Consider the following 57,671-nt stretch of genomic DNA (forward strand, 5'->3'; position numbering starts at 1 on the left):
AAATAAACGGTTTCCCTTCTCCTTGTAATTGGTAAAGGGTGTTGTTATCGCATAATGTTCGCTCAAATACATGATAATGCTCACCATGTTGATCCATCATTCGATAATCCAGATCAGCTACTACGGCAGGGATAAAGTTCATGACACTCGTCTTCTTAAACCAATACCCTCCCATTATGTTTTTCACTGAAGCATTTGAAAATGTTCGTTTAGTCATAAAATTGAGTCCATCAGAAGGAATGTTTGTTATTTTACTTACTCCACTTTTCATTATTGTTTTCATAAGCGGCATTGGGACAGAGATTTTGGGTGCCCTCATATTCATACTTTCCGACATCACACTTAATAATTCAGCAATGTTCGGATCGTTCTCTTTGTCTTCAACAAGTGTATATGTTTGAATAGCCGGCTGTTCGATCCTGAGAACCTGCACAATAAATTTTGCAAAGTGGCAGCCTATATCCCTTACCTCCAGGAATCACCGGCATGAGCCCTCTTCGTATACTCGTCACAAGCAAACCTAATCCTGCTATCTGCTCTGTACTCCCTGTTTTACTACTGCCGACTATAGTTGGCGGATTAATGACAGACAGCGGATAACCTAGTGCTGTGGCCTGTTGACGGATATAAAGGTCTGCTAAAAATTTTGTTCTCTCATATGGATTTTTGATTTTCAAATAATTGTTTCCTTCTTTAAACACATCAATGGCAATCCTGCTATTTTCATCATCAAAGGGACTCATATAACCGACAACATGAATAAAATGCTGCAAGCCCTTCAATTGATGAATACTTTTAGCTAATTCACCAATATATTTGGCGCCATTTAAAAAGACGGAAGCTGCCTCGTTACTTGTCGCTTGAATATCCATGGGGCCTCCTGCGTGAATCAGCACATCCGTTTTCAACACCATCTCCATATCTTTAGCACTTAGACCTAAATCTACTTTCGTTAAATCACCTTCAATAAAGTGCATCACTTCCTGTTTTAAAATGCCTCTTTCTTGAAAAATACGTGTTGCTTTACTTTTCGACCTCACTAAAAGAAGAATGTTCACATCCTCTTTGGCTAATTCTTCGACTAATTGCTTTCCAATAAAGCCTGTTCCACCTGTTAAAAATACTGTTTTCATATAAAGTCTCCTTTTTAGTACTACTTAGTACTAATTTGATGTAAAAAAAATGCTTCTTTATCGAAGCAAGTTAAATAAATGATCTGCTGTTTTTGTGATGACAGTGGCATCCTTCAATGTTTCTGAAATAAATAACGCTCCTTCAAGATTTGTAATAAAAAGTGATGCCACCTCATCAATATGAATCGTATTTCGGAATTCCCCGCTCTCTACACCTTGTTTCAGTAATAGAGAAACTTTCTTTTGTAATCCTGTGAAAAAAAGACCTATTTTTTCTTTTATTTGCGTGGCCTGTGCAGGACTTTGAATATAAAGAGTAATAAATGGACAGCCGCCCTTATACTCTCTCGACTGAACGCCTTGTGATAATTGCTTTAAAAACAGTTGGATACGATCTTCAACTGAAAATTGGGTCTGAGAAATTACGTCGTCTATTGCAGCTTGATACATGTCAATCCAATAATCAACGACCCCTGCTAATAATTCCTCCTTATTAGAAAAGTGATAATACACATTAGACTTTGACACTTTGCTTACACGTACCAATTCATCCATACTTGTATAAGCAAACCCTTTTTCCAAAAATAATGTTGCAGCTACTTCAAGCACACGTTTTTGATTCATTAATTTTACCTTTGTCATAATTAGAACTATACAGTACTAATTTAAATGTTGCAAGTATTTATGTTCATTTAGAAATAAGTTTGATTCCACAGAAAAATATGATGGCTTTAATGATGATGATATTGGAGGGATGGATCTGACTTCACGAACTAAATACATCTGTCGTTTCATCATGAATGTGAATAAGAGCCATTTGTTGAGGATGAACACTGTATATCTCTCCACATTCACATAAAAAAACACAACGCCATGAAGGCTTAATTAACAAGTGGTATCACTCGAAATTAAATGCCTTCAAAAAGCGTTGTGCATCAATATTCTTTATTAACCAATAGAACCTTCCATTTCAAACTTAATCAAGCGGTTCATTTCAACGGCGTATTCCATTGGCAGTTCTTTTGTGAATGGCTCGATGAAGCCCATAACGATCATTTCTGTTGCTTCTTCTTCAGAAATTCCGCGGCTCATCAAGTAGAATAGCTGCTCTTCTGATACTTTCGATACTTTTGCTTCGTGCTCTAATGAAATGTTGTCGTTTAAGATTTCATTGTAAGGGATCGTATCAGATGTTGATTTGTTATCCATGATGAGTGTGTCACACTCGATGTTTGAGCGTGCACCTTCTGCTTTGCGTCCGAAGTGAACGATTCCGCGGTACGTTACTTTACCGCCTTGTTTCGAAATTGATTTTGATACGATCGTTGAAGATGTGTTTGGTGCAAGGTGAATCATTTTCGCACCTGCATCTTGGTGCTGACCTTTACCTGCAAGGGCAATACTTAATGTCATACCACGAGCGCCTTCACCTTTTAGGATGACTGCTGGGTATTTCATTGTCAGCTTAGAACCGATGTTTCCATCAATCCATTCCATTGTTGCATTCTCTTCACAAATCGTACGTTTTGTCACAAGGTTGAAGACGTTGTTTGCCCAGTTTTGAATCGTTGTATAACGGCAGTAGCCGCCTTTTTTGACGATGATTTCAACAACCGCACTGTGAAGTGAGTTTGTTGTGTAAACTGGAGCCGTACAGCCTTCTACGTAATGCACATGTGCGCCTTCGTCAACGATGATCAGTGTACGCTCAAACTGACCCATGTTTTCAGAGTTGATACGGAAGTATGCTTGAAGTGGAGTATCTACTTTTACGCCTTTTGGTACGTAGATAAATGACCCACCAGACCATACAGCCGAGTTAAGCGCAGCAAATTTGTTGTCAGTCGGAGGAATGACTTTTGCCCAGTGCTCACGGAAGATGTCTTCGTTCTCTTTTAATGCGCTGTCTGTATCTTTAAACACAATTCCTAGATCTTCAAGATCTTGTTTCATGTTGTGATACACAACTTCAGATTCATACTGAGCAGATACACCTGCTAAATATTTTTGCTCTGCTTCTGGGATACCAAGCTTATCAAAGGTTTGTTTGATTTCTTCTGGTACTTCATCCCAAGAACGCTCAGAGCGCTCAGATGGCTTTACGTAGTACGTAATTTCATCAAAGTTTAATGCATTTAAATCTCCGCCCCATTGTGGCATCGGCATGTTGTAAAAGTGCTCAAGAGATTTCAAACGGAAGTCGAGCATCCACTGAGGCTCTTCTTTCATACGAGAAATTTCTTCAACGATCTCTTTTGTCAGTCCGCGCTCTGAACGGAAAATGGAAACGTCTTTATCAGAAAAGCCGTATTTATATTCACCAACATCTGGCATTTTTTTAGCCATCCATTTTCACTCCAATCTTATGATTTGCCGTTATCTTCGGCAGATGCGCCTTTTTCAAGCGCCTTCCAGGATAATGTTGCACATTTGATGCGGGCTGGGAATTTTGCCACTCCCTGCAGCGCTTCAATGTCACCAAGATCAATGGAATCGTCGTATTCTTTTCCTTGCATCATATCGGAGAAAATCCGAGACATTTTCAAAGCAGTTTCAATATCTTTCCCTTTAATCGCCTGCGTCATCATTGAGGCAGATGCCATCGAAATCGAGCATCCTTCTCCTTCAAATTTCGCATCAGTGACTTTTTCGTCTTCAATTTTCATCGTAAGACGAATACGGTCACCACACGTTGGGTTGTTCATATCGACGACAATGCTGTCGTTTAACACACCTTTGTTTCTCGGATTTTTATAATGATCCATAATCACTTGTCTGTACAGTGTGTCTAAGTTTACATTAAAAGACATTCGTAAAATACTCCTTTGTCTTACGGAGCGCTGCAATGAGTAGATCAATCTCTTCTTCTGTATTATACAGGTAGAAGCTTGCTCTTGCAGTCGCTGATACACCAAGCCATTTCATGAGCGGCTGTGCACAGTGGTGTCCAGCACGAATGGCGACACCTTCCGTATCCAGAACAGTTGACGCATCATGCGGATGGACGTCGTCTAAGTTAAACGTCACAAGCCCAGCTCGGTGCTGCGGTCCATAAACAGTCGCACCTTCAAGCTCCTTAAAGCGCTCAAGCGCGTAAGTGGCAAGCTGATGCTCGTAACGGCTGACTTCCTCCATACCGATGTCATTTAGGAAGTCAATTGCTTTTCCTAGTCCAACTGCTCCAGCAATAATCGGTGTTCCCGCTTCAAATTTCCACGGCAGCTCTTTCCATGTGGAATCATACAAATCCACAAAGTCGATCATTTCACCGCCAAACTCAGCAGGCTCCATATTATTCAACAGGTCCTTCTTCCCGTAAAGCACACCGATGCCAGTCGGTCCACACATTTTATGCCCAGAGAATGCGAAAAAGTCACAATCTAGATCCTGAACATCAATTTGCATGTGCGGAGTGCTTTGTGCACCGTCGACGACAATGATTGCCCCATGTTCGTGGGCAATTTTGGCGATCTCTTTAATCGGGTTGATGGTTCCTAATACGTTTGAGACATGTGTGACAGCGACGATTTTCGTTTGATGTGTGATCGTTTGCTTCACATCTTCAAGCGATAGCGTGCCGTCTTCCTGTAACGGAATGTATTTCAATGTGGCGCCAGTTGCTTTCGCTGCTTGCTGCCAAGGGATGATATTCGCATGATGCTCCATATGCGTAATGACAATCTCATCGCCTTCTTTGAGGTTGGCTCTAGCATAGCTGATCGCCACTGTGTTTAGTGCAGTTGTTGTACCTCTAGTAAAAATAATCTCCTGGACAGATGAAGCACGGATGAATGCACGAACTTTCTCTCTCGCACCCTCGTATGCGTCCGTTGCTCTTGTGCCAAGGGTATGAACACCCCGGTGGACGTTCGAGTTGTAAGACCGGTAATACTCATTCATTGCATCAATGACCACTCTTGGTTTTTGAGAAGTCGCTGCACTGTCCAAATACACCAAATCATGTCCGTTCACTTGCTGATGAAGGATTGGAAATTGCTCACGAACGTCTTTGATATTCATTATTTTACTTTCCTTTCAATTACAGAAATCAGCTGCTTTTTAACTCCTTCAATCGGCAGTTCTTTCACAACTGGATTTAAGAAGCCGTAAATCACAAGTCTTTCTGCATCTTCTTTGGAAATTCCACGGCTCATGAGGTAGTACAATTGAATTGGATCGACACGTCCAACAGAAGCAGCGTGCCCTGCTGTCACATCATCTTCATCAATTAATAGAATTGGGTTTGCGTCACCGCGTGCTTTCTCACTCAGCATGAGGACACGTGATTCCTGCTCTGCATTTGACTTTGTTGCGCCATGCTCGATTTTGCCAATTCCGTTAAAGATAGAGGATGCTTGATCCTTCATCACACCATGCTTCAAGATATACCCTTCAGAGTTTTTACCGAAGTGGATGATGCTTGTTGTGAAGTTTTCAGTTTGGTTTCCTCGGCCGACAACAACTGATTTCGTATCACCGAATGTACCGTCGCCCATCAGTTTTGTGATGTTTTCAGACACGACATCTCCATCATTCATCAGGCCAAGCGCCCATTCGATTTTACTGTCACGGCCATTTGCCATACCGCGTCTGTTCACATATACTGTGACACCTTCTGCAAGGTTATCTACAGCGCCGTATGTGACGCGGGCGTTTGCGCCTGTGAATACTTCAGAAACGATATTGAAGATTGCTTCTTCTGGTTTTGCTGTACTGATGTAGTTTTCTACATATGTCACAGCACTATGATCGTCTGCTACGACGATGACATGGTTGAACAATGTCGTTTCGTCATTTTCATGAAGATAAACAGCTTGAATTGGTGCTTCAAGCTCAACGTTTTTCGGAACATAGAGGAAAGCTCCGCCATTGACTAAAGCAGCGTGTAAAGCTGTTAGTTTATGCTCATCCACTTTCACTGCATCTGTCATGAAGTATTGTTTCACTAAATCTCCATGCTCACGAATCGCTGTATGAAGATCCGTGAAGATCACACCTTTGTCTTTCGCTTCAGCTGAAAGAGACAAATAGGCCGGCGTTTGATCACGCTGAATGTAAACTGTCTTATCTGTGTCCTCTAAATCAATAAGAGATTTCACTTCTTCTGGAAGCTCTTCTAATGATCCAAATGGTGCACTTTCGACTGTATGCTGTTTGAAATTCGTTAAATTCCATTTTGAAATATTCGTTTTGTCAGGCTTTGGCATTGGGAGGTCTTCTGCTTTTTCAAGAGCCTGTAAGCGAAGGGAGCTCATCCATGCCGGTTCCTGATGCTTCTCGGAGAAGCTTTTGACATAATCTTGATCTACTGATAATTTCGTTTCTAATGTCATCAATAATCCTCCTAACGCTTACGCTTCTTGACCAACAGTTTCGTCTTCAATTCCTAACTCTTTTTTAATCCAGTCATAGCCTTCTGCTTCTAGACGCTGTGCGAGTTCTGGTCCGCCAGATTTCACGATACGACCTTGCATCATGACATGAACGTGATCTGGTGTGATGTAATTCAGTAGACGCTGATAGTGAGTGATCATTAAGCAGCCAAAGCTTTCGCCGCGCATTTTGTTAATTCCTTTAGAAACAACTTTCAGGGCATCGATATCAAGACCAGAATCGATTTCGTCAAGGATGGCGATCTTTGGTTCAATCATCATTAATTGAAGAATTTCGTTGCGTTTTTTCTCCCCGCCTGAGAAACCTTCGTTTAGGTAGCGCTGTGCCATATCTGGATCCATTTCAAGGAACTCCATGTTTTCGTCCATTTTGCGGATGAATTTCATAAGAGAGATTTCATCGCCTTCTTCTCTGCGTGCGTTAATAGCAGAACGAAGGAAGTCAGCATTTGTGACACCGCTGATTTCAGATGGGTATTGCATCGCAAGGAAAAGACCAGCTTGAGCGCGCTCATCTACTTCCATTTCAAGAACATCTTCGCCATCAAGCAAGATGCTGCCTTTTGTTACTTCATATTTAGGGTGACCCATAATTGCAGCAGATAAAGTAGATTTACCTGTTCCGTTTGGTCCCATTACTGCGTGGAATTCTCCACCTTTTATCTCGAGGTTTACACCCTTTAAGATTTCTTTCCCTTCAATCTCAACGTGCAAGTCCTTAATTGTTAATGTCGAAGCAGTCATATATCGATACCTCCAAAATAATCATTATTCTCAATTTATTCTCATTCTAATTTTATAACAAATTAAAACTGAATACAACACATTCACGATAAGCGTGAGAGGATGCTCTCAAAATTCTAACAAAAAAAGCAGGTAGATAAAAGGATTTATGTCGAAAAGACTGTTTTCATAAAGAAAGGGCGGGAAACTGTTCTCCCCGCCCCTCAGCTATTATTAGCCTCTTATATTCATTTTTGCGAGCTGTCTTTTCTCATCTCGATAGGACTGCTCTCGTTTATATTCCACTTTCATCCTTAAGTCATGGTCTCTTTCGTACTCTGCATAGCTCATGCCATGAGCTTGATGCATGGCCTTTTCCATCTCGGCGGTATAATCCAATCCCAGTGTACTATGGTCCGAACAAATAATAAACCATTCCCTTCCTTGAGTGTAGCTTTATTGTAGCAAACGTATGCGGCTTCACTCAAAAGGGATATGACGCTCTATGACGTCATATTTTCTCACACATTCGGTTGAGAAGTACTCAACTCCTTGATATGGAAAAATACCTTGTTTTCCTTCTTTTAATGCGTCTGTCCTCCAAATTCATCAATACATTGCTGAACGACAGTGATTCCTTGGCTTAGTGCTGCCCCGCCGCCAAAAGCTGCCGCCACGCTCACAACCTCTAGCAGATTCTCTTCTGTCGCCCCTTGATCGAGCGCTCCCTTTGTATGATAAATCATGCAGTATTCATCCTGTGCATGAATACTGATGCCGAGGGCAATCATTTGTTTTTCCTTTTGCGTTAATGAATCGCTTTGAAAGCACTGCTCCGTAAATTCATTAAATTTCTTTCCAAACACCGGCATTTTCTTCTGGAATTCACCCATTGCGGTTTTATAATCAGTCAGTGATTGCTGCATGGATCCGCTCATATGCTGTTCATTCATTTTGATTCCATCCCTTCAGGTCATTTGTACGTTTTTATTATGAGCGAGATTTGAAAAAATACACAAAAAACCTCGCTTTGAAAGAAGCGAGGTCGAAATGTTGTTATTCAGATACAGGCAATACTGCACCGTCATATTTTTTGTCGATGAATTCTTTGATTTTATCAGAATGAAGAACTTCCATTAATGCCTTGATCTTATCTGATTTTTCGTCACCTTTGCGAACCGCAACGATGTTTGCATATGGGTTGTTCTTTGTTTGCTCAAGTTCGATTGAATCTTTTTTCGGATTCAATTTATTTTGGATCGCATAGTTGACGTTGATAAATACAGCATCGCCTTCACTGTTTTCATAAGCTTTCGCAGTTAATTCAGGCGCGATTTTTTTGAATTTTAGGTTCTTTGGGTTTTCTTTAATGTTCTTTACTGTTGCGTTGATTGTATCAACCTTTGGATCAAGCTTGATGACACCAGCATTTTGCAGAAGGGCAAGCATACGACCTTGTTCAGCTACGTTGTTTGTCATGATGATTGTTCCGCCGTTTGGAATATCTTTTACTGATTTGTATTTCTTAGAGTAGATACCGAAAGGCTCAAGGTGAACCGCACCAGCACTCACTAGGTTATAATCTTTGTTTGATTTATTTTCTTCGTTTAAGTAAGGGATATGTTGGAAAAAGTTCGCATCCACTTCTTTTTCAGCTAACGCTTTGTTGTACATTTTATAATCGCTAAGTACTTTCACTTTTAAATCGTAGCCTTTTTCTTTTAGAAGTGGTTTTGCTTCTTCAAGAATTTCGGCATGCGGCGTTTTTGAAGCGGCAACCGTAATGGTTTTGCTTTCACTTGCGTTATTAGATGAACCGCACGCAGCTAAAATACCTGCAAATGCTAGAAATAGTGCACTTAGAATCAATTTCTTCATGAATAAATCCTCCCTTAACGTTTATCAATTTTATTTGTAATCAAATCACCGATTATTTGAATAATAAAGACGATGATCAGAATAAACACAGTGGCTACAAGTGTGACATCTGTATTACCAGATTGGTACCCTTCCACATAGGCGAGGTCACCAAGTCCGCCTGCTCCAATTGCACCTGCAATCGCAGTAGAGCCAATTAGAGCAATCGCTGTTACGGTAATACCTGAAATAAGGGCTGGCAATGATTCTGGCAGTAATACTTTGAAAATGATTGTCGACGTTTTTGCTCCCATTGATCGTGCTGCTTCAATGACTCCTTTGTCTACCTCACGCAGTGCAATTTCGACAAGACGTGCATAGAATGGAGCTGACCCTATGACAAGGGCAGGGAGTGCTGCATTAGGACCAAGAATCGTATGCATTAAGAATTTCGTGAACCCTAGTAAAAGAATAATTAAAATGATAAAAGGAATCGATCTGAAAATGTTGACGACAGCGCCGATGACAGCATTAATCGGTTTATTTTCCCAAAGACCGCCTTTACTCGTTAGAAAGAGTAATAGTCCAAGGATAATACCAATGGCAAAGGCAAATGCCAATGAAATCAGTGTCATATACACCGTTTCACCTGTTGCACTCCAGATGACGTCTAAATCAACGTTCGGAAACCATTTCTCAAACATGTGTCATCACCTCGATTTCAACCTGTTTGCTTTGGATATAGGCGATGGCTTTTTCTACCTCAGTCTCTTCTCCATTAATGTGGATAAAGAGTGTTCCAAACGCGCCTTCCTGCGTTTGAGAAATCTTCCCTTGAAGGATGTTCACATCAACATGAAACGATCGAATGATTTCTGTGATCAGTGGCTGCTCGGCAGAATCACCGATAAAGGACAACCGTACGACCTGACCTTCTTTTACTCGCTCTAGGACGTGCTCGATTGTTTCTTTCGCTTCCTCTGGTTCCGCAAGCTGTTTCACAAATCGCTTCGTCATTTCTTCCTTTGGCTGTCTGAAGACGCGTAATACTTCGCCTTCTTCAACAATACGTCCATTTTCCATGACTGCGACGCGATGACAAATTTTGCGAATGACGTGCATTTCGTGTGTAATGAGCACAATCGTGAGCCCTAGTCGTTTATTAATATCGGCCAAAAGCTCAAGGATTGAATCGGTCGTTTGCGGATCTAGCGCAGATGTCGCTTCGTCACATAGAAGAACCTTTGGATCATTCGCTAATGCTCTCGCAATGCCGACACGCTGTTTTTGCCCGCCGCTAAGCTGAGACGGATACGCATTTTCTTTTCCTTCTAAACCGACCAATTTAATCAGTTCATTCGCACGCTCTCTCCGTTTCGATGTCGGTACACCTGCGATCTCAAGCGGGAACATAATGTTTTGTCTCACCGTTCTTGACCAAAGTAAATTAAAGTGCTGGAAGATCATGCTGATTTCTTGTCTTGCTTTCCGAAGTTTCGCATTCGATACTTCATTGATCCGGTTGCCTGCCACTTCAACAATTCCTTCTGTTGGCAGCTCCAGACCGTTTAATAGGCGAATAAGCGAGCTTTTTCCTGCACCGCTATACCCGATAATTCCGAATATTTCACCTTTATCAATATCCAAGTTGACGTCTTTCACGGCATCAACATTTCCGCTTTTTGAATGATACGTTTTTGATACATTCTGTAAATGAATCACAGTCTGATCACCTGCTTTCTTGCTGAATCTATAGGTTTCCATCACATACGTTATTTATTCTTCTTTCTGTCATGACTCTAGCCTGACGTCAGGTCAGTAAAAAAGACCTAACTGCAACGCAAGCAGAAAGGCCTTTTATGTCAATTACGCCTTTCTCTCATCTTTCAAAGCGCTGCGGCTTTGAGTGAATTGGCACCAATTTCAGCTATGCTGACGGTTGCCGGGTTTCATAGGGCACGTCCCTCCACCTCTCTTAATAAGAGAAAATATGTTGTTTTATGTGATGTTCATGTTTTTACTAACGTAGAATATCATGCTATCTGAGATATGTCAACGCTGTAAATCGCTAATTTCCAAGTAAACAACTACGTTATCATTTTTCGAAAAAAACCGTTCGTCAGCCAAAGCACTGCCTCTAGTCTAAGGAGCGCACGGAATGACCCTTTGACTTTGACTTGTCCTCTGCTGATTAACTGCTGTAAGGACATATCTCCATCTAATAATTGTAGAATCTCTTTCCTCTCACCATAAAAGATGAGATCCGATAACTCAATTGCAGGTAGTTTCTTCACTTCACCACGTTCATCCACAATCAATGTACAAGAGTCAGTTTCCGCCTCAAATGTAATCTTCAAGGATGATGATGAGAGCAGCGGTTTTAATAATAAACGCTGCCCTGTGTTACCATGGGCTTTCACATTTTCCACATGTATAACCTCCCTGTCATTTGGTTATACATAACATTTCTCTACAAACATCTTCTTGTCCTTTATAAATAACTCGACAAATTTTCAAATGAATTTCTTGAAATATGACAAAAAACCGCTTTATTTAGCGGTTTCAATCATTTCATGAAGATATGGAACTGAGTGAAAGGCATAGCCTTTTTGCACCAATTCTCCTTTTTTAAACAGTAGAAAGCAAGGAACACTCTCGATCTCAAATGCTTTTGCAAAGCCTGGTGAATAGTTTAAATTGTTTTCGTAAAATGGTACATCCGGCTGCATGGCGTCTACGACTGCCAGCATTTTCTTTGCCAGCTGGCATGTTCCGCAAAACGGTGTATATAAGTATAAAAGAAATAAATCGTCCTCTATCTCTTTGAATTCGTGTTCTTCAATCTCTTTCATAATACGTCCACCCTCATAAATATTTCGAATGAACATCAATGTTTGCAGCTAATAGGATAGATGCAATGTGGGCTGACGGTGAAGCGGCCACTTCGCGGTACGTTCTGTCGACAAAAAGATGAAGTGCTTCAGGGAATTCTTTTCGAAATTGCTTCCGCAGTTTGTCGCCTGCATCGTCACTGTCTGCTAATATGTAAACGTCTTTCCCCACTAAATCGTCCACAAGCTGGTCCAGCTTCGATGTACTGATCGTGCCATTGGTGCAAATGATGGTAACAGGTTCACTTATGACTTCTTTCAGCTTTTGTTTGTCTGTTTTACCTTCTACAATGATGACCTTTTCTATCTCGACATTCATCACGATCACCCGGCCCTTTTGACGTTGATTCACTTCTTCCTTAGATTACAATCTTTCATTCAGGTTGTAAAGATTGGGCGCCTCGTCATCAAAAAGACTGCAGTTTTTGTTCACTGCAGTCTCCTCTGTGATTAGCACCACCCATTTTCATCGTCACAGTCTACATATTTTTCTGTCCCATCGGTCAATGTATCCGTTAGACGATAAAAACGATTTTGATCATAGGAATATCCCGATTTCAGCTCATATTGGTTTTCACTAATCATTGTGCCAATCTCTTCATTTTGATGATAAAGCACCATGCCGCTTTCTTTGAATCGTCCAGTGACATGCTCTGTTATATCCACCTGTTCTTTTTGAAAAGACAAATTGGACACCCCCCATAAAGGTAGAGTGTCCAATTTCACATGAATTAGTCTTCTTTTGTCATTTCTTCATATTGCTCAGCAGTCATTAAGTTCTCGATTTCAGATGCATCAGCTGGTTCTACAACGATCATCCATGCTTTTTCATATGGAGAGTCGTTGACGAATTCTGGGCTGTCATCCAGCTCATCGTTCACTTCGACGATTGTGCCATTGATCGGTGCATAAAGTTCAGAAACTGTTTTCACTGATTCTACACTTCCGAAAGGCTCGTCCGCTGTGATTTTGTCTCCTACTTCAGGAAGCTCAACGAACACGATATCGCCAAGCTCAGATTGAGCAAAATGCGTAATACCGATACGCACCTTATCTCCTTCTACTTTGACCCATTCATGTTCTTCTGAATAACGTAAATCTTTTGGTGTGCTCATTCAATACCCCTCCAGTCTTTTCTTACAATCTATATTGAAGATACCACAATCTGAATGAAAGTTACATCATTTCCAGACGCTTTTAAATGTATCTTCGTTAAATCCAACTGTTACTCGTTTACCGTCTGTTGTAATCGGGCGCTTGATCAGCATTCCGTTAGACGCGAGTAATTCTAGCTGCTCGTCCTCTGACATTGCAGGAAGTTGATCTTTCAGCTGCAGCTCCCGGTATTTTTGTCCGCTTGTATTAAAGAATTTCTTCAGCTCTAAACCGCTTTTTTCGTAAAGGGCTTTTAATGTTTCTTTATCAGGCGTCTCTTCGACGATATGTATGCTGTTGATGTCTTTATTGTGTGCTTCAAGCCACTTTTTTGCTTTTCGGCATGTACCGCAAGATGGGTATTCGTAAAAATCTAAAGCCACCATTTTCACCTCCTGCAAATTGTGACAACATTTTATCACAAAATATTTTAAAAACCTAAATGTATGCTTACAAAAAGGTGCGGAGTGATATCCGCACCTTTTAAGCCATCCTTATACGATATATTTCTCTGCTTCAAAGATTCGTTTTGCCACTTCACGCTTTTTGGCGATGACATTGATTGGAGTAAATCTTGTCAGCTTGCGAAGGGCTGACAGGCTCATGCGGAGTGAATCTCCTTCCTCCATCGCAATCAAGGATTCTTTTGCATGGGCTTCAATCTTTAAGAAAGCCTCCTGCGTGAAAATTTGTGTGTAAGCCAGCTTTTGAGCGTTCTTTTCTGCGCCTGATGCAGCGACTGCCTTTTCCGTACGCAGAATTGCTGATTCAGCAGCAAATATTTCATTGACTATATCGGCTATGTTCACAAGAATTTCTTGCTCTTTGTCTAAGGTTTTCCCGTATTTCATGGCTGCCATACCAGCCACCATTAAGGCGACCTTTTTCGCATGGACGAGCAAATATTTTTCTTGATCGAGCGGCTGATCGCCTGGCTCTTCCGGCATCATCATCATTAGCTCTTCCTGTAAGGTCTGCGCTTTTTGAAGCAGCGGAAGCTCTCCTTTCATCGCTTTCTTCAAGAATGTACCTGGTACAAGCAAACGGTTGATTTCGTTTGTCCCTTCAAAGATCCGGTTAATTCGTGAGTCGCGATAGGCTCTTTCGACCTCGTATTCTTGCATGAATCCATATCCGCCGTGAATCTGCACGCCTTCATCCACAATATAATCTAATGTTTCAGAGCCAAGGACTTTACAGAGAGAGCATTCAATCGCATATTCCGCAATGGATTGAGCAATTTGTTTGCCGTCTTTTTGCTCTTCGTCACTTAATAGACCCATCCGCTGTTCAAATAATCCAACCGTACGGTAAACAGCACTTTCCATCGCATAGAGCTTTGCTGACATATTGGCTGCTTTTTCACCAATTAAGCTGAATTGAGAAATTGGTGTTTTGAACTGCTTACGCTGGTTCGCATATTCTGCCGACAATTGAATGACGCGCTTTGATGCACCGATTGTGCCAACTGCCAGCTTATAGCGTCCGATATTTAAAATGTTAAAGGCAATCACATGTCCTCTGCCGGCTTCACCAAGCAAATTCTCCTTCGGTACTTGGGCATCTTCAAGAATTAATGTTCTCGTCGATGATCCTTTAATGCCCATCTTTTTCTCTTCAGGTCCCGTTTTGACACCTGGAAAATCCTTTTCGACAATAAAAGCAGAGAAGTGTTCACCATCAATCTTCGCATACACAACAAAGACATCGGCAAATGCGGAGTTTGTGATCCACTGCTTTTCTCCATTGAGGACATAATGGGTACCTGCTTCATTCAGAACCGCAGTTGTTTTTGCTCCAAGAGCGTCAGAGCCTGATCCTGGCTCAGTGAGTGCGTACGCCGCAATGGTTTCACCAGAGGCGAGTCCTGGCAGGTACGTTTCCTTTTGCGCTTGATTTCCGAAGAGCACGATCGGCAGAGAACCAATACCGACATGAGCGCCATAGGAAAGTGAGAAACTGCCTGCTCTAGCGAATTTTTCAGTAATGATTGCTGAACTGATTTTATCCAATCCAAGCCCGCCGAATTCTTCAGGTACATCGGCTCCTAGAAGGCCAAGCTCACCAGCCTTTTTGAGAAGCCTGACCGAATGCTCGAACTCATGGTTTTCAATTTGATCTATATGCGGAACCACATCTTGTAAAATATAATCCTCTGTTGTCTTTCCAATCATTTGATGTTCATCAGAGAAATCCTCCGGTGTAAAGATATGCTCATAATTCGTCTCATCAATTAAAAAGCTTCCACCCTTTTTTACATCTTCCAATGCTTTCATCCTGATTTCCCCCTTTAGATCAATTCAAAAATGCCTGCTGCTCCCATGCCCCCGCCGATACACATTGTGACAATGCCAAATTGCTCGTTTCGCCGTTTCATTTCATGAATAAGTGACAGCGTTAGTTTCGTTCCTGTACAGCCGAGCGGATGTCCAAGCGCAATTGCCCCGCCGTTGACATTCACTTTTTCTTCATCAATTCCTAAATGGCGAATGACTTGAATTGCCTGAGAGGCAAACGCTTCGTTTAATTCAAACAGACCAATATCCTTCAGCTCAAGTCCAGCGATTTTCAGCGCACGCGGTATGGCTTCAACCGGACCGATTCCCATCACCTCAGGCGGTACACCGCCAACAGCAAATGCTCTGAATTTAGCGAGCGGCTGAAGAGAAAGTGAGGATGCTTTCTCGCGGTCCATCATCATCACACACGCAGCCCCGTCACTTGTTTGAGACGAGTTCCCTGCAGTCACCGTACCTTTTGTCGAAAAGGCTGGACGCAAAGTGGAAAGAATCTCTTCCGTTGTACCTGCTCTCACACCTTCATCCTGTGAGAACGTGAATTGATGCTCTTCTAATTGATATTGTTCTCCTATCCGCCGGTCTGTTACATCAACGGGCACAATTTCATCAGAAAACTTCCCTTCTTGAAGTGCCTTTGCTGCCTTTTGATGACTCCTCACCGCAAAGGCGTCCTGATCTTGACGTGTGACCTGATACTTTTGCGCCACTTGCTCTGCCGTGTGCCCCATGCTCATGTAGTATTCAGGTGCTTGCTCTGCCAAGAGGGCATTCGGACGAATGGAATGCCCCATCATCGGCACCTGCGACATCGATTCGACTCCTCCGGCTAAAATCGTGTCTGCCTGCCCGAGCATAATTCGTTCACCCGCATAAGCGATAGACTGAAGACCAGACGAGCAGTAGCGGTTTATGGTGATGGCAGGTACCGTATAAGGCAGTCCCGCTAATGCTCCAATATTCCGGGCCACATTTAACCCCTGCTCTGCTTCTGGCGTTGCACAGCCAATGATCAAATCATCTATTTGACCGTCGTATTCACCGGCACGCTTTAACGTTTCTTTTACACATAATGCGCCCATATCATCAGGCCGGACATGTTTTAACGATCCTTTTTTCGCCTTCCCTACTGGTGTTCTTGCGCCAGCGACAATGACTGCTTCTCTCATTTTGACTCCCCCTTAGTTACGTAAAGGTTTTCCTTTGACGAGCATGTGCTGCATACGTGCCTGTGATTTCGCTTCTCCTACAAGACTTAAAAAGGCTTCTCTTTCAAGCTCTAATAAGTATTGCTCCTCTACCTCTGTTCCAAATGGCAGTTTCCCGCCGGAAATGACATGAGCTAATTTTTTTACAATGGTCATGTCATGCTCTGAAATGTATCCAGACAGTCTCATATTTTCAGCAGCCAAAATCATCGCTGCATAGCCTGTTTCTCCCATGACCGGCACCTTTTGCTTGAGCGGCGCGCGATAACCGGCTTCATCAAGAGAGAGCACCAGTTGTTTTGCATCATAGATCAGGTGATCCCCGTTCATACTAATTCGGTCGCTCACGCGGAGCATGTTCATATCCCGCGCTTCCTCAGCTGAAGTTGATACTTTTGCCATTGCAATTGTTTCAAATGTTTTTAGCGTGGCATCCTGTATAGCCGTCTGCGACGGCTTCGCTGATCCTTGCAGGTGACGAAGATATAATTCTTTATTTCCACCGCCCCCTGGAATCAGTCCAACTCCCGCTTCCACAAGTCCCATGTAAGTTTCGCTGGACGCCTGTATAGCCGCTGCCGGCAGACAAACCTCCGTACCGCCTCCTAATGTCATCCCAAACGGTGCGGCTACAACTGGGCGGTCGCTATATTTCACCTTCATCATCGCCTGCTGGAAGCGCCTGATCACAAAGTCAATTTCAAAGAAATTGTCGTCCTGTGCTTCCATTAAAATCAGGGCAAGGTTGGCGCCAACACAGAAGTTCTTCCCTTGGTTTCCGATGACAAGCCCTTTGTAATTCTTTTCCGTCTCATCAACAGCGCGATTGATCATATCAATGACATCTAGTCCAATGGCATTGCTTTTAGAGTGAAATTCGAGCAAGGCGACATCATCACCAATATCAATCAGGCTCGCACCAGAATTTTTGAAGATGACGTCCTGTTTCTTTTTCAATCTAGCTAAAGAAATATGTTTGTCGTTCCCTTTTTCCTGTACGTAAGCCCCATCCTGATAAAACGCACGCTCTCCATCAGCATTCTCTTGATAGAATGTGTCGTGTCCTTTTGACAGCATGTCTTGCACCCATGCTGGGATGCTGTGGCCTTCTGCTTCCATGCGCTCGGCGGCTTTTTTGACGCCTATTGCATCCCACAGCTCAAATGGGCCGTGCTGCCAGCCGAATCCCCATTTCATTGCGTTATCGATGGACTGAATATCATCCGCAATTTCGCCTTTTAGATGCGCTGAATAAAGAAGTACGGGCGCTGTCATATTCCAAAGCAATTGCCCTGCACGGCCATCTTGATAAATAAGCGCTTTCAACTTTGCTTTTGTTCCCTTTTGCTGTTTCGCCATCTCAATGCCTGGATCTTTGAGCTTTGTGCGCTCTCCATATGTGAGCGTCACTGGGTCAAGCTCTAAAATGACCTTGCCATTTTTTTGATAAAATCCTTGTCCTGCCTTGCTGCCAATCCATCCTTTTTCAAGCATTCTTTCAATAAACTCAGGCAGCTGGAAAATCTCTTTTTCCTTTCCTTCTACCTGTTCATAGACGTTTCGTGCCACATGAGAAAATGTGTCAAGCCCCACTACATCGAGTGTACGGAAGGTCGCACTTTTCGGTCTTCCAATGAGGGGTCCTGTGACTGAATCCACTTCTCCAATGGTGTATTTGTTCTCAAGCATTTCACGCACTGTGACAAGAAGCCCATACGTGCCAATGCGGTTTGCAATAAAGTTCGGTGTGTCTTTTGCTTCAACCACACCTTTGCCGAGTACATCCTCGCCAAACGTTTTCATAAATGACAGTACTTCTGGATCTGTTTCCTGAATAGGAATGATTTCTAAGAGTTTTAAATAACGAGCTGGGTTAAAAAAATGTGTGCCTAAAAAGTGGCGTTTAAAATCATCTGATCGCCCTTCTGCCATTTTTTCAACCGAAATACCAGATGTATTGCTCGAAACGATGCTTCCTTCTTTGCGGTGTTCGTCGATGAGAGAGAATACGTGTTGTTTGATGCTGAGCTTTTCAGTGACGACTTCAATGATCCAGTCAGCATCGTGTAATAAGGAAAGGTGGTCTGTGAGATTTCCCGGTGTGATGTATGATAGGTTTTTTGCTGAAGTAAGAGGTGCTGGCTTTTGCTTTAACAATTTTTTCATCGCTTCTTGACTTAATCGATTCCGAACACTAGGGTGATCAAGCGTTCTCTTTTTCGCCGTTTCTTCCTTTGTCAGTTCATTTGGCACAATATCTAGCAGTGTTACTGGTATCCCGATATTGGCTAGATGCGCAGCAATGCCTGAGCCCATGACACCTGAACCAATGACAGCCGCCTTGCGAATATGTTTGCCCATAAATATCCCCCTAAACATTTTGAATGAACAGTCATTCATTTTTTGTCCAAAAAAAAGCAATGCCTCTTTCTTTATCTTAAAAGATTTTCCGAAACAGTTCAATAGCGGATTTCAAAAATTTACACATTCTCATGTGCCTTATTTTGCGGTGTATGAATTAAAGATCAAAGGGAATTGTAAGAATGGAGGTGATGTCCACATGTCTCGTTTGAAGAAAAACCCATCGAAAGCAGGCGTAAGTGCTGCAAGTGTAAAAGGAAACGCAGGTCCATCACAGGAAGCAGACCTAGGCGGGAAAAAAACCAGTCAAAATCAGCAATATAAAAAGAATCAGTAAGGAAACAAAATCGTAAGGAGGAACACATGTTGAACAATCAGCCAATGAATATGCCCCCAGAAGTCATTTCAGTGAAGGATTCCTTGTACTTAGAGGATATGCTCAACTGGAACTTGATCGCCATGAAAAAGGCTCATTTTATGGCCGAGCATTGCCAGGATCAAACATTGAAACAAGAATTAAATCAAGTTGGCCAAATGCATCATCAGCATTACACACAAATTCTTCAGCATTTAGGCAGCTCAGGGCAAGGCCAGTCTACTGGCTTTATGCAATAGGAGGAAAAAACATGGAACAGCAAAACCAACAAAAAATCGGGAATCCACAAACCCCGGTTCCCACAACTACAAACATGAACGATCGTGATTTCGTTACAGATCTCTTGTCGACTGAAAAATACATGACAAGTGGATACAACACAGCGCTCAATGAATTCAGTCATGAATCTCTTTACCAGGATATTCAGCGAATTGCGCTGGAAACACAGAAAACACAAAGACATTTATATGATGTCATGTTCCGATATGGCTGGTATTCTGTTGAAGCGGCTGATCAGCAAAAGCTCCAGCAGACACACCAGAAATTCCAGCAAACACTGACAGATCAATCTCCGTACGGATCATCACAAATGTCATAAGAAAAAAACTGCCAGTCTGATGCTGGCAGTTTTTTAACGGTCTTTATTGGCGCGATGAGCTTCGTTCAACTGTTTGATTCGTTGAATCGTGTGTTTGATTTCTTCTTTTGCTTCCGGATACGTTTCATTGAAATGCTTTGCTAGCGGCGGCATGCTTTTGGCAATATGAGAGTAGATCACCCATTGTTTCACATCTTGTTTCAGCTCGTCTGTTGATTCACCGAGCAGCAGCTCTGTATATTTATCAAGCAAGCCTTCCAGCTTTTCTTCTAATTCTTTTCCCATTGACATTCCGCTCCTTTTTCAGAAAAAAGCCTGACTCTGTGAGACACAGATGTCAGGCTTTTGACATACGATTATCTTGCAGCAAGAAATGTTTCAGCTTGCGCTTGCTGCACAATACAGCGTCCTCTACCGTGCGGAATACATAATGGTGTTCCAAATAGAGGATCTGTTGTCACTTGGCAATTCATATCAAAGACATTTTTCACGAGATCACAATTAATCACTGTTTCTGGTCTGCCTTCTGCATAAATTGACTTGTCTTTAATCGCGACAAGATGATGAGCATATCTGCATGCGAGATTGAGATCATGAAGAACCATCACAATCGTGCGCTGCTCTTTCTCATTTAAATCAAACAGAAGGTCCAAAATTTCGATTTGATGCGTCATGTCTAAATATGTCGTCGGCTCATCTAACAAAATAATATCGGTCTCTTGGGCCAGCGTCATCGCAATCCATGCACGCTGCCTTTGTCCACCTGATAATGAATCAACGGTCCGATCAGCAAGATCTTCCATCTTTGTTGACTTCAATGCGCGATTCACTGCTTCTTCATCTTGCTTCGACCACTGCTTCAGCCAATTTTGATAAGGATATCTGCCTTGCTTCACTAACTGATGCACAGTTAATCCTTCTGGCGCTTCTGGTCCTTGTGGAAGAATAGCGAGCTGTTTCGCTACTTCTTTTGTTGGTAATTTTGCAATGGAATGACCTTCAAGCAGGACAGAACCACCCATTGGCTTCATGAGACGGGCCAAAGAGCGAAGTAGCGTGGATTTACCGCATCCATTACTGCCAATAAATACTGTGATTTCACCCTTAGGGATTGATACATTTAGTTCATCGATGATCATTGTTTCTCCGTAGCCTAAGCTTAAACCTTCAGTAGAAATGGCACTCATTCCGCTCAAACGCTCCTTTTCTCATCCAAATTTTTATATGAAATATCGTCTATGTACAGACGTAAAAGATCACTTATCTCAATTTAGTGTATCAGATTTAAGTGATCTTGAAAATCATTTTCAATTAAAAAATGAGAAAGTCTCGTTTATTTCTTCCTTTGGAATGTACGTTTGGTCCCATCCTCGAGCTTCAGATCGATCTGAATCCGCTGATAATCATCATCTAAATTAAAAGCAGCTAATAGTTCATTTACATACGCTTCATTGATCTTTGCACTAGGAATCGACATATCATTCAGCTTCATCTTCATCTCGCGCAAGGCTTCTTCCCCTTCATAGCGGACCCCATTCATATGATCACGAATGATTGCCTCCTCTTTGCCTCTTGCCTGACGGTAGGTTGCTTCGTATAATTCGTTTTTCTGTCCATATTGTACATGCAGATGCAGATGCTGAAATGGCAGTTCCTTCATTTGAACAGCTGACAGACTTTCTGCCTCTGCTTCATGTGTTTGTTGTAATGGTTCAATTGATTGACAGCCGGACAGCATAAAGAGCAGCACTCCTATTTGTCCCGCCTTCTTCCAACACATCATGTGTTTCCTCCTATTTCATAGCATCGCTTTTTATTCTTCTCCAGGCTCCTTTTTGTTATTCAATAAAACATCTCACTATGATAAATTTAAACAAAAAGGAGAACCGGATGATGAAAAAAACAGCCATTGTAACTGGTGCCAATAGCGGCTTTGGCAAGCTCATCACGATGCATCTCGCCAAGCAGGGCTATACAGTGATTGCCGGCGTCAGACAGGAAACCAATGCAAAAAAGCTCGCTGAAGAAATCGAGCAAGCCTCTTTATCCGGCATGATACATATTGAAGCGTTAGATGTGACGGATACGCAGTCGATCCAAGCATTTCAGAAGAAACTTCATGCCTATGCACCTATTACCCTGCTTGTGAACAATGCGGGAACAGCCTTTGCTGGTTTTGCGGAGGAGGTTCCTGTTGACACGTACCGCCAGCAATTTGAAGTGAATGTCTTCGGTGTGATGGAAATGACCCAAGCAGTGCTGCCGTTTATGGCGAGCGGCGCAAAGATTTTCAATATGAGCAGTATCAGCGGATTAATGGGAATGCCTGCACTTTCTCCATATGTATCGTCTAAGTTTGCGTTGGAAGGCTATACAGAAAGCCTACGGATTGAACTAGCTTCGTTCGGTATCCAGGCGGCCTTAATTGAGCCGGGCTCTTTCCAAACAAATATTTGGAATACCTCCATGAACGAGCAAATGATTCAGCCAGCAGAGGGATCGAAATACATAAAACTCTATCAAAAGATGATGGCCCATATTGATACCCAGAAATCCAACTATGGAGATCCTCGTGAAGTGGCAGAGCTTGTTGTTCGGTTAGCAGAGAAGAAGCGGCTGAAACGGCTGAGATATCTTGTTGGAAAAGGCGTACGACTTTCATTCACAGCAAAACAGCTTCTGCCGTGGAACATGTGGGAACACCTCATACTGCGTACACTCTCTTCAAAAAAATAAGCACAAAAAAACAGGTGGATATGTTGACATCCACCTGTTTTTTTCATTTATTCGCTCTCTGACTGCCCAAGGGTAATATCTAGATTTTTGTTCTTTCCTTCACGGATGACAGTCATTGTGGTTTTATCGCCGACTTTTGTTTCTTTGTAAAGAATTTCTTTCAGCTGAGAGCTGTTCACTACGTCTTTCCCTTTGAACTTGATGATGACATCCCCAGATTTCAAGCCTGCTTTTTGCGCAGGTGAACCTTTTGAAACATCCTTTACGTAAATGCCTTTGCCGATTTGTTTATCAAATAAGCCGAGCGTATTTTCCTGATACGTCTCAGGCACTTGCTCAAGGTCAATCATTTGTACGCCAAGGTATGGACGTTCAACTTTTCCATTTTTCAACAGCTCATCTACAATCGGTTTGACATCGTTACTTGGGATCGCAAATCCGAGTGATTCCACACCGCTTTCGCTGATTTTCAAGCTGTTAATACCAATGACTTGACCATCTGTATTGATCAGTGGCCCCCCGCTGTTTCCTGGGTTAATGGCTGCATCTGTTTGCAGCACATTCATCTCCACTGTACCAGATGACGTATTTGCTTCAACAGTACGATCAAGACCACTAATGATTCCTTCTGTCACAGTACCTGAAAATTGTGCACCGAGCGGATTCCCAATGGCAATAACTTTATCTCCAGCACGAAGCTTAGAAGAATCACCAAAGCTCGCCACTTTATCAATGCCGTCTGCATTGATTTCAACAACGGCTAAATCTGTCATGACATCACTGCCGACAAGCTTTGCGTCTTTTGTTTTTCCATCATATAGTGTGACCTTTAATTTATTGGCACCTTCGACAACGTGGTTATTTGTAATAATGTACGCTTTTTTGCCATCTTTTTTGAAAATGACACCAGAGCCTGTTCCAGCTTCAGCTTCTGTTTGATCACCGCTCAGTCCAAATGAATTTTGTGTAGATTGATAGTTTGAGACCCCTACAATAGTGGGCTCTAAATCTTCTACCATATCAGCAACATTTGTGGCATTGGTGATTTGTTTTGTCGAGAAATTATCTGAGGCTGCCGGTTCGCTTGATGCAGTCTGCGTTTGCGTGTTGGCAGCTGTATCCTGTGACTGCGGCAAAAGCGGTGTAATGCCAAGTACAAGACCCCCGCCAATAATTCCTCCAAGAATCGGGCTGAGCCATGCCGCCTTCCGCTTTTTCTCCTTTTTTGACGCACGGTCATCCACCATTTGAGGAGAATGATTCGTCACACTCTCCTGCGCGGCAGATGTTTCGTTTTCATGCTGGTGAAAAACGAGTTCCTTCTCTTTTTCTGGTGCGTCTATTTGTTTCTCATTCTCTTGATGGGTATCTTCTTGATGGTTCATTTCATTGTCTTGATTCGTGTTTTCTGGATGATTCATCTTATTCTCTTCATCTTCTCTTCGGAAATCCATCGCTTGCACTCCTTTACATCATGTTTCATTTCATATGTCTAGATAGGACTCAGGTCCTCTTAATGGAAAGATCATTGAAAAATACTTTATGGCAATATGTCAAATTATATAATACTTATTCATAGAAAAAAAGCAAGGTGCGCACATTGATGAAAAGCACCTATTCATCCGCCTTTTGTCTATGCCCTTTTTTCCCTTGACCTTATCATAATCAAACATTATGGGATAATGATGAGAAGAATATGTGAAATTGTGAAAAAAGCATGTGATTGTTGACATGCCGCCTTTGTATCCCGTTATAATGACGTTGAGAGGATGTGGAAGACTTTGTCGTACACCATTTATTTAGTTGAAGATGAACAAAACTTAAATGAACTGTTAACCAAATATTTAGAGAGTGAGAATTGGAATGTCTCCTCTTTTTTAACCGGAGAAGCGGCACGCGAGGCAATGAACAAGCCGCCGCATCTATGGATTTTAGATATCATGCTGCCTGATACAGACGGCTACACCCTCATTAAAGAAATCAAAGCCGCATCACCTGACGTACCGGTCATTTTCATTTCAGCACGTGATGCCGATATCGACCGTGTCCTCGGCTTAGAGCTGGGAAGCAGTGATTATATTGCGAAGCCGTTTCTTCCGCGTGAACTGATCATTCGGGTACAAAAGCTGCTGGAGCTTGTGTATAAAAACAATGATACTCCGCAGCAGCAAAGCGTCACAACCGTTTCTTCTTATGTCATTCATGAGGATGTAAGAGAGGTGTATGAAGAGGGTCAGCTCATTAACTTAACTTCTAAGGAATTTGACTTGCTGCTTTTATTTACACATCACCAAGGACATGCTTTTTCTCGTGAAGATATCCTCGTCAAAATTTGGGGACACGATTACTTCGGGACAGATCGTGTAGTCGATGACCTTGTTAGACGGCTGCGCAAAAAAATGCCCGACTTAAAGGTCGAGACCATCTATGGATTCGGCTATAGGATGCTGAAGGGATGAAGAACAAACCGCTCGCTTTTCAAATTTGGGTTGTGATCTCTGGCATTTTGCTCACTATTTCCATTGTCCTGATCATTCTATTTTCTAATACATTACGTGACTTCTTCACAAATGAAATTTATAAAAATATTGAAAATGAACAGCAAGTGCTGACAGAATATCCATTAAACCGAGACGGCTCGCCAAAGTCGACTCCGGAAAACCGCTCCGTGCAGCACATTTTGATTCCGTCAAATGAATTAGATCAAATGGCGCAGTTTTTTCCGCATGCCTTTATTGAGAAAATCCAATCGTTTGTGAAAAAACAAAAAAGCTCAACGAAACGGTATTCTGAAGAGGTGAACGGCCAGCATATCTTTTTTGTCATCAAAAAGGTATCATCAGGCAATACACCATATATTCTTCTATCCTATGCACCAGATTCTTATCGAGACGACCTGTCCTTTACGCTGTTTAAACAGCTGATCTTTATCTTAGGCACCGTTATTTTACTAAGCTGGATTCCATCGATTTGGCTTGCCCGCTATTTATCCCGACCAATCGTTGCGTTTGAAAAACACGTCAAACGGATTGCACAAGAGGACTGGGACGATCCTGTCATCGTTGACCGGCAAGATGAAATTGGCAAGCTTGGTCATACCATTGAAGAAATGAGACAAAAACTCATTCAAAAGGATGAAACAGAACGGACACTTTTGCAGAATATTTCACATGACTTAAAAACACCTGTCATGGTCATCCGCGGCTACACGCAGTCCATTAAAGATGGTATTTTCCCTAAGGGAGATCTTGAACAAACGGTGGAAGTCATTGAAGGTGAAGCGGAAAAGCTTGAGAAGAAAATCAAGGATCTGCTGTACTTAACTAAGCTTGATTATTTATCAAAACAACATCCCGCACATTCTTCCTTCCTACTCAGTAATACGATGCTGGAAGTGGTCGACCGAATACGCTGGTCGAAAAATGAATTGCAGTGGAACGTGGACTTAGATGATGAGGCTGCTCTTGAAGGCGATCCAGAACAATGGAGCAAATTATTTGAGAATGTACTAGAAAATCAACTTCGCTATGCAAAAAGTAAGATTGATATTCAAATGAAACAAGAAGAGGATCAAATCCGCATTGTTATTCGAAATGACGGTCCTCCAATTGAAGAACATATGCTGTCCAACCTATACGAACCTTTTAGTAAGGGAAAAAAGGGCGAATTCGGCATTGGATTAAGCATTGTCAAAAGAATTCTTTCAATGCATCAAGCGTCCATATCTATTGAAAATGATGATCTAGGTGTACGTTATACAATCATAGTTCCAAAGAAGAGACTGTAGGTTTTTGACCGCAGTCTTTTTTAGATGAATGAATACCCATTGAAATCACGGTATGTGGCTTTAATCTTTTTGCCAGCTTGATACATCCATTTCTTTTCAATGGTTGTCTCTTTCGGCATTTTGACTTTTTCTACTTGAATCCCTTTTGTTCGCAAGCGTCTAATCATATCATCAATTTCTCTCATGGAACATCATCCTTTCACATATTTTGACCAGTTGGTCACCTTACTTTATAATATAAAGAATTACACTGTAAAAAACAAGTTACAATCTGATTAATTTTTGAAAACTTTCGTCGTTTATGACCGATAAGTCACATCTCTTTGCGCACGTTTCCTAAGACATTTGTCTCTCGGTAAGAAAGGATGACATTCATATTGAAAAAGAAAGAAAAAATGATCATTGAGGCTGGCATGAAATTATTTGCCAGCAAAGGCTACAACGCAACGTCTGTTCAGGAAATTGCGGATGAATGCCACATGTCAAAGGGTGCTTTTTATCTTTATTTTAAATCAAAGGAAGCACTGCTCATTTCGATCCTTCATTACTATTACGATAAGGTATTTACCCGGATTCATGAGGTTCAAACAGAGGGCGGCACACCAAAAGAAGCCTACCGAAAACAGCTCACTGTCTATTACGATAATATTTTGCAGCAAAAGGATTTTATTAAAATGCAGCTGAGCGACAGGGCGCTTCCACTGAATGAAGAAACGCAGCAGCTCGCAAAACAAATTAGGCTTGCGACCGTCCAGCTTCACATTGATAACATTAAACAAGTATATGGAGATGCTGCTATTCCTTATATGGCTGATTTATGTTTGACGATTGAGGGCATGAGCCACGTTTATTTCGAGCTGGCGATTTTATATGATTTTCAGCTGGAAGCAGAAGAACTTGCCACAACCATGATTCATCGTATCGATGATTTGATGGGCGGTATGATGAAGCGAAATGACCTTCCTCTCATTTCTGTAGATCAAGCGAGCGATTGGTTTGGTCCGATTTATGAACGGTCATTCGATCCGCTCACAGAATCTCTTTTAAAGGAGTTAAGAGAGATTGCTGAATCACACTATGAAGTGAAGGACGAACCCGATTTATTTGAAGCGCTTGGCATACTAGAAAATGAATTAAACAAACAAAAACCAAGACAAGTCATCGTGAAAGGCATGCTGTACCAATTGAAATTATACGCACCGCTGCAAAGCAACTCTGATTCACTTTTGCGTATTTTGAAAGAGGATCATTTGTAAACGCATCACTTTTAATGAAAAAAACCAGGGGCAGCCGCCCCTGGTTTCTTATTTCGCTTTTGGTGTCACCATTTCTTCTGGTTTCACAAATTGCTCGAACTGCTCCTCTGTTAGCAGCTCTAATTGAAGTGCTGCTTCTTTTAATGTTAATCCTTCTTTGTGAGCAAGCTTCGCAATTTTCGCTGCATTTTCATATCCGATGTGCGGGTTAAGTGCCGTCACAAGCATCAATGAATTGTTCAAGTTTTTCTCAATTGTTTCTAGGTTTGGTTCGATTCCAACTGCACACTTGTCATGGAATGAGTTCATGCCGTCAGCAAGTAGTTCAACTGATTGCAGGAAGTTATAAATGATGACTGGCTTAAATACGTTCAGCTCAAAGTTTCCTTGGCTTGCCGCAAAACCGATTGTGGCATCATTCCCCATGATTTGTGCTGCAATCATAGTTAAAGCTTCACTTTGAGTTGGGTTGACTTTTCCTGGCATAATAGAGCTTCCCGGCTCATTTTCAGGAATAATCAATTCGCCAATTCCACAGCGTGGGCCACTTGCAAGCCATCTGACATCATTGGCAATTTTCATTAAATCAGCTGCAAGTGCTTTTAAGGCACCGTGTGCATACGTAATTTCATCATGGCTTGTCAGCGCATGGAATTTGTTTGGTGAAGAATTGAATGTTTGACCTGTCAGCTGGCTGATTTCCTCAGCAACATATTGACCGAACTCAGGATGTGCGTTAATGCCTGTACCAACAGCAGTTCCGCCAATGGCTAATTCTCTCATTTTTTCAGTTGATTCTAGAATCATTTCTTTTGAACGGTCCAGCATGTATACCCAGCCGCTAATTTCTTGACCAACTGTCAGCGGTGTTGCATCCTGCAAGTGCGTACGGCCGATTTTCACAATCTCTTGATACGCTTTTGCTTTCTCATCAAGAGTTGTTCTTAACTGGTCAATAGCAGGCAGCAACTTTTTGTACACAGCTAAAACAGCTGCCACGTGCATAGCCGTTGGGAATGTATCGTTTGAGCTTTGGCTGCGGTTAACGTCATCATTCGGGTGAATGCTGAACTCACTATTTTTATCTTTCAAATAAGCAGTTGCTCTATTTGCAACGACTTCGTTCATGTTCATGTTACTTTGTGTTCCACTACCTGTCTGCCAAACAACAAGCGGGAAATGCTCGTCATACTTTCCGCTGATGATGTCATCACATACAGCAGCAATTGCTTCTGCTTTTTCGCTTTCAAGGTTGCCAAGACGCTCGTTGGCAATCGCTGTGCTACGTTTCAAAATTGCAAACGCATTCACAACTTCCTTTGGCATTTTCTCAGAACCGATTTTGAAATTTTCTTTGCTTCGTTGTGTTTGTGCACCCCAGAACTTGTCCTTCGGCACTTTGATTTCGCCCATTGTATCTTTTTCGATTCTAAATTCCGTCATTATGTATCCCTCCATAGCTTCTCATCACTCAACTCTATTCTATACAAAAAACGAAAATCCTTTAAGCGTTTTCAATTAAAATTTTATCTTTATTTTAATTTTAGTTCAATATAAACGCGAACATCCTTCGAATATTTGTATTTTGGGTTCGTTTTTCCGTAGTCCTTTGATGTATAAGTCACCTCATAATGCTTGTCAAACGACTGTAGAATACGGTCGATCTCCTCTTTTGTTCCTGCTAAACGAATCTGTGCCATCTTGTTTCCTCCAAAACCCTCATTCTTTCTTTTACCACAAAATAATGTAACACAGAATATTGTTTTTTCAAGCAGGTAATGCTAAGAAAAAGATTTGAGGCGGGTGATCCGAATGAATCAAACTCCATTAAAAGAGCACTTATACGATAACCTCTCCGTCATCCTTCCACAATTAAAAGAAATGGACGACTTGGTTCATGAGAAAAAAACGCTGCCTCACGGACAGGTTGTTTACTATTTATACATAAAAGAAATGAACGAAACGATGGAGATTCAAACCTTTTTAAAGCTGCTTCTCCAAGATCATACGTCTCTCACAAAAGAGAAGCTGGAATCCAATTTATCGATGATGACCACCCGTTCGGTGAAGACTTCTGAGGAATTGGTCGCTGCGATTTTTGATGGGCATTGTGTGGTACTGATTAACGGTTTTCAGCATGCGTACATTTTAGAAACGCATGGAACGAAGAAACGCAGTATAGGGGATGCTACCTCTGAAACAGTTGTGAGAGGACCGAAAATTGGCTTTATTGAAGATTTAGATACGAACTTAGCTCTTGTAAGACAGCGCTTGAAAAACCCCGATCTTAAAACCGTCGACATGAAGATTGGTCAAAAGAAGTACACCCAAGTGACCATCATGTACATAGATGGCATGGCTCAATCGTCTGTTTTAAAAGAAGTGAAAAAACGACTCAAGCAAGTCACCATTGATGATATACAAGACTCTGGGGTTCTTGAGGAACTGATTGAAGACAATGTGTACTCTCCTTTTCCGCAAATCCAAAACACAGAACGACCGGATAAAGTGGCGTCTGCTTTAAATAATGGACGTGTCGCCATTTTTGTTGATCATTCTCCTTTTGTGTTAATTGTACCTGCTTCTCTCGCGACGATTATGCAATCACCTGATGATTATTATGAAAGGTGGATCGCCGCCTCTCTCATTCGGATGCTGCGGTTTACCTCTATCTTTCTGACATTATTTTTATCAGCCATTTATATTGCGCTTGTGTCCTTCCATCAAGGACTGTTACCAACAACACTGGCTATTTCGATCTCAAGTACAAGAGAAAATGTCCCATTTCCTCCTATTGTGGAGGCACTCATTATGGAAATAACGATTGAGCTGCTGCGGGAAGCGGGTTTAAGGCTGCCAAATCCGCTCGGTCAAACGATTGGACTTGTAGGTGGAGTTGTCATCGGACAGGCGGCCGTTCAGGCTCATATTGTGAGCTCAATCATGGTGATTATCGTCAGTGTGATTGCCCTTGCGTCCTTTACTGTTCCTCAATACGGGATGGGCATGTCGTTCCGCGTGCTCCGCTTTGTGTCTATGTTTACGGCAGCTACTTTGGGTTTATATGGGATTGTGCTGTTCATGCTCGTTCTCCTTACTCATTTAACACGGCAAAAAAGTTTTGGTACGCCTTATTTTTCACCAGATTTTGTGTTCAGCTATAAAAATGAAGACAATTCCATCATTCGATTGCCTTTGAAAAATCAAAAGAAAGGAGAACGATATGGTCAATCATAAAGAGTCGATCACCAGCTATCAGGCAAGTGCCATAATTGCCAATACAACATTAGGTGCAAGTATGATGATTCTGCCAAGAGCAATGGCTCAAGCTGCAGCTACACCTGACGGCTGGATTGCGCTCTTGCTCATGAGTGCCATTTACATTGTATTTATTTTTGCGAATGTCCTTATGATGAAAAAAGTCCCCTTCTCCTCTTACTATGATTATACAAATGAGGGTCTTGGAAAGTGGGGTGGCGCTCTTGCTAACATATTGATTATTATTTATTTTCTTGGCGTTGCCAGCTATGAAGTACGGGCGATGTCGGAAATGGTGAAGTTTTTTTTGCTTCAAAACACACCTGTAGCGGTGACAATGATCAGCTTTATTTTGGTTGGCCTTTATCTTGTAGTCGGCGGGATTGGTGATTTTGCCAGACTGTGCCCCTTTTTCCTCATTGTCACCTTGATTATCTTATTTGTTGCATACGGACTCAGTGTTCAAGAATTTAAGTTAGATAACCTCCGGCCTGTTTTAGGAGAGGGATTCTCTCCTGTCTTCAAATCCCTTAACGCATCAGCCATTTCGTTTGTCGGCATTGAAATGATATTGTTTATGCCTGTCTATATGAAAACGCAAAAACACACCTTTGCTTATGGCGCAGTCGGCTTTTTGATTCCTGCGATCATCTATATTTTCACTTATATTCTTGTCGTTGGTGCGTTCACGGTGAAAGAAACAGCGACTTTGACTTGGCCGACGATTGCCTTATTTCAATCGTTTGATATACAAGGAATCTTTATTGAGCGAATCGAATCCTTTTTGCTCATCGTTTGGCTTGTTCAACTTTATACGAGCTTTGTAGGATATACGTTTTTTGCTGCAATGGGGTTATCAAAACTCACAAAATTCCCCAAAAAGATCGTGCTCGCGCTGATGGGAATTGTCATCTACTTTGCCGCCATTTTCCCAAAGGATGTTGATACAGTGCGCAATTATTTAACCTATGTAAACCATTTATTTTTCCTTTTATTCGGTATCCTCCCGTTTCTCTTATTTATCATCGTGTTTTTGAAAAGGAGGCGGAAAGCAGCATGAAAAAGAAGAAGGTCTTTGCATTACTCGCCCTTGTTCTATTAAGTGGATGCTGGGATAGTACCAATATTGAGGAGCTCAACATGGCGATTGGTTATGGCTTAGATAAAGGAGATAACGGTCATAAGCTGAAAATATCTATGCAAGTCCTTGTTCCTCAAAAAATTGAACAAGAATCCAGCGTAAAAGACCCAACAAAGATTATTGAAACTAACGGTGATTCCGTACATCAAATATTTCGAACAACGACTCTCAAAAGCCATCGGATTTTCGCCCAGCAGCTGAGGGTGTATTTATTTTCTGAGGAGCTTATCAATGAAAATAATTTCGACCTCGTCATCAATCAATTTATTCGCGACAATGAAACGCGGAGAGGAAGCCTTGTCTTTATGACCGCTGAAAAGCCTGGAGACTTGCTGAAAATCAATGATGATGGGCAGCCTGCTTCTTCTACATTATATGATATTTCGGGGAATACAAAATCGACCATCCGTATGTTAAAGCCTGTTTCATTAGGTGATATTTCTACTGCTATGCAAAACAACGTATCTTTTGCTGTTCCGAAAGTCAGTGTGGATCAAGGGAAATTAATACTCGACGGTGCCTCTATTATTAAAAACAAACGATTTCTCACCGACATCTCTCCGTTAGCCGTGCAGTCATACAACCTATTGACAGGGGAAGGAAAAGGTGGAGTCATTGAATTTGAATATGACCACAGCATCTATTCTTATGAAATATTTAAACTGAAACACAACATTGAAACGAAGAAAACAGCTAGCGGAAGATATCAATTTGATGTATCAGTAGAGCTTGATGGAAGATTATCTGAGGATTGGAATGAGCGTGAGAATGCATTTAATGAGAAGTATCTTCAAGAGATTGAGGGTGCAGTGGAGCGTCAATTAAAGAAAACTGTAAAAGATTTCATTGGGGAATTACAGCATGAGATCAAAGCAGACATTTGCGGGTTTTCTCAAAAAGCGAGTATTGCATATCCGAAGGACTTTCGAAAAGAAGCGAAGCATTGGGATGAGATTTTTAGTGAATCGGACATTCGTTACAAGGCAAATGTGAAAATCCGTGACTTCGGGACTAAGGGCGCAACACAATCTTTATAGAGTATGTTAAAATGGTAAGAAAAAAAGGGTGTCAATCATGAAACGAGCTTTACTTTCGGCCGGCATTCTATTTTTGATTCTAGGGATACTTCTGTTAATCGTTGTATTTATGCAATCAAAAGAAGATTTCTTCATTGAAGCCGACAGCTTTTCAAGCACATTTTTGATCGTGGTTTATTATGGACAAACCCCTGCGCTCCTTCTGTTGGGAGGCGGATTATTCGTCGGACTTTCACAGATCATTGATTTGCAGGAAAAAAAAGCGGCAGCAGCAAAGGAGAGCGTAAAGCTTTTATCCGAAATGAAGAAAACCCTGGAAGAAAAATCGGCCAAGGAGCAGGAGGCTTTTCCAGTTCCTGAGCTCCATCAACTATCCGAACGTCCGATCACAGGACAGAAGGACTAATTTTACGCATGTTCTAGCAGCTTTCACTTGAAAGCTGTTTTTTTATTGAATCAGCTTATGGCGGTGGGCATACACAGCCGCTTGCGTTCGATCTTCCACATCAAGTTTGGAAAGAATGTTGGTAATATGGGTCTTCACCGTTTTAATTGTAATAAATAATTCCTCGGCAATGACCTTATTCGATTTCCCATCAGCAATCAGCTTCAAGATCTCCATTTCTCTTGCTGTTAATGAATCGTGAAGGATAGACCCATTTGATGAATGACGGAGTTTATTCATGACCTTTCCTGCCACTTTCGATTCAAGTCTTGGTTCGCCGATGCTTGCAGATCTGATGGCATCCGCAATTTCTCCTGCCTTGGATGTTTTTAATAAATAGCTTAAAGCACCCGCTTCAATCACAGGATAGACTTTATCATCGTCAATAAAGCTCGTCAGAACAATGATCTTGGCATCTTCAATTTCCTGACAAATTCTTTTCGTTGCTTCTATGCCATCCATCCCTTCCATGACGAGATCCATTAAAATCACATCTGGCCTTAATTCAACGGCTAGCTCTACACCTTTTTGTCCATCTGACGCTTCACCAATGACTTCAATATCAGCCTGCGCCTCTAAAAAGGCCGCAAGCCCCATTCTCACCATTTCGTGATCGTCGATTAAAAGCACTCGAATCATCGAACGTTCTCTCCTTTTCCTTCATCAAAAATGGGAACCTTCACATCAATTTGTGTGCCTTTTCCCTCAAATGACATAATCTCCGCGACACCGCCTACCTCACTTGTTCTTTCTCGAATCGATTCCAGTCCGTAGGAGGCCGTCTTCACATGGTCTGTTTGAAAGCCAATACCATTATCAATAATCTTTAGCTGCACTTGCCGGTTTCTTATGAGCAGACGCACTGTCACTTTTGTCGCCTTTGCATGCCTAAACACATTCGACAGTGCTTCTTGCACAATTCGGAAGAGGTGGTCCTCTACTCCTTTAGATAACGGAACATCATCTTCGATTTCCCAATCAATATCAATCGGCTGCTTTGCTTGAAATTCATTTAGCAGCTCAATTAAGCCTTTTTTCAGGTCTTTTCCTTCTAGAGTGATCGGTCTCAAATGAAGCAGAAGAGCACGCATCTCATTTTGTGCATCGCCAGACATTCGTTCGACAAGCTGCATTTGTTTTAAAATCTTTTCGTCCTTTTCCTTCATGCCTTCAAGAATAGCTGAGGTCATCATCGAAATCGCAAATAACTGCTGGCTGACCGCATCATGGAGCTCTCGTGCCAGCCGCTGACGCTCTTCTGAGACAACCGATTTCTTCATTTGAACCTGCCATTCAGCCCGTTCATTCGAAAGCTTTTGCAAAGAGGCTACTTGCCCTTCCACCCGCTTCGCCATTTCGTTTAATTGATCGGCGGCTAAGCCAATTTCATCATCGCCAAGCGACGGCAGTCTGTATGCAAAGTTTCCATTTTCGAACTTCAAAATCGACTCTACAAGCTGGTCGAGCCTCTTCTTATGCTGATAGCCAAATACACTCGCGGCAGAAACCCCAATCGCAAGACTAACGATGAGTAAAATACAAAAAAACGGTATGCCAAACCAGCGGGTAGAAAGCAGGATCATTGGATCAAGCTGATAATAAAAAAACATCAGCAGTGTCGTCATCGTTACAACACCGAGCGAGACGCCGACTCCAAGACGAACAGATTGCCACTGGATACCTAAATGCAATTTCCTCATAAGTATCTCACATCCACATCTCCGATCAGTAGAGAGATGGAGATTTTCACTTTTCGTTTGCTCTCATCATAATCGTTGGTCATCACATACACTTTACTGCCGAAGCCGCTTCTTTTTTCATCTATGATTTTCATATCACCAATCGCGGCGGAAGCACTCACACATACTTCAATATCCTGCGGTACGTAAATATCCACATCGCCGATCAGTCCGCTAATCACGATTGTGCTCTCTTCTTCTGCAATGATCGCCTTTGATAAATCGATTTTAACATCGCCAATAAAACCTGAAATCGTCAAATCACTTAATTGAAACGGCTTTTTCATCAGCCTGACTTCACCGATAAAAAAGTCATGCTCTTTGCGCGGCTTTGTCTGGCTTTTTGTTTTCTTCTGATCGCCCTCTTTTTCAAGATTGACTTTCAGTGAAGGCTTCCCATCGTCTGATGTTTCCTTTTTATCGACATCAAAAACAGGTTTATTTTTCAATAAGCGATAGCCGGCATAAATCAAAAAGGCCGCAAATAAGTACCCTGTTAAACTAAATGTAATATTGAGCAGAAATTTTAAGAAGAGAAAGCCGGCAAAAATATAGGAAACTGAACCGAGCCAACGTTTGGATCGTGAGTGCAGCCAATAACCCGCCAGCGCAAAAAACACAGGCCAAAACAGATCTGCTCCGATCCCAATAATTTTGAGAAATAAATTAATACCAAAAATCACAACAATGATGCCTAATATTTGATTCCTTGTAAAACGCAGTTGACTCGCCTCCTTCCTTTTCTTTCATTCATTACCGCAGCTTGAGGTTACCACTTGTCATTTCAATATCGACTAAATGTGTCCCTTTTCCCTGCGTACCTGTAAAGCCTCGACCTTCATTATCCACTTGATCAAAGTCATACGAGTGATCGACGCTTCCACTTGTTTTTTTCACCTGAACGTTGAAATCTCCGTCGTCTGGCAAATTAAATTTCGCGCTCCCTGATGTCATCTGAAAGGAGACAGGTGACTCAATTGTATCAAAACTTGCCGTCATTCGGCCGCTTGTCATGCCCAATTGCAGTTTGCCTTTGACATCATTAATATCGGCACGCCCTGAAGTTGCCCCAATATCACTATCCTTCGCATCGATATGCGACACTGCCATCCTGCCAGAGGTTGCTTTGATTTCTACATTTTTTGCTGAAAAATTCTCGGCTGTGAGGTTTCCACTCGTTGATTTGAGTATCACATCTTGAAGGGACAGCTTTCCTCCTCCGTCAATCTCACTGACGCCACTTCCACCTGTAATCTTCACATTTTTATGATAATCTGTTGGAATTTTAACTAAAAGCTCTCCTTTTTCAAATTGAGTGAAAAACAAGAAGCTTTTATTTTCAGCACGAATTTTGAAGGTACCACCTGTTTGCTCCGCATACATTTTCCCTTTTCCATTGACAGCAGTCACGGAAATATCGGAACGATTTTCAGGTTTTACCTTCACGCGAAACCCAGAAAGAGAAATATCTAATTGATCAATCTCCTCTGTTTTTGCTGAAGCTGTTGTCACTGGTTTTTCACGGGAAAAACTTAAATGAAAGAGACCTTCATTTTTGAAAAGCATGCCAATCATTAAAAAGATACCTACAAGTATACAAATTAGACCGATTAATCGCTTCATTCATACCATCCCTTTATCTTCTGACCTTTTCATTATAAGGAAAAGCGAAACAGAAAGAAATCAAATATCGGAAGAAAAAGCCTGCTTTTCTTCCGATGTGATCTCTATACGTTTGCTTGCTGCTGTTCAGGCTTTTTCTCAAGCTTCAGTTTCTGCCATTCTTTTTCAACCTCATCGGCATAGTCTAAATGAGCATATGCCCCTTGATCCGCAAATTGTGCATAGCTGCCTGCTTTTGTTTCCATTTCTTCAATACGGTTCTCCATTCGAAGAAATTCTTTATATGCACTTTCACTGTCTACTTTATTGATGGAATCATTCATATGCTGCTTTGCCTGTGCGGCATTGGCTCTTGCAATCAGTGCCTGTTTCTTGTCTTTTATATCACGCAGCTTCGTTTCTAAGTGCTGTAATTGCTCTTTCAGCTCTTTCAATTGTTTCACAGACTGCTGGTACGCTTCCTGATATTCGTTGTGCTTTTCTTCAAAATACTTCATTTCTGTGAGCGCTTTTCGTGCAAGCTCCTCTTCTCCCGCATGATATGCCATCTCTGCCTGTTTCTTTCGCTTTTCAGCAAATGCTTCCGTCTCTTCTGCTTTTCGCAGGAAGCCTTGCTGAATCGTTTGCTGTTTGATGATGGCATGTTTCGCTTTCGCAACATCATCCTCCATATCACGAACGTATTGATTCAGCATGACACGCGGATTCTCCAATTTATCTAACCCTTCATTGACAGTTGCAACAAACATATCTCTTACTCTTCTTAATACCATTTGATGTTCCTCCTTTTATTTTTTCTTTAAAAAGTCTTCCCATTCTTGATCAAATGACGTGTGAATCGGTTCTTCCGTATTGGGTGCCGTGTTTGGCTCCATATAGGCTCTGCTTGATGATTTTTTGGTAGATTCACCATTAATCATCGACCAGCCAAAATAAAGAAGTACCCCTGCAAATGCGATGCCGAGTAAAAACGGCAGGAATTGCACGACGATCAGTACACCAATGACTGCTAGAATGATCCCTGAGGTTTTACTGCCTTTTTCATATTTTTTAACACCTACATAGATGAGCCATGCCCCAATCAAAACCGGAATCAGTCCACCTAATGAACCACCAAAGAAGATGGATAAACCGACAAACAATAAAATTGAACCGATAATGGTTTTACTTGTTATTTTCATCTTCATGCCTCCTTTCTTGCTCCTTGCTTTAACTATAGTCAAAAAAGAAAGCCGGCAAAACGTGTTACAGATTGATCTTTGATTGCGACTAGAGTCGTAACAATGCTCAGACTGAACGGTTGAATCAAACAAAAAGCACTCTTCGAAAAGAAGAGTGTTGTTAAACGTATGGTAGAATCACAGAATAAGTTGTATCTAAATCAAGTAAGAGGCAGGTGTCGTATATTGATAAATAGAGATCAACTAGCTGATCTATTTGCTAGTCATCCTTTTCACATAAAAGAAATCTATCGTTTAGTCATCCAGCCCCATAGTACATTAAGGGAGTTTAAGACAGAAAGTGCTTGCTTTCTTTTCAGTATTCGCGGGGAAGCTAGGCTGAATGTTAATGGAAAGAGCTACGATTTGCAGCCAGGGTCCGTCATCCATGTAACACCAGGATGCCAGCTTGCCCTGCAGGTGATCAGTCAATCAGAATACGAGTACCATTCACTTTTCTATCATTTGAATTGTGATAAAGAATCTGACTGTGACACTGTTTTCAAGCTGGAAACGGGAGCAAATCCGAGAATCATTGAATTACTCACCATGCTCCATCAGAATGTCCATACACCTGGCGGAATGGGGAAACTTCGAGTCAAAGAATTATTTTTACGCATCCTATATCAAATACTAATGGGCTGTAAGCAGGAAGAGAGCTCTCCTCATGAAAGGGTCATTGAGGAAGCCATCGCTTATATTAGAGGACAATATATGATTCCATTAACACTTCAGGATCTCGCTGAACTGTTCGATATGAATCCTAAAAGCTTCTCATACTTTTTCCATAAATATACCGGACTTCACCCAATTGACTATGTCATCCAGTATCGTATGGAAAGAGCGCTTGAAATACTAAAGGCAGGCAATATTTCGATTCGTGACGTTGCTATGACTGTCGGCTATCCCAATCCGCTATATTTTAGCAGACTATTTAAAAAGAAATTCGGAGTGCCGCCTAGCGCATATATCGCTAAATAAATCTGTCGTATTTCTTCTCAAAACGATAGACGCCAGCCTCATTCCTTAAAGGAATTCCACAGCTCTCTATGAAATAACCAGCCTAACTGCCTCATAAATTGAAGTCGATCAAGATCATCGCTCTTCTGTAAGTCCAGATTAGATAATAATGCATATGATATTCGCTATTTGTGTATTCGCATTTCACGAGGTCCTTGCTATACTATTCAATGATAATGATTATCAATATCGATTATTACTGACTAATAATCAGCAACGACTGGGAGGCAGATGATGTGAACAAAAAAAGGCAGCTTTGTATCGGATTGTCCTTGTCAGCGACCTGGTTGAAGGGAAAAAGCTGGCAGCATCCGAGCAGCATGGTAGAACACTTATTTTCAACCAACTTTTACGTTGAGCTTGCAAAGAGAGCAGAGATGGCCAAGCTTGACTTTCTTTTTAAGCCGGATGCACTGACACTCCACATAGAGTCATTGAATCACTCCCCTGGCTTTGGCGGTCTTGATCCAACGGTTTTGCTTGCTTCGATTGCTCATGAGACGGATCGAATCGGACTTGTTTCAACCGCCTCGACTACGTTCAATCCTCCCTATGTAGTGGCGAGACAGCTCCAGTCCTTGCACTCGATCAGCAATGGGCGTGCCGGGTGGAATATTGTCACTTCTATCGACGGGGCCGATAATTTTAGCCATTCACCTATGCCATCATCAGAAGAACGATATAAGAAGGCGATGGAATTTACCGATGTTGTACGCAAGCTTTGGGAGAGCTATCCAAATGAGGCCCTGCTCATCAATCGAACGACAGGACAGTTTGCTGACAAGGAGAGAATTTCTTCTATTCAACATGAGGGTCATTTCTTTCAAATTAAGGGGCCGCTTAATGTGCCGGCTCATCCGTCAGGAACTATTCCTTTGTTTCAAGCAGGTGCTTCGGAAACGGGGCGGGATTTTGCCGCTTCAAATGCAGATGCGATGTTTGCAGCAACCCCTGATATGGCCTCAGGCATTGAATTACGGAAAGACATGAGGAGAAGAGCATGCAAGCATGGCCGCCAGCCGGATGAGATCCGTGTGCTGCCTGGCTTGTACTTTTTTATAGGAAAAACACGTGATGAGGCGCATGAAATGTATCGAGAGGCTCATTCCCATTTAAGCACTGCACAAGGTTATGCAGCGATACAATCGATTCTAGGTCTCGATATTCGTCACCTTCCCTTAGATCAACCCGTTCCTGCAGATATGCTGCAAGGATTGGATGAGCAGGTACGCAGTCAGACTCATGCTGATTTGCTGCGCAGGTTGATTGTACAAACGCAGCCTACCGTAAGAGAACTACTCTCCAGACCAGAGGTCATTGGATCGGCACACTGGGTCATCGTGGGAACAGCTGAGGATGCACAGAGAGAAATAACCAGATGGTTTGAAGCAGGCGCTTTAGACGGTTTCATTGCTCTTCCGGGCTCAGTACAATCACTAGAATTATTTTTTGACGAATTGGTCCCCTTACTCGTCCAACATGGCTTATTTAGAAGTGAATATATAGGATCCACCTTACGTGAGCATCTGGGGATGAAATAAAGCACGACTACAATAGACAGTTTGAGAGGAGTTTTGAAAAGATGAATAAGAAATTAATGATCATCGGCTTCATTTCCTTATTGATGCTGATCATGGCGGCATGCGGCGGAGGAGACAAGCCTAAGCAATCAACTACAGCCTCCGGAAGCAAAAATGCCGGAATTGAAAATTCAGGTGATGCTGCTACGAAAACAATAGAGTATCTTGGGAAAAAGTATACCATCCCGAAAAAAGCCGAAAAAATCGTCATTACTGGGGCAATGGAAGCGATGGAAGATGCCGTTGTACTTGATGTTCATCCGGCAGGGGCAATATCAGTAGGAGGAAAGTTTCCGAAAATATTTGCTTCAATCACAAGCGATTCCGAATCAATCGGTGAAAAACAGCAGCCAAATTTTGAGAAAATATTAAGTTTGAAGCCTGATGTTATTTTAGGCTCCTCTAAATTTCAACAAGTCGTACTGAACAAGTTAGAGAAAATTGCGCCGACCATTCCAATCTCCCATATCGCGACAAATTGGGAGAATAATTTAGAGCTAATGGCCGAATTAACAGGAAAACAAACGAAAGCAGAGAAAATCCTCACTCAATACAAAACAGATGTCAAAGACGCAAAAGCTTCGTTAAAGGAAAAGCTCAAGGATAAAAAAGTAGCCATCATTCGCATTCGGGGAGCACAAGCCTTCGTATATCCAGAAGATGTGTATTTCAATCCTGTCTTGTATAACGAATTGGGTCTCGCCGTTCCTCAGCCGATTAGTTTGGCAAAGACACAAGAAGCAATCTCTGTCGAGCAGCTAGGAGAAATGAATCCGGATTATCTATTTGTACAATTTTCTACGGATGAAAATCAAGAGGCAAGCCAGGCATTTGATGACATGAAAAAGAATCCTGTTATTCGAAATATGACGGCCTTTAAAAAGGATCAGGTTTATATCAATGTGGTACATCCACTCCTTGAAGGAGGACCTGCTTATAGCCGCATCCAGTTTTTAGAAGCCTTGCAGCAGCAATTAGAAAATAAATGAGACTGCATGAATCAGCTATGAAATCATGACTATGGTCATTTTTAAAAATAAATGAAGCAAAAGAAGTGGGGAGAATTGTACGATGCAGGATATGGAAGTTTATGATGTAACCATTATTGGCGGCGGACCTGCTGGATTGTTTTCCGCCTTTTATAGTGGATTGCGTGAAATGAAAACGAAACTGATTGAATTCCAGCCTTTCCTTGGAGGAAAGGTTCATGTTTATCCAGAAAAGATGATCTGGGATATAGGAGGATTAACGCCAGTTCCAGGCTCGCAGCTGATTGAACAAATTGTTACTCAAGGACTGACCTTTGATCCAAAGGTCGTACTCGGAGAAAAGGTGACCACTATTTCTCAAGACGAAACAGGTCAATTTGTTCTCCACACCGCGTCCAATCAAAAACATTACTCCAAAACCGTCATTTTAGCTGTTGGAGGAGGTATCCTCAAGCCGATTAAATTGGATATTGAGGGGGCAGAACGATTTGAGGTTCAAAATTTGCATTATACGGTCAAATCCCTTGCACGTTTTAAAGATAAAACCGTGTTGATCTCAGGAGGTGGTAATTCAGCCATTGACTGGGCAAATGAGCTGGAGCCGATTGCCAAGCAAGTGTATTTAACCTACCGGAAAGATGCTTTAAAAGGTCATGAATCCGAAATATCAAGACTTAATAACAGCTCTGTCGAATGTCTGCTTCATACCTCGATTGAAAAGCTCATCGCAGCAGACGATCATGAGCGGATTGAAACGGTTGTTCTCAAAAATAATCAGGACGATACTTTATTTAAGCTAGCTATAGATGAAGTCATTATCAATCATGGATACGAACGAGACAAAGAATTACTTGCGAATAGTACCATTAAACTAGAGCAGAAGGATTACTGGATTGCAGGAACTCCACTGAGTGAGACGTCGGTCCGGGGCATTTATGCAGCAGGTGATATTTTGCATCATGAAGGAAAATTACATTTGATTGCTGGTGCTTTCCAGGATGCTGCGAATGCAGTAAACCAAGCGAAGCAATACGTAATGCCTGATGCAAGCGCTCGTGGAATGGTTTCTTCGCACAATGACATATTTATTCAAAAAAACAAAGAGCTGATGAAGCATTTGTATACGAAATAAAGTGTTCATTGCACAAGCAAGACTTGGAATCCCTTCTGTGCTTACAGAACGAAGACGTTTAGCACTCTTCTCATTCGAAGAGTGCTTTCCTTATTTAGAACGAAACACGTCGGCACTTCGTTCATATTCAACATCAGCTTCACCAAGCCGATGATTCACGATTCGGGCAGCAGCAAATAAATAATCGGATAGACGGTTTACATATGTGAGCGCAACGGTTGGAATCTCCTCCTGTTTCGCAAGCGTCACAATATGCCGCTCTGCTCTTCTAACGACTGTCCGCGCCACATGTAAAAGAGCAGCACCTTCCTGACCGCCCGGTAAAATAAACTTGGTGAGCGGCGCAGCTTCTTCTACATAGACATCCATTCTTTCCTCAAGGACTGCCACAGAGGCTTCTGTTAATTTGCCCTCTTTAGGTGGTTTCACTGCTGCCAAATCACCGCCGCAGTCAAACAGCTCATGCTGTATAACGATCAGCTCTGACAAAAGGTCCTGAAACAATTCGCCATGCTGCCGTAAATTTGCATGCGCAAGTCCAATGAAGCTATTCGCCTCATCTAATGTGCCGTAAGCTTCAACTCTCACGTCATCTTTATCGGCTCTTCCTCCGATCAAGCCTGTTTGTCCCTGATCCCCGGTTTTCGTATAAAGTTTCAACGGTATTCCCCCTTTTCTACTGCTTTGTCCTTTTAGTATAACCCGAACTAAATAGGATGTAGTTGTTTTACTAAAACATGGTGAATGAATGTCATTAATGAAACAGAAAAGTGAACCATTTGTCCATTATGAAGGCCAACCACCCCTTTTATTTCCTTATAAAATAATGATTGAAGATATAGTTTATAGTGTCTAAAATGTGATTAAGACAAAATGAAGGAGTATGGTATGAGTAAATTTAGTTTATTTAACAAGTTTATGGTACAAGAAGGCGAAAAAGAAAAAATGGTTGATATTCTGTTAGAAGCAGCAGAATCAATGAAGAATTTGGATGAATGTGAAATATATCTTGTGAATATTTCCGAGAATGAACCAAATTCTGTTTATGTTTATGAAGTGTGGGCAAACGAAGATGCCCATCAAGCATCTCTAGGTCATGAAGCTACCCAAACATTAATAAGTCGTGCGAAACCAATTATTACTGGTATTGATAGAATCAATACTTTAATAACACAAGGCGGAAAGGGCATTTCATCTAATTAGAATTCAACCGTCTTAGATATAAAATTAGAACTGGTTGTCATTGTGGCAGCTTTTTTTTCTTAAGAACAATTGTAATGACTACACATTTTAGATATGTGTAGTCATTACAATATCAACTGTTTTACTCAACTAACCTAAATATAACTGTACGTTCACTTTTGAATGACTTTCAACTTATGAAGAAGCCCATACACCTTTTGTCCTAATCTATCGTGTAGAAGGTCAACATCTTCCGTTTCCTGCGTATTGGGTGCAGCAATACAAAGATGATGGATTGGAATGCTTGTTTCTTGCTTTATGATGTGCATAAGCTGACCTATGAGCTGAACAGCTGCGCCGTCTGATAAAGATCGTTTCAGGATAAGCCAAATGTTCAACTTTTCCTGCTGAAGCATGCTGTAAAGGATCATATCGTCTTCGGCGTCTTCTGCAGCGTATTTCGCTAATCCTTTAGCTTGCTCGAAAAACAGCATATCTTCAGTTGGCTCTAACTGATGATGAAGCGTCTTCGTTCCCGTTCCAATCGACCTTTTCCAAAAGAACCCGCCGTTTTCCTTATGTGAGGTAAGGATGCGAAGAGGCTGATTAATGGAAAATGTCATTCCTTCTGAGCCATATGTCCTCCAGCCATCCGCTATGTTTACAATTGATGTTTTAGAAGGGGCGGAAGGTTCAACCACCAGCTGAGGGTTTGCCCTAATTGGATGCTGGAGCGGTGTCACATTTGTTTCATACACACGGTTGATTCGTTCGGTGGTCAAAACGTGATGCGGCAGTCCTAACATGTCAGTCTTTCCTTCATGAAGCAGCAGCAGCCGATCACAATATAAACTAGCAATGTTCACATCATGGAATACGCCAATGACCGTTAACCTAGAGGAAGTCGTTTCTTCTTTAATTAAATCAAGCAAATCTTTTTGATAGGCTAAGTCAAGGAAGCTGGTTGGTTCATCCAGCAATAAATATTCAGGCTGCTGCGCCAATGCCTGTGCCAAATACACACGCTGCTGTTCACCGCCACTTAACTCATGGATGGGTTGATCCTTAAACTGTGCAACACCCGTTTGTTCCATTACTTTTCTGACTACCTGCACATCTTCTTGCGTGGCAGATTGCAGCCACCCTTTTTGATATGGATAACGGCCGAATTGGACGGTTTCTTCCACCGTAAATGAAAAAACTTGATCCGTTTTCTGCGGCAGAACTGCCATCTTTTGCGCAAGCGCCTTTGGCTGATAGGATTGAACAAGGTGACTGCCGAGGCGCACTTCACCGCTCTCAGGGGCTAAAATTCCTGCCATCATTTTAAGCAGGGTCGTCTTCCCGCTCCCGTTTGGGCCGAGTATACCGAGAAATTCTCCTTGCTTTACTTCAAGGCTAATGCCACGAATGATCTCTTTCTCTCCATAGCCACCTCTGATTTCCTTCACTTGAATCATACGTGCGTCCCCCCTCTATATTGACGAATGAGGATGATGCCAAATACAGGTGCACCAATTAACGCAGTAATGATGCCAATCGGTAATTCAGTCGGCTCAATGATGGTACGGGATAACACATCTGCTAATACGAGAAAGGAAGCACCGTTCAACATAGACAAAGGCAGCAGATGCCGATGATCCGTGATAGTTAAGAGGCGGATAAAATGCGGAATCACAAGTCCTACAAAACCGATCGTCCCTGATACCGCTACTGCACTTCCGGTCAGAATCGAGCCCGCCAGCAGCACAATATATTTGCTCCTTTTCACATGGACACCTAATAGCTTTGCCTTCTCCTCGCCATATGTCATGACATTCAAATCTCGCCCCATCAACATTAACGTAAAGGTCCCAATAAGAAAGAAAGGAAGAAAAAGCGCAATATAACGCCAGCCTCTCATGGACACACTGCCAAGCAGCCAATGAATGATCTCTTTTAGATCATCACCTGTTAAAGCAATCATCAATGAAATGAGCGCACCCAAAAAAGAGCTAAAAATCACTCCTGTTAAAATTAAAGAAGAAATGCTCATCCCCCGATGAACAAGACGCGCAAAAAAGAGAACGAGACACAGGGTCACAAGCGCCGTTGTCATACTGAATAATGGCAATGTGAAACTGCCAACAAGCGGGAGCTGCAAGCTAAAAAACAGAGTCGCTACGGCTCCAACTGATGCCCCTTGAGATACCCCCAGCGTATAAGGGTCAGCGAGAGGATTTTTTAATAAACCTTGAAAAGCTGCACCAGATAACGCCAGTGCTGCTCCGACTAATGCCGCTAATATGACTCTTGGCAGCCGAATGTTCATCATAATATTGCGATCGATGGAATCAATGGTTCCAAACTGTATTCCGAATAGTTCATGAATAAATATACGAAGAATAGAAGGAATGGGAATCCCTAAGCTTCCAAAGGAGATTCCCATTCCAATGCTCATCACAAGAAGTAAAGCACTTAGTGTATATGCGATGATCAATTTATTTGAACGTGTCAGGATAGACGCTTTTCGCAAGAGCCTCGACTCCTTCAACCAATCGCGGTCCCGGTCTTGATGCGAGATCCGTATTCAATTGAAAGACTTGTTTTTCTTTCACTGCTTTCATTGCATTCCAGCCGTCTCTTTTTTTCAAATCAGCTAAGCTGGAACCATCAATTGTCACAATGACATCAGGATTTCGTTTGATGATCGATTCTTCTGTCATTTGCACCCAGCCAGTTTGATCGCCAGCAGCATTTTTGGCATGGATAACAGAAAGCATTTCATCCATAAATGTATTTTTACCAGTTGTATAGATTTCAGGCGCACCTGACACTTCGACAAAGACAGTTTTTTGTTTGTCTTTTGAAATCGTCTCTGCTTGTTTCTTGATGTCATTCAATTTTGTTTTCATCTCGTCTACAAGTTTTGTTGATGCTTCTTTCACGCCAGCTGCTTCACCGATCATATCGATTGATTTGTACACATCCTTAAAGGAGGTTGCATCATTTACAGTCAGAACTTTTATCCCTGCATCTTCAAGCTGTTTAAATCCTTCTTTTGATCCCATTTGAGATGCATGTGCTAACACAAGATCTGGCTTTAATGAAATGACCTTCTCGACATTGAATTCAAGTCCGCCAATCTTCTCTACCTTTTCGACTTCCTTTGGATAATTATCAAAGTCTGATCGTCCAACCATTTTATCTCCAAGGCCGAGTGCATAGGCAACTTCTGTATTACTTGGAATTAACGAAACAATTCGTTTAGGCTGTTCTTTGATTTCGACCGTTTTTCCAGCTGCATCTTTAATCGATACTGGAAATGCCGCAGTGGCCGTTTCTTTATTTTGTGACCCTGTTGCTTTATGATCTGTCTCAGCGCCTGCACATCCTGCTAAAACACCCATCACAAGCAATAACGATAGCCAAATAGCTGTTAACTTTTTCATGAGTGAACCCCCTGGTTTATGTACTGCTTAACGAAATCTCTTTCGTCAATTCTTTTCTAATTTCGGGAATATTATACTACAGTGCAGATAGGTTGTATATGTGATTTCTAAAAGCGTCTTTTCTGTTCATAAAACAAAAAAACAGCCTCTAAAAAGACTGTTTTTCACTCTTCTATTGATTGATTGGTTCTCCATTGATAACGACTTTCTGAAAATCAGGAGAAACTGCATGCTCTAAAGATAAGGGATACGCCACTTCATCTATGACACAATCTTTCATTTTAAAATGAGTAACAGGAGAATGTGCGTATGCTGCTATTTTCACACCATATCGTCCGCCGCTGCTTTTAAGTCCTTCTACTTCAATATGACGTACAACAGGACGATGCGGACCAGCATCTCCTTCCTCATACATCATGTCGATACAGATCACTTCATGCTTTAGACTTTTAACTGTATTATTTTTAAAATAAATATGTTCAATCGTACCGCCTCTGACAGAGTTGGTTTTAATACGCAGTGCCCGATCAAGGTTCGGACTGTCCATTACGTTATCTTCTGCATAAACATACTTTACCCCGCCAGAAATCTCGCTCCCGATCGTCACACCGCCGTGTCCATCCCGCATCTCATTTCTACGAATGACGATGTTTTCAGATGGAACCCCTATTCTCCGTCCATCCTCGTTTCTGCCCGATTTGATGGCAATACAATCATCTCCGTTATCAAAATAACAATCTTCGATGAGCACATTCCGGCAAGACTCCGGATTGACACCATCTGTGTTTGGTCCATGCCCAATGATTTTAACGCCGCGGACGATGACGTGACTACTTAATACAGGATGAATTTGCCACATTGGTGAATCCTTCACTGTCACTCCTTCGATTAGAACTTGCTGACATTGGTATGGCTGAATAAAGCTCGATCTTAAATAATGGCCTTCTCCAAACACCCTTTCTTCTACCGGTATTCTCTTTTCCGCCATTTCAAACAAAAGCTGACGATCCCGATCCTGAGAGGGCTGGCCATTTGTCCCATACTTCCAAGGCCACCAATGATGCTCATCCCCTCTGCCATCAAGCGTTCCGGCTCCAGTAATGGCGATATTTTCTGCATGGTGTGCATAAATGAGAGGTGAATAATTATAAAGCTCAACCCCTTCATATCTTGTCAGTACGAGAGGCAGATAATCCTTTGGGTCTTGACTGAATGTCACATAGGCATTCTCATGCAGATGAAGTTCTACATTGCTTTTCAATTCTAAAGCACCTGTCACAAACGTCCCTCTTGGGATCAGCACCCTTCCTCCTTTCAACCGATGTGCATCATCGATGGCAGACTGAATGGCATTTGTAGATAACTCTTTCCCTTCCGCATCTGCTCCATAATGAACCACATTCAATTCACGATCAGGGAACTGCGGCGCTATTATCTGCTTTAACACTTGATCGATCCCGTTTGCTTTTTTATCTTTCTTCCCTTGCTTTGCTAAACGAGCAATTCCGATTCCAGTTAGTACCGTTCCTGCTGTGATATACATCAAATCCCGTTTTTTAGACACTTTCTCATCCCCCAGTCGCCTTAAAGTGTGACACCTGTTTTGAAAATAGCCAGCTCTCTAAAATTGTTTTTTTCATGATTTAACAGCTTCCCACTCGCCACATCAATAACCGTTGAAATGAATTTTTCTAACACGACATCTTCCGGTACATCTTCAAGCAGTTCTCCGGCATTAAAGTCAATCCAGTGCTTTTTTGTTTCATATAAAGCTGTGTTGGTCGATATCTTCATTGTTGGCACAAACGTACCAAATGGTGTCCCCCTGCCTGTTGTAAAAAGCACCATTTGACAACCGGAAGCAGCAAGAGCAGATGAAGCAACCAAATCATTACCAGGTGCACTTAATAAGTTCAATCCCTTTTGTTTTAGCAGCTCTCCATATTTCAATACATCTTTAATATCAGAAGTACCTGCTTTTTGCGTACAGCCAAGAGACTTATCCTCTAATGTCGAAATTCCACCAGCTTTATTTCCCGGGGAAGGATTTTCATATACCGGCTGTCGATGATCCAAGAAGTATTGTTTAAAGTCATTGATCATTTGCACAATATTGTCGAAAGTCGCTTCTGATGCTGCTCTCTCCATTAAAATCGTTTCAGCACCAAACATTTCGGGCACTTCTGTCAGCACCGTCGTTCCACCTTGCGCGACAATAAAATCGGACAGTCTGCCTAAAAGCGGATTTGCAGTAATACCGGAAAATCCATCTGATCCTCCACACTTCAAGCCAATTTTCAGCTCAGATAACGGAATATCTTCACGATGATCTTCTTTCGCCGCATCATAAATTTCCTTGAGTAAAGCGACTCCCGTCTCAATCTCATCTCCTACTTCTTGGCTTCTTAAAAATTTCACTCTCGTACGGTCATATTCACCTAATGTGGACTGAAAATCCTCAATGTCATTGTTTTCACACCCAAGTCCAAGAACAAGTACTCCTCCAGCGTTAGGGTGCTTCACCGCATTTTGTAAAATGGTTTTCGTATTTTCATGATCGTCCCCAAGCTGTGAGCATCCATAATTGTGCTTTAATACGAGGGCTGTTTCAAAAGGATGGATGTTTCCACCCATTTCAGCGGTGAATATTTGGATCATTTGATCGGCGATGCCATTCACGCATCCAACGGTGGGAACAATCCAAAGCTCATTGCGGATTCCGCTTTCACCATTTTTTCGTTTATATCCTTTAAATGTAAGATTCGTTTTTTTATAGGGGTTTTCTGATAATGAAGGCTGGTATTCGTATTCTAGCTTGCCAGATAGATTGGTTTTAATATTATGCGTATGCACCCATTCTCCAGCAGAAATGGCAGTCACTGCATGACCAATGGGATAGCCATATTTGATAATATTCTCTCTTTGCTTGATATCAGCCAATGCAAACTTATGACCTTTGCCAACGGTCTCTTTTAAGATAATCGTATGTCCTTGATGCTGCAGCTCTTCCCCTTGTTCCAATCCTTTTAAAGCAATACCGACATTATCTGAAGGGTGGATTACAATAAAGTCTTTCATGCCTTCTCCCCCTGATTTTCATATTGATGACGCATCATTCGGTGAACAGCCGCTCTCATCCCGTACTTCTGTATGAGGGTAAGCTGATCAGCTACAGCTTGACTCAATCCTTTTACATCCGTTAAATCTCTGCCCCATAATGATTCGTATGAAAGGATCCTCGCTGCAACCGTTTCATTGGAACGGTTTTCCCATGCGTCCTTCATGAGCGTGAGCACAGTTTCATCATCCTTTACCCTTCCTGCATATGCTCTGTAGAAATAAATGAGACTGCTAAGTGAAAACACAAGTTTCATTGGCAGCTGTTTCTTTTGCTCGACATAATCAAGCAATGACGGAAGATTACGGGTTCGGAATTTGGATACCCCATTCAGTGCAATATCCAGCAATTGATGCTTTACAAATGGATTGCAAAAACGATCCCAAACGGATTGTGTATAAAGAAGAAGCTCATCTTGAGGAAGTTCAAGTCCTGGAAGTACTTCCTCCTCCAGCATACGCCGGATGAACGGACCAACATGCTCATCATCCACAGCTTCTTTTACAGTTTCTATACCGCATGAGTAAGCAATCGGCACCATCGCTGTATGTGCACCATTTAAAATTCGTACCTTGCTCATACGATAAGGCGAAATATCCTCTACAAAAAGAACATTTAACCCTGCTTCTTGAAAGGGGAGCTCCTTTTGTACGAAGGCAGGTGCTTCAATGACAAAAAGATGATAATATTCTGCCGTGACAAGCAATTCGTCAATATACCCTTCTTCCTTTTCTACGATTTCAGCCGCTTCCTTAGAGAATCCAGGGACAATCCGGTCCACAAGCGTATTACAAAACGTGTTGGCCTCTTTTATCCATGTCATAAACGCAGGCGACAATTCCCACTCAGCTGCCATACTGATCACATATTCCTTCAATCGATCACCATTTTGTTCAACCAATTCACAAGGTAGAATGATCAGACCTTTCCGCTCATCTCCAGCAAAAGCTTTAAACCGGTGATACAAGAACGCTGTCAGCTTTCCTGGAAAACTGGCTTGTGGCCGATCCTCCAAACGATCCTCCTTTTTGAGCACAAGTCCTGCCTCCGTCGTGTTTGAGAAGACAAAGCGGAGATCCGGGTTTTCCGCTACGTGTAAAAACTCCTCGTAATCCGTATACGTACTAATTCCTCTGCTAATCGATTGGATGATTATACGTTCATTCATTTCTTGCCGGTCATGATATCCCTGAATACATAATGTGTACAAGCCATCTTGTTCATTTAAGGCTGCCACTGATCCTTTTCGAGGAGGGACAACAACCGCTCTTCCTTTAAAATCTGTGCAGTCGTTCAGCTTCTGGATGTGCCAATTGATAAATCCTCGCATAAAATTTCCTTCACCAATCTGCAAAATCGTTTCCGGATACTCAGGTGCCGGGTAAATGGCTTTTGATAATCGTTTCAAATGGATTCCCCTCTCCAAGTAATATGCACACGTGAACATTTTTCTGAAAAGGTGCTGATTACTGCACCTTTTTAACTGAATCTCTGATCATCAGCTCTGTGTGAACATACACTTTTTCCATATGATCTTCTTCTTGCTCTTCACCGTTTATTACTGAAAGGATAGCTTCTGCTCCAAGTGCACACATTTTTTCAATCGGCTTTTTCACCGTTGTCAATGCAGGTGTGGTATAGGATGAAAATGCAATATCATCAAAACCGATAATAGAAATATCATTTGGACACGTTTTGCCTTTTGCAAATAAAGCATTCATTGCACCGATCGCCATGTCATCATTTGAGCAAAAGAGCGCTGTTGGCGGTTCATCAAGGGCCAGCAGCGATTCCATTGATTCATAGCCGCTTTTCATGTGATAATCGCCTTTCATCATATATTCTTTCTTCATAGGCATTTGGTGATCAATTAACGCTTGCAGGAAACCAGCTGTTCTTTCTTGAGTTGATTTAAAGCCTTCTTTCCCTTCAATGATGGCGATTTGTTCATGACCTTGCTGAATGAAATGGTGTGCAGCCTGGTAAGCTCCTTGACTATCATCTGCTAATATATTCATGACTTCATGACTTTCTACACGGCGATTCAGCACAATGATGGGAATGCCCTGTTTCTTCACATGATGGATAAACGCCTCATCGTGCTCGCTTTGACTCATGAGCAAAATGCCATCATAGCGTTGTTTATGAATGGTTGTATAATCGTGAAAGTCATCAATTCCTCTGACAAAGAGATTATAATACTCTGTCATGACGCTATTGACACCTTTTAACGCATCCACAAAGAAGCTTGAAGATGTACCCTCTGTTAAACTCGTAAAAAACAGACCGATTGTAAATGATTTTTGTGATACAAGGCCTCTCGCATGGACATTCGGTGAATAATTCAGCTGTTTTGCAATCGACAAAATCTTTTGTTTTGTCTTCTCTTTAATAAAAGGACTGTTATTCAAAGCCCTTGATACCGTGGTATGAGAGACGTTTGCCAATTTTGCTATGTCTTTAATTGTGACTGTCATGCTATTCCGCCTTTTATGATTTTTTACCATCTTATCATAAAATCGCTTTCATTTTCTTCATGTCATTTTGTTCGGATGCTGGAGCTGCTTCGTCCGGTCAAATTGGAAATACTGTCTGGCATTTTCATAGCTGATTCCTTTCACGATTCCCCCTAACAGATCAAGATCATATGGAGCTTCCCCTTTTTCTACCCAATCTCCGATGATATCGCAAAGCAGTCTTCGAAAATATTCATGCCTTGTATACGACAAAAAGCTTCTTGAATCTGTCAGCATCCCAATGAAACGGCTGATCAGTCCAATACTGGATAGAGCCATCATCTGCTCTGTCATCCCTTGTTTCGTATCATTAAACCACCAAGCTGTACCGTGCTGAATCTTCCCAGGTGCCGTTCCGTCTTGAAAGCTTCCAGCCAATGTGGAAATCACAACATTATCCCTTGGATTCAAGGAATATAAAATGGTTTTTGGCAGTGCCTGTTCTTGTTCTAAACGATCCAATATTCGGCAAAGCGGCTTGGCAATGTCTGCATCATTCATCGCATCATACCCTGTATCTGGCCCAAGCCGCTCAAACATTTTCGTATTGTTGTTCCTAAGCGCATTGATATGAAGCTGCATCGCCCAGCCCCGCTCATAGTAAGCCTGACCAAGCTTAATGAATGTTTGTGTTTTAAATTTAGTCTTCTCTTTTTCCGTCAATGCATGCCCAGACATTCTTTTATGAAAGATGGTTTCCACTTCTTCTTCCGTCGTTTCTTCAAACGTCATTTCGTTAATGGCATGATCTGAGATCAGGCAGCCCTGTTCATGGAAAAAATCAATTCTTGCACGGAGTGCTGTTAAAAAGTCTTGATAGGATTGGATTGGAGTAGATGAAGCCTCTGCCAGTTCGTGAACATACGCTGTAAATAGGTGATTTGTTATATCAAGGGCCTTATCAGGCCGAAATCCGGGCAGCACTTGCACAGTGAATCCTTCTTCCCGCAGTTTTTGATGATAGCAAAGCGAATCGACTGGATCATCTGTCGTCACGACTGTTTCAACGTTCGATTTCACAATGAAGTCTCTTGCACCAAAACCCTCTCCTTGCAGCTTTTCATTTACTTTTTGCCAGATGATGTGTGCGGTTTTTTCGTTTAAAAGTTCCTCAACTCCAAAATATCGTCTCAGTTCTAAATGAGTCCAGTGATAGAGCGGGTTTCCAAGGGTCATGGGAACAGTCTTCGCCCACGCCAGAAATTTCTCATAGTCTGAGGCATCCCCTGTGACGTGTGATTCTGGTATGCCGTTTGCTCTCATGGCACGCCATTTGTAATGATCTCCGTAAAGCCATGCTTCGGTGATATTATGGAAGGTTTTATTTTCATAGATTTCTTTGGGGCTTAAATGACAATGGTAATCTATAATTGGAAGGTCCTTAGCAAACTCATGGTATAGCTTTTCCGCCGTTTGACTGTTGAGTAAAAACTGATCATCTAAAAAGGCTTTCATCAAACTCCCCCATCTCTCTTATAAATAAAAATGATTTGTTCACGTTAACAATTTCATTGTAATCGTTTACAAAATTGATTTCAATCCTAAAACAGGAAAAAACGATCTCCTTTAGAAAAGAAAATCGTTTTTTTGCTATTTTACAGGTGATGATTTTTTTAGGATAATCGCAATAGTTGTTCCAGAGCCTAGTTCACTTTCAACTTGAATATCACCGTCATGCAGCAAGACGAGCTCTTTTGCTATCGCAAGCCCGAGACCAGTTCCGTTCGTTGGATCATTTGTATTTGTCCCTCTGTAGTAGCGGTTAAATAGGTGATCCACCGTTTCCTGTGCCATTCCGCGGCCATTGTCTTTCATTTCGATCCGAACTTCTTCATCTGTTTCAGATAAAACAGCTGTAATATGAGTGCCTTTTTCGTTATGCTTCACTGCATTCGCCAGCAGGTTCTCAATCACTCGTCTGAACCAGGCTTTATCGATCTCAAATATGACACCATCTGTTTGATCTTCAAAGGAGGATGGATAATCCTCAGATGAGGAGCTTCTTGAGAACTCATCCATAATGGAAGCTAAAAATTCACTGAGTTCAACCGGTTTACGATTAATAGGCAGGGCACCATTCTTCAATCGGTACGTGAGGTTTAAATCCTCAATCAGTGTCGACATGTATTCTGATTTCTCACGAATCACCTGTCCCATTTCCATGACTTCTTCTTTGGACCATTGATATTGATCGGATTCAAGCATGAGTCCATAGCCGTAAATCGTACTTAGAGGCGTTTTCAAATCATGAGACAATCCTGCAATCCATTCTTCCCTTGTGGTTTGAATTTTTCTTCGGTTTGCTTCATTCTCTTTTAATGTAAGCGTGAGCTGATCCATTGTTTTTAGGATATCCTCAAATAATCGGTATTCCCGCTTAATACGGCCTTTTTTATTTTTACTGAATGGAATTCCCTTTCTATTTGTTGGTTCCTGCAATTTATTTTTTGATAAGAAAATCAGCCAGCGAATAATGTGATAAATTGGCAGCCCATAGCGGTACGAATACCATAATGTCATAATAATAATAATGGTGAGTGCAAGACCTGCATTTAAGATAGTTGTATATTGATTTAAAGCGTCTGTCTCTTTATCGTAAAGTTCGTCTGGGCTGTATACTTTATTTGGTACAGAAACAATAATATACAGGTTTTTATTCACTTTCATATAAGACAGATCACTTCTAAACTCCCAAGGTTTCGATTGATACTTGAGCAGTTCAACATCTGTTACGTTATGTTTCAAATCGGTGTTGGCTCGAATGCCTTTTAAATATTTTCCTTCGTCATTGAACAAATGCACCGATCCATTCATTCTCTTCAAGAATTCTTTTGTTTCAACCGAATATTGAGATAGTGCAGCCAAATTCTTCTCGTGCTGCTTCAGATAATTGGCTACTTTTGTGCTGTTCGTTTTGAACCCATATAACACGATAAAGCTTTTTTGATCAATCTCAATTGGCCAGAAGTACATCTTATAATCTTTAAATTGTCTCTTTTCAAAAATCTTGATCATTTCATCCTTTTGATAGGATGTTGGAATGGTTTTAGGGCGATGATAACTATAAACGTTTTTCTTTTTCGAATCGATTACTTGTAGCCAGCCGTCTCGTTTTTTCACTGCTTGCTTGAGCTGATCGTCGGCTTCCATTTTTCCATCCTCGTTAAAATAAAGCCAGCTCATGAGTGTATCTCCATCAGCTTTTGTTAAACCGGTTTCAGCCATGTTCTCATAGTATTTTTTATAATATAAGTTATCAGAGAACGTATTCCCAATCATCAAAATGGCAATGACAATAAACATTTGTCCGACAAAGTGAAAGAAAAGTTTTGCTCGTAAATTCATAAACTATTGAAGAACCTTTGCAGGGTGTGGTATAAATTTATATCCCATACCACGGATCGTCACAATATATTCGGGCTGACTCGGATCTAACTCGATCTTTTCTCTCAACTTTCGAATATGAACCATGACAGTGTTGTTATCACCATATGACGGGACGCCCCATACTTTCTCATAAATTTGATCTTTTGAAAGAACCACATTCGGATGATCACAAAAGTACTTCAGCAAAGAAAGAAGCTGAGCAGAGCATGCCGTCACCTCTCCTCTTACTTTCAATTCGGCTGCATGAGGATGATAGGAGAAATGGGCATATTGATATTGGCTTTGAGTGTCTTCTTGTTCCTCCTGTAAGGAGATATATGTTCGGTTTAGATGAGCCTTAATTCTAGCCACTAGCTCAAGCGGATTAAATGGCTTCGTGATATAATCGTCTGCCCCCTGCGCAAAGCCCGTCAGTTTATCGACATCAGACGTTCTTGCAGTTAAATAAAAAATAGGCGCTTTCGTTACTTTTCTGATTTCAGGCAGAACGTCAAAGCCAGATTTACCGGGCATCATCACATCTAGAAGTAAGAGGTGGATGTCCTCGTTTTTGACAACATCTAATGCTTCATCTGCATGGTAGGCTTTATAAATATGCTTGAATCCTTCTTTTTTTAATACGCGTTCAACCATTTTCACAATTGCTTCTTCGTCATCTGCAATCAATATTTTTGCTGTTTCCACGCATCTCTTTCCTTTCTAGCTATGATCTCTAACCGTATATTACCATTGTCTAAAGTAAAAAAGTACCTCTTTTCTGCATAAAAGCGAAAAAAATCAACTGGAAAAAATAGTAGCACTAGGAAGTTTCAAACACGCAAAAAAACCCGGCATCTGCACCGAGTTCCTTTACATCTATTATACATTTACAGCTTCTAGCTTTCGTTCATGATTCATTAAATCATATGTTAAACAAATCGGCTTATTCGTTCTAGGATCAAGCACAATTTCTGCATCAATATGGAATACCTGACTGAGTACCTCTTTGGTCATGACCTCATGAGGCGTACCGTCTTTTATGACTTTCCCTTGATTGAGGGCAATCATGTAATGTGAAAAACGCGCCGCATGATTCAAATCAT

The 57,671-nt window shown here is 41.7% G+C and carries 61 protein-coding genes, 1 pseudogene and 1 riboswitch (2 of these 63 cut by a window edge); of the genes and pseudogenes, 16 read left to right on the forward strand and 46 right to left on the reverse strand.

Annotation, left to right across the window (positions count from 1 at the left end; all coding sequences use genetic code 11):
- The 21 genes and pseudogenes from ACN6NB_RS15040 to ACN6NB_RS15140 form a co-directional block, all read right to left on the reverse strand.
- Window positions 1-1,133, reverse strand: a pseudogene (locus ACN6NB_RS15040) (alpha/beta fold hydrolase); it reaches 707 nt to the left of the window's first position.
- Between the two features lie 57 nt (window positions 1,134-1,190).
- Window positions 1,191-1,757 carry a TetR/AcrR family transcriptional regulator gene (locus ACN6NB_RS15045; protein ID WP_058838126.1) on the reverse strand — a complete coding sequence of 189 codons (567 nt, stop codon included), beginning with the start codon at window positions 1,755-1,757 and terminating at the stop codon, window positions 1,191-1,193.
- A 324-nt stretch (window positions 1,758-2,081) separates the two neighbouring features.
- The gene (gene sufB, locus ACN6NB_RS15050) at window positions 2,082-3,479 is read right to left on the reverse strand and encodes a Fe-S cluster assembly protein SufB (protein ID WP_017368012.1); all 1,398 of its coding nucleotides are present in this window, start codon (window positions 3,477-3,479) and stop codon (window positions 2,082-2,084) included.
- Between the two features lie 17 nt (window positions 3,480-3,496).
- The gene (sufU, locus tag ACN6NB_RS15055; protein WP_039181277.1) at window positions 3,497-3,943 is read right to left on the reverse strand and encodes a Fe-S cluster assembly sulfur transfer protein SufU; all 447 of its coding nucleotides are present in this window, start codon (window positions 3,941-3,943) and stop codon (window positions 3,497-3,499) included.
- Window positions 3,933-5,153, reverse strand: coding sequence for a cysteine desulfurase (locus ACN6NB_RS15060; protein ID WP_064498067.1), 1,221 nt, complete (start codon window positions 5,151-5,153; stop codon window positions 3,933-3,935). The genes sufU and ACN6NB_RS15060 overlap by 11 nt, the downstream gene beginning before the upstream one ends.
- The gene (gene sufD, locus ACN6NB_RS15065; protein ID WP_024423399.1) at window positions 5,153-6,466 is read right to left on the reverse strand and encodes a Fe-S cluster assembly protein SufD; all 1,314 of its coding nucleotides are present in this window, start codon (window positions 6,464-6,466) and stop codon (window positions 5,153-5,155) included. Before sufD ends, ACN6NB_RS15060 begins: the two co-directional genes overlap by 1 nt.
- An 18-nt stretch (window positions 6,467-6,484) precedes the next feature.
- Window positions 6,485-7,270 (reverse strand): Fe-S cluster assembly ATPase SufC, encoded by a 786-nt coding sequence (gene sufC / locus ACN6NB_RS15070; protein WP_007500355.1) that lies wholly within the window; start codon window positions 7,268-7,270, stop codon window positions 6,485-6,487.
- 213 nt (window positions 7,271-7,483) lie between these two features.
- Window positions 7,484-7,618 (reverse strand): YuzK family famiily protein, encoded by a 135-nt coding sequence (locus ACN6NB_RS15075; protein ID WP_254965641.1) that lies wholly within the window; start codon window positions 7,616-7,618, stop codon window positions 7,484-7,486.
- A gap of 215 nt (window positions 7,619-7,833) precedes the next feature.
- On the reverse strand, window positions 7,834-8,202 hold the full coding sequence (locus ACN6NB_RS15080; protein ID WP_003212803.1) for a carboxymuconolactone decarboxylase family protein: 369 nt from the start codon (window positions 8,200-8,202) through the stop codon (window positions 7,834-7,836).
- A gap of 103 nt (window positions 8,203-8,305) precedes the next feature.
- Window positions 8,306-9,127: a methionine ABC transporter substrate-binding lipoprotein MetQ gene (gene metQ / locus ACN6NB_RS15085; RefSeq protein ID WP_024423400.1), complete on the reverse strand. Its 822-nt coding sequence runs from the start codon at window positions 9,125-9,127 to the stop codon at window positions 8,306-8,308.
- A gap of 14 nt (window positions 9,128-9,141) precedes the next feature.
- The gene (locus tag ACN6NB_RS15090) at window positions 9,142-9,810 is read right to left on the reverse strand and encodes a methionine ABC transporter permease (RefSeq protein WP_034280845.1); all 669 of its coding nucleotides are present in this window, start codon (window positions 9,808-9,810) and stop codon (window positions 9,142-9,144) included.
- Window positions 9,803-10,828 carry a methionine ABC transporter ATP-binding protein gene (locus ACN6NB_RS15095; RefSeq protein ID WP_058838173.1) on the reverse strand — a complete coding sequence of 342 codons (1,026 nt, stop codon included), beginning with the start codon at window positions 10,826-10,828 and terminating at the stop codon, window positions 9,803-9,805. Before ACN6NB_RS15095 ends, ACN6NB_RS15090 begins: the two co-directional genes overlap by 8 nt.
- 154 nt (window positions 10,829-10,982) lie before the next feature.
- A riboswitch (SAM riboswitch) is annotated at window positions 10,983-11,091 on the reverse strand.
- A gap of 102 nt (window positions 11,092-11,193) precedes the next feature.
- Window positions 11,194-11,535, reverse strand: a complete 342-nt coding sequence (locus ACN6NB_RS15100; RefSeq protein ID WP_024423403.1) for an SCP2 sterol-binding domain-containing protein — start codon at window positions 11,533-11,535, stop codon at window positions 11,194-11,196.
- A 120-nt stretch (window positions 11,536-11,655) separates the two neighbouring features.
- Window positions 11,656-11,958, reverse strand: a complete 303-nt coding sequence (locus ACN6NB_RS15105) for a thioredoxin family protein (RefSeq protein ID WP_024426005.1) — start codon at window positions 11,956-11,958, stop codon at window positions 11,656-11,658.
- A gap of 13 nt (window positions 11,959-11,971) precedes the next feature.
- Window positions 11,972-12,316, reverse strand: coding sequence for a toprim domain-containing protein (locus ACN6NB_RS15110; RefSeq protein WP_024423404.1), 345 nt, complete (start codon window positions 12,314-12,316; stop codon window positions 11,972-11,974).
- 131 nt (window positions 12,317-12,447) lie between these two features.
- Window positions 12,448-12,684: a YusG family protein gene (locus ACN6NB_RS15115; RefSeq protein ID WP_039181284.1), complete on the reverse strand. Its 237-nt coding sequence runs from the start codon at window positions 12,682-12,684 to the stop codon at window positions 12,448-12,450.
- A gap of 44 nt (window positions 12,685-12,728) precedes the next feature.
- Window positions 12,729-13,112 (reverse strand): glycine cleavage system protein GcvH, encoded by a 384-nt coding sequence (gene gcvH, locus ACN6NB_RS15120; RefSeq protein WP_008347039.1) that lies wholly within the window; start codon window positions 13,110-13,112, stop codon window positions 12,729-12,731.
- A gap of 66 nt (window positions 13,113-13,178) precedes the next feature.
- The gene (locus ACN6NB_RS15125; RefSeq protein ID WP_024423406.1) at window positions 13,179-13,535 is read right to left on the reverse strand and encodes an arsenate reductase family protein; all 357 of its coding nucleotides are present in this window, start codon (window positions 13,533-13,535) and stop codon (window positions 13,179-13,181) included.
- Window positions 13,536-13,646: 111 nt separating this feature from the next.
- Complete coding sequence (locus ACN6NB_RS15130) at window positions 13,647-15,428, reverse strand: acyl-CoA dehydrogenase family protein (RefSeq protein ID WP_059374996.1); 1,782 nt, start codon at window positions 15,426-15,428, stop codon at window positions 13,647-13,649.
- Between the two features lie 14 nt (window positions 15,429-15,442).
- Window positions 15,443-16,618, reverse strand: coding sequence for an acetyl-CoA C-acetyltransferase (locus tag ACN6NB_RS15135; RefSeq protein WP_058838130.1), 1,176 nt, complete (start codon window positions 16,616-16,618; stop codon window positions 15,443-15,445).
- A 12-nt stretch (window positions 16,619-16,630) separates the two neighbouring features.
- A complete protein-coding gene (locus ACN6NB_RS15140; protein ID WP_126682295.1) occupies window positions 16,631-19,018 on the reverse strand; it encodes a 3-hydroxyacyl-CoA dehydrogenase/enoyl-CoA hydratase family protein in 2,388 nt (795 codons plus the stop codon).
- 199 nt (window positions 19,019-19,217) lie between these two features.
- Here ACN6NB_RS15140 and ACN6NB_RS15145 point away from each other — a divergent pair, with 199 nt between their 5' ends.
- Genes ACN6NB_RS15145 through ACN6NB_RS15155 form a run of 3 tightly spaced genes read left to right on the forward strand, consistent with a single transcriptional unit; the run spans window position 19,218 to window position 19,992 of the window.
- Window positions 19,218-19,355: a YuzL family protein gene (locus tag ACN6NB_RS15145; protein ID WP_003212904.1), complete on the forward strand. Its 138-nt coding sequence runs from the start codon at window positions 19,218-19,220 to the stop codon at window positions 19,353-19,355.
- A 26-nt stretch (window positions 19,356-19,381) separates the two neighbouring features.
- Window positions 19,382-19,633: a hypothetical protein gene (locus ACN6NB_RS15150; protein WP_047202428.1), complete on the forward strand. Its 252-nt coding sequence runs from the start codon at window positions 19,382-19,384 to the stop codon at window positions 19,631-19,633.
- 11 nt (window positions 19,634-19,644) lie between these two features.
- Entirely contained in the window at window positions 19,645-19,992 is a 348-nt protein-coding gene (locus ACN6NB_RS15155) for a spore coat protein (protein ID WP_039181293.1), read from the forward strand.
- Between the two features lie 33 nt (window positions 19,993-20,025).
- Here ACN6NB_RS15155 and ACN6NB_RS15160 read toward each other — a convergent pair whose 3' ends face one another.
- The 3 genes from ACN6NB_RS15160 to ACN6NB_RS15170 form a co-directional block, all read right to left on the reverse strand.
- On the reverse strand, window positions 20,026-20,277 hold the full coding sequence (locus ACN6NB_RS15160) for a DUF2573 family protein (protein ID WP_058838132.1): 252 nt from the start codon (window positions 20,275-20,277) through the stop codon (window positions 20,026-20,028).
- Between the two features lie 71 nt (window positions 20,278-20,348).
- Window positions 20,349-21,179: an ABC transporter ATP-binding protein gene (locus ACN6NB_RS15165; RefSeq protein ID WP_008347057.1), complete on the reverse strand. Its 831-nt coding sequence runs from the start codon at window positions 21,177-21,179 to the stop codon at window positions 20,349-20,351.
- 146 nt (window positions 21,180-21,325) lie between these two features.
- Window positions 21,326-21,772: a YusW family protein gene (locus tag ACN6NB_RS15170; protein ID WP_180272447.1), complete on the reverse strand. Its 447-nt coding sequence runs from the start codon at window positions 21,770-21,772 to the stop codon at window positions 21,326-21,328.
- A 113-nt stretch (window positions 21,773-21,885) separates the two neighbouring features.
- On the opposite strand from ACN6NB_RS15170, the gene ACN6NB_RS15175 reads away from it, so the two are divergent.
- Window positions 21,886-22,728 carry an oxidoreductase gene (locus tag ACN6NB_RS15175; protein ID WP_247543721.1) on the forward strand — a complete coding sequence of 281 codons (843 nt, stop codon included), beginning with the start codon at window positions 21,886-21,888 and terminating at the stop codon, window positions 22,726-22,728.
- Window positions 22,729-22,775: 47 nt separating this feature from the next.
- Here ACN6NB_RS15175 and ACN6NB_RS15180 read toward each other — a convergent pair whose 3' ends face one another.
- Entirely contained in the window at window positions 22,776-24,182 is a 1,407-nt protein-coding gene (locus tag ACN6NB_RS15180) for a S1C family serine protease (protein WP_126682297.1), read from the reverse strand.
- Between the two features lie 327 nt (window positions 24,183-24,509).
- On the opposite strand from ACN6NB_RS15180, the gene ACN6NB_RS15185 reads away from it, so the two are divergent.
- Window positions 24,510-25,187 (forward strand): response regulator transcription factor, encoded by a 678-nt coding sequence (locus ACN6NB_RS15185; protein ID WP_474253413.1) that lies wholly within the window; start codon window positions 24,510-24,512, stop codon window positions 25,185-25,187.
- Window positions 25,184-26,515, forward strand: coding sequence for a HAMP domain-containing sensor histidine kinase (locus tag ACN6NB_RS15190; RefSeq protein WP_474253414.1), 1,332 nt, complete (start codon window positions 25,184-25,186; stop codon window positions 26,513-26,515). The genes ACN6NB_RS15185 and ACN6NB_RS15190 overlap by 4 nt, the downstream gene beginning before the upstream one ends.
- A gap of 20 nt (window positions 26,516-26,535) precedes the next feature.
- Here ACN6NB_RS15190 and spxO read toward each other — a convergent pair whose 3' ends face one another.
- On the reverse strand, window positions 26,536-26,700 hold the full coding sequence (spxO, locus tag ACN6NB_RS15195; protein WP_003212782.1) for an anti-adapter protein SpxO: 165 nt from the start codon (window positions 26,698-26,700) through the stop codon (window positions 26,536-26,538).
- 192 nt (window positions 26,701-26,892) lie between these two features.
- Between spxO and ACN6NB_RS15200 the strand changes: the two genes are divergently transcribed.
- Window positions 26,893-27,771, forward strand: a complete 879-nt coding sequence (locus tag ACN6NB_RS15200) for a TetR/AcrR family transcriptional regulator (RefSeq protein WP_474253415.1) — start codon at window positions 26,893-26,895, stop codon at window positions 27,769-27,771.
- A gap of 48 nt (window positions 27,772-27,819) precedes the next feature.
- Here ACN6NB_RS15200 and fumC read toward each other — a convergent pair whose 3' ends face one another.
- Together fumC and ACN6NB_RS15210 are read right to left on the reverse strand one after the other, a co-directional pair.
- Complete coding sequence (gene fumC, locus ACN6NB_RS15205; RefSeq protein WP_024423418.1) at window positions 27,820-29,214, reverse strand: class II fumarate hydratase; 1,395 nt, start codon at window positions 29,212-29,214, stop codon at window positions 27,820-27,822.
- Window positions 29,215-29,303: 89 nt separating this feature from the next.
- On the reverse strand, window positions 29,304-29,471 hold the full coding sequence (locus ACN6NB_RS15210) for a YvzF family protein (protein WP_003213147.1): 168 nt from the start codon (window positions 29,469-29,471) through the stop codon (window positions 29,304-29,306).
- Between the two features lie 112 nt (window positions 29,472-29,583).
- Here ACN6NB_RS15210 and ACN6NB_RS15215 point away from each other — a divergent pair, with 112 nt between their 5' ends.
- Genes ACN6NB_RS15215 through ACN6NB_RS15230 form a run of 4 tightly spaced genes read left to right on the forward strand, consistent with a single transcriptional unit; the run spans window position 29,584 to window position 33,613 of the window.
- Window positions 29,584-31,008 (forward strand): spore germination protein, encoded by a 1,425-nt coding sequence (locus ACN6NB_RS15215; RefSeq protein WP_039181313.1) that lies wholly within the window; start codon window positions 29,584-29,586, stop codon window positions 31,006-31,008.
- Window positions 30,995-32,089 carry a GerAB/ArcD/ProY family transporter gene (locus ACN6NB_RS15220; protein WP_427369169.1) on the forward strand — a complete coding sequence of 365 codons (1,095 nt, stop codon included), beginning with the start codon at window positions 30,995-30,997 and terminating at the stop codon, window positions 32,087-32,089. Before ACN6NB_RS15215 ends, ACN6NB_RS15220 begins: the two co-directional genes overlap by 14 nt.
- Window positions 32,086-33,207, forward strand: coding sequence for a Ger(x)C family spore germination protein (locus tag ACN6NB_RS15225; protein WP_474253416.1), 1,122 nt, complete (start codon window positions 32,086-32,088; stop codon window positions 33,205-33,207). The genes ACN6NB_RS15220 and ACN6NB_RS15225 overlap by 4 nt, the downstream gene beginning before the upstream one ends.
- A 37-nt stretch (window positions 33,208-33,244) precedes the next feature.
- Complete coding sequence (locus ACN6NB_RS15230) at window positions 33,245-33,613, forward strand: hypothetical protein (RefSeq protein WP_039181321.1); 369 nt, start codon at window positions 33,245-33,247, stop codon at window positions 33,611-33,613.
- Between the two features lie 42 nt (window positions 33,614-33,655).
- Here the strand turns inward: ACN6NB_RS15230 and liaR are convergent, their stop codons facing one another.
- From liaR to ACN6NB_RS15260, 6 genes are all read right to left on the reverse strand, one after another.
- On the reverse strand, window positions 33,656-34,291 hold the full coding sequence (liaR, locus tag ACN6NB_RS15235; protein WP_024426015.1) for a two-component system response regulator LiaR: 636 nt from the start codon (window positions 34,289-34,291) through the stop codon (window positions 33,656-33,658).
- Window positions 34,288-35,352, reverse strand: a complete 1,065-nt coding sequence (gene liaS, locus ACN6NB_RS15240; protein ID WP_474253417.1) for a two-component system sensor histidine kinase LiaS — start codon at window positions 35,350-35,352, stop codon at window positions 34,288-34,290. Before liaS ends, liaR begins: the two co-directional genes overlap by 4 nt.
- Window positions 35,349-36,113 carry a cell wall-active antibiotics response protein LiaF gene (liaF, locus tag ACN6NB_RS15245; protein WP_039183309.1) on the reverse strand — a complete coding sequence of 255 codons (765 nt, stop codon included), beginning with the start codon at window positions 36,111-36,113 and terminating at the stop codon, window positions 35,349-35,351. The genes liaS and liaF overlap by 4 nt, the downstream gene beginning before the upstream one ends.
- Before the next feature lie 31 nt (window positions 36,114-36,144).
- Window positions 36,145-37,014 (reverse strand): LiaG family protein, encoded by an 870-nt coding sequence (gene liaG, locus ACN6NB_RS15250; protein WP_099663706.1) that lies wholly within the window; start codon window positions 37,012-37,014, stop codon window positions 36,145-36,147.
- Between the two features lie 104 nt (window positions 37,015-37,118).
- Entirely contained in the window at window positions 37,119-37,787 is a 669-nt protein-coding gene (liaH, locus tag ACN6NB_RS15255) for a stress responsive protein LiaH (RefSeq protein ID WP_058838141.1), read from the reverse strand.
- A gap of 15 nt (window positions 37,788-37,802) precedes the next feature.
- On the reverse strand, window positions 37,803-38,195 hold the full coding sequence (locus ACN6NB_RS15260) for a hypothetical protein (RefSeq protein WP_039181331.1): 393 nt from the start codon (window positions 38,193-38,195) through the stop codon (window positions 37,803-37,805).
- 225 nt (window positions 38,196-38,420) lie between these two features.
- Between ACN6NB_RS15260 and ACN6NB_RS15265 the strand changes: the two genes are divergently transcribed.
- The 4 genes from ACN6NB_RS15265 to ACN6NB_RS15280 all read left to right on the forward strand — a co-directional run bounded on the left by ACN6NB_RS15265 (window position 38,421) and on the right by ACN6NB_RS15280 (window position 42,955).
- Window positions 38,421-39,215 (forward strand): AraC family transcriptional regulator, encoded by a 795-nt coding sequence (locus ACN6NB_RS15265; protein WP_039183310.1) that lies wholly within the window; start codon window positions 38,421-38,423, stop codon window positions 39,213-39,215.
- Window positions 39,216-39,490: 275 nt separating this feature from the next.
- On the forward strand, window positions 39,491-40,795 hold the full coding sequence (locus ACN6NB_RS15270; protein ID WP_474253418.1) for an NtaA/DmoA family FMN-dependent monooxygenase: 1,305 nt from the start codon (window positions 39,491-39,493) through the stop codon (window positions 40,793-40,795).
- Window positions 40,796-40,836: 41 nt separating this feature from the next.
- Window positions 40,837-41,823, forward strand: coding sequence for an ABC transporter substrate-binding protein (locus tag ACN6NB_RS15275; protein WP_474253419.1), 987 nt, complete (start codon window positions 40,837-40,839; stop codon window positions 41,821-41,823).
- An 82-nt stretch (window positions 41,824-41,905) separates the two neighbouring features.
- The gene (locus ACN6NB_RS15280; protein WP_144491504.1) at window positions 41,906-42,955 is read left to right on the forward strand and encodes an NAD(P)/FAD-dependent oxidoreductase; all 1,050 of its coding nucleotides are present in this window, start codon (window positions 41,906-41,908) and stop codon (window positions 42,953-42,955) included.
- Window positions 42,956-43,045: 90 nt separating this feature from the next.
- Here ACN6NB_RS15280 and ACN6NB_RS15285 read toward each other — a convergent pair whose 3' ends face one another.
- Entirely contained in the window at window positions 43,046-43,615 is a 570-nt protein-coding gene (locus tag ACN6NB_RS15285) for a cob(I)yrinic acid a,c-diamide adenosyltransferase (RefSeq protein WP_064498056.1), read from the reverse strand.
- A 228-nt stretch (window positions 43,616-43,843) separates the two neighbouring features.
- Here ACN6NB_RS15285 and ACN6NB_RS15290 point away from each other — a divergent pair, with 228 nt between their 5' ends.
- Window positions 43,844-44,158, forward strand: a complete 315-nt coding sequence (locus ACN6NB_RS15290) for a putative quinol monooxygenase (protein ID WP_039181343.1) — start codon at window positions 43,844-43,846, stop codon at window positions 44,156-44,158.
- A gap of 152 nt (window positions 44,159-44,310) precedes the next feature.
- Here ACN6NB_RS15290 and ACN6NB_RS15295 read toward each other — a convergent pair whose 3' ends face one another.
- The 11 genes from ACN6NB_RS15295 to ACN6NB_RS15345 all read right to left on the reverse strand — a co-directional run.
- Window positions 44,311-45,597, reverse strand: a complete 1,287-nt coding sequence (locus tag ACN6NB_RS15295; protein ID WP_144491505.1) for a heme ABC transporter ATP-binding protein — start codon at window positions 45,595-45,597, stop codon at window positions 44,311-44,313.
- On the reverse strand, window positions 45,594-46,652 hold the full coding sequence (locus ACN6NB_RS15300) for a FecCD family ABC transporter permease (protein ID WP_064498054.1): 1,059 nt from the start codon (window positions 46,650-46,652) through the stop codon (window positions 45,594-45,596). Before ACN6NB_RS15300 ends, ACN6NB_RS15295 begins: the two co-directional genes overlap by 4 nt.
- Window positions 46,618-47,568 (reverse strand): ABC transporter substrate-binding protein, encoded by a 951-nt coding sequence (locus ACN6NB_RS15305; RefSeq protein ID WP_039181350.1) that lies wholly within the window; start codon window positions 47,566-47,568, stop codon window positions 46,618-46,620. The genes ACN6NB_RS15300 and ACN6NB_RS15305 overlap by 35 nt, the downstream gene beginning before the upstream one ends.
- 172 nt (window positions 47,569-47,740) lie before the next feature.
- Window positions 47,741-49,132 carry a glycoside hydrolase family 28 protein gene (locus ACN6NB_RS15310; RefSeq protein ID WP_474253420.1) on the reverse strand — a complete coding sequence of 464 codons (1,392 nt, stop codon included), beginning with the start codon at window positions 49,130-49,132 and terminating at the stop codon, window positions 47,741-47,743.
- Window positions 49,133-49,152: 20 nt separating this feature from the next.
- A complete protein-coding gene (locus ACN6NB_RS15315) occupies window positions 49,153-50,646 on the reverse strand; it encodes a UxaA family hydrolase (RefSeq protein ID WP_474253421.1) in 1,494 nt (497 codons plus the stop codon).
- A complete protein-coding gene (locus ACN6NB_RS15320; RefSeq protein WP_059375030.1) occupies window positions 50,643-52,094 on the reverse strand; it encodes a tagaturonate reductase in 1,452 nt (483 codons plus the stop codon). The genes ACN6NB_RS15315 and ACN6NB_RS15320 overlap by 4 nt, the downstream gene beginning before the upstream one ends.
- Before the next feature lie 58 nt (window positions 52,095-52,152).
- Window positions 52,153-53,163: a LacI family DNA-binding transcriptional regulator gene (locus ACN6NB_RS15325; RefSeq protein WP_059375033.1), complete on the reverse strand. Its 1,011-nt coding sequence runs from the start codon at window positions 53,161-53,163 to the stop codon at window positions 52,153-52,155.
- A gap of 57 nt (window positions 53,164-53,220) precedes the next feature.
- Window positions 53,221-54,657: a glucuronate isomerase gene (uxaC, locus tag ACN6NB_RS15330; protein WP_059375035.1), complete on the reverse strand. Its 1,437-nt coding sequence runs from the start codon at window positions 54,655-54,657 to the stop codon at window positions 53,221-53,223.
- 135 nt (window positions 54,658-54,792) lie between these two features.
- Window positions 54,793-56,547, reverse strand: coding sequence for a HAMP domain-containing sensor histidine kinase (locus tag ACN6NB_RS15335; protein ID WP_474253422.1), 1,755 nt, complete (start codon window positions 56,545-56,547; stop codon window positions 54,793-54,795).
- A gap of 3 nt (window positions 56,548-56,550) precedes the next feature.
- Window positions 56,551-57,273 (reverse strand): response regulator transcription factor, encoded by a 723-nt coding sequence (locus tag ACN6NB_RS15340; protein WP_039181371.1) that lies wholly within the window; start codon window positions 57,271-57,273, stop codon window positions 56,551-56,553.
- A gap of 174 nt (window positions 57,274-57,447) precedes the next feature.
- Window positions 57,448-57,671: the 3' end of an ABC transporter ATP-binding protein gene (locus ACN6NB_RS15345; protein WP_268502986.1), read on the reverse strand. 592 nt of this gene lie beyond the right edge of the window; the window shows 224 of its 816 coding nt (coding positions 593-816); its start codon lies beyond the right edge, outside the window — the gene reads right to left on this strand; it ends in the stop codon at window positions 57,448-57,450.

The sequence above is a fragment of the Bacillus sp. 11B20 genome, assembly GCF_056098985.1.

Coding starts and splice junctions, on each gene's coding strand:
- ACN6NB_RS15135 (WP_058838130.1), bottom strand. CDS start 16,618: ATGAGAGAAGCAGTCATTGTCGCTGGCGCAAGAACACCAGTAGGGAAG.
- ACN6NB_RS15295 (WP_144491505.1), bottom strand. CDS start 45,597: ATGATTCAAGTGAAGGAAATCAGAGGTGGCTATGGAGAGAAAGAGATC.
- ACN6NB_RS15105 (WP_024426005.1), bottom strand. CDS start 11,958: ATGAAAGAGATTGAAGAACACGAATTCAAAGAGATAGAGGACGATTTA.
- ACN6NB_RS15170 (WP_180272447.1), bottom strand. CDS start 21,772: ATGTGTTGGAAGAAGGCGGGACAAATAGGAGTGCTGCTCTTTATGCTG.
- ACN6NB_RS15155 (WP_039181293.1), top strand. CDS start 19,645: ATGGAACAGCAAAACCAACAAAAAATCGGGAATCCACAAACCCCGGTT.
- ACN6NB_RS15220 (WP_427369169.1), top strand. CDS start 30,995: ATGGTCAATCATAAAGAGTCGATCACCAGCTATCAGGCAAGTGCCATA.
- uxaC (WP_059375035.1), bottom strand. CDS start 54,657: ATGAAAGCCTTTTTAGATGATCAGTTTTTACTCAACAGTCAAACGGCG.
- ACN6NB_RS15230 (WP_039181321.1), top strand. CDS start 33,245: ATGAAACGAGCTTTACTTTCGGCCGGCATTCTATTTTTGATTCTAGGG.
- sufU (WP_039181277.1), bottom strand. CDS start 3,943: ATGTCTTTTAATGTAAACTTAGACACACTGTACAGACAAGTGATTATG.
- ACN6NB_RS15160 (WP_058838132.1), bottom strand. CDS start 20,277: ATGGGAAAAGAATTAGAAGAAAAGCTGGAAGGCTTGCTTGATAAATAT.
- ACN6NB_RS15180 (WP_126682297.1), bottom strand. CDS start 24,182: ATGGATTTCCGAAGAGAAGATGAAGAGAATAAGATGAATCATCCAGAA.
- sufD (WP_024423399.1), bottom strand. CDS start 6,466: ATGACATTAGAAACGAAATTATCAGTAGATCAAGATTATGTCAAAAGC.
- spxO (WP_003212782.1), bottom strand. CDS start 26,700: ATGAGAGAAATTGATGATATGATTAGACGCTTGCGAACAAAAGGGATT.
- fumC (WP_024423418.1), bottom strand. CDS start 29,214: ATGACGGAATTTAGAATCGAAAAAGATACAATGGGCGAAATCAAAGTG.
- ACN6NB_RS15260 (WP_039181331.1), bottom strand. CDS start 38,195: ATGAAAATAACAAGTAAAACCATTATCGGTTCAATTTTATTGTTTGTC.
- ACN6NB_RS15145 (WP_003212904.1), top strand. CDS start 19,218: ATGTCTCGTTTGAAGAAAAACCCATCGAAAGCAGGCGTAAGTGCTGCA.
- gcvH (WP_008347039.1), bottom strand. CDS start 13,112: ATGAGCACACCAAAAGATTTACGTTATTCAGAAGAACATGAATGGGTC.
- ACN6NB_RS15225 (WP_474253416.1), top strand. CDS start 32,086: ATGAAAAAGAAGAAGGTCTTTGCATTACTCGCCCTTGTTCTATTAAGT.
- liaS (WP_474253417.1), bottom strand. CDS start 35,352: ATGAGGAAATTGCATTTAGGTATCCAGTGGCAATCTGTTCGTCTTGGA.
- ACN6NB_RS15210 (WP_003213147.1), bottom strand. CDS start 29,471: ATGGCACAGATTCGTTTAGCAGGAACAAAAGAGGAGATCGACCGTATT.
- ACN6NB_RS15060 (WP_064498067.1), bottom strand. CDS start 5,153: ATGAATATCAAAGACGTTCGTGAGCAATTTCCAATCCTTCATCAGCAA.
- ACN6NB_RS15275 (WP_474253419.1), top strand. CDS start 40,837: ATGAATAAGAAATTAATGATCATCGGCTTCATTTCCTTATTGATGCTG.
- ACN6NB_RS15150 (WP_047202428.1), top strand. CDS start 19,382: ATGTTGAACAATCAGCCAATGAATATGCCCCCAGAAGTCATTTCAGTG.
- ACN6NB_RS15305 (WP_039181350.1), bottom strand. CDS start 47,568: ATGAAAAAGTTAACAGCTATTTGGCTATCGTTATTGCTTGTGATGGGT.
- ACN6NB_RS15175 (WP_247543721.1), top strand. CDS start 21,886: ATGAAAAAAACAGCCATTGTAACTGGTGCCAATAGCGGCTTTGGCAAG.
- ACN6NB_RS15215 (WP_039181313.1), top strand. CDS start 29,584: ATGAATCAAACTCCATTAAAAGAGCACTTATACGATAACCTCTCCGTC.
- ACN6NB_RS15165 (WP_008347057.1), bottom strand. CDS start 21,179: ATGAGTGCCATTTCTACTGAAGGTTTAAGCTTAGGCTACGGAGAAACA.
- metQ (WP_024423400.1), bottom strand. CDS start 9,127: ATGAAGAAATTGATTCTAAGTGCACTATTTCTAGCATTTGCAGGTATT.
- ACN6NB_RS15045 (WP_058838126.1), bottom strand. CDS start 1,757: ATGAATCAAAAACGTGTGCTTGAAGTAGCTGCAACATTATTTTTGGAA.
- ACN6NB_RS15080 (WP_003212803.1), bottom strand. CDS start 8,202: ATGAATGAACAGCATATGAGCGGATCCATGCAGCAATCACTGACTGAT.
- ACN6NB_RS15075 (WP_254965641.1), bottom strand. CDS start 7,618: ATGCATCAAGCTCATGGCATGAGCTATGCAGAGTACGAAAGAGACCAT.
- liaH (WP_058838141.1), bottom strand. CDS start 37,787: ATGGTATTAAGAAGAGTAAGAGATATGTTTGTTGCAACTGTCAATGAA.
- ACN6NB_RS15290 (WP_039181343.1), top strand. CDS start 43,844: ATGAGTAAATTTAGTTTATTTAACAAGTTTATGGTACAAGAAGGCGAA.
- ACN6NB_RS15315 (WP_474253421.1), bottom strand. CDS start 50,646: ATGAAAGACTTTATTGTAATCCACCCTTCAGATAATGTCGGTATTGCT.
- ACN6NB_RS15190 (WP_474253414.1), top strand. CDS start 25,184: ATGAAGAACAAACCGCTCGCTTTTCAAATTTGGGTTGTGATCTCTGGC.
- ACN6NB_RS15140 (WP_126682295.1), bottom strand. CDS start 19,018: ATGGGCAAACATATTCGCAAGGCGGCTGTCATTGGTTCAGGTGTCATG.
- liaR (WP_024426015.1), bottom strand. CDS start 34,291: ATGATTCGAGTGCTTTTAATCGACGATCACGAAATGGTGAGAATGGGG.
- ACN6NB_RS15325 (WP_059375033.1), bottom strand. CDS start 53,163: ATGACAGTCACAATTAAAGACATAGCAAAATTGGCAAACGTCTCTCAT.
- liaG (WP_099663706.1), bottom strand. CDS start 37,014: ATGAAGCGATTAATCGGTCTAATTTGTATACTTGTAGGTATCTTTTTA.
- ACN6NB_RS15110 (WP_024423404.1), bottom strand. CDS start 12,316: ATGAATGTCGAGATAGAAAAGGTCATCATTGTAGAAGGTAAAACAGAC.
- ACN6NB_RS15130 (WP_059374996.1), bottom strand. CDS start 15,428: ATGAAAGCATTGGAAGATGTAAAAAAGGGTGGAAGCTTTTTAATTGAT.
- ACN6NB_RS15090 (WP_034280845.1), bottom strand. CDS start 9,810: ATGTTTGAGAAATGGTTTCCGAACGTTGATTTAGACGTCATCTGGAGT.
- ACN6NB_RS15335 (WP_474253422.1), bottom strand. CDS start 56,547: ATGAATTTACGAGCAAAACTTTTCTTTCACTTTGTCGGACAAATGTTT.
- ACN6NB_RS15280 (WP_144491504.1), top strand. CDS start 41,906: ATGCAGGATATGGAAGTTTATGATGTAACCATTATTGGCGGCGGACCT.
- sufC (WP_007500355.1), bottom strand. CDS start 7,270: ATGACTGCTTCGACATTAACAATTAAGGACTTGCACGTTGAGATTGAA.
- sufB (WP_017368012.1), bottom strand. CDS start 3,479: ATGGCTAAAAAAATGCCAGATGTTGGTGAATATAAATACGGCTTTTCT.